The organism is Shewanella halifaxensis HAW-EB4 (genome assembly GCF_000019185.1).
GTDB lineage: Bacteria > Pseudomonadota > Gammaproteobacteria > Enterobacterales > Shewanellaceae > Shewanella > Shewanella halifaxensis.
This window is the reverse complement of sequence record NC_010334.1, coordinates 230,686-288,356: the sequence shown is the minus strand read 5'-3', so window position 1 is coordinate 288,356 and position 57,671 is coordinate 230,686. Positions and strand designations below refer to the sequence as shown.

The following is a 57,671-nucleotide window of genomic DNA, read 5'->3' as shown; positions in this document are numbered from 1 at the left end:
CGACTGATTGAAAAAGATGCCGCTAACCCACGCTATATCCAAACCGTGTGGGGCTTAGGTTATGTATTTGTACCTGATGGCCAATCACGCAAATAGCTAGGCGACGATAACTAAGTGATAATAACTAAGTGGCTATAAACAGACGATGGTGGCAACGCTTTTTGCCACGCAGTTCCTTCAGCCAAACCGTAATGCTAATTGGCTGCCTGCTGCTAACAAACCAACTAGTGTCATACATCTCTGTTGCGGTTTACTTTATAAAACCCAGCTATCAGCAGATAAACCAATTGATAGCACGGCAAGTGAAGCTATTATTTGTTGGCGGCATCGATATTGGTCGTGAACACCTCACCATGGTCGATGCCCTCAACGCCAAAGTGCGTGATGACACCATGCAGTTTTATAACCTAAAACAAGCTCGCCAAGCCGGTATCGATCGTGCGACTTACTACAGTTTTTTATCTTCTCAAATGTCCGAATACCTAGGTGGCGAGGCTGAAGTGCGCATCGCTCAGGGGGAAGAATTTGAGATCTGGATCCGCCCTCCTCAAGCGCCCTCAATCTGGATCAGAGTGCCATTAACCGGGCTCAATGAGAAAAACCTTTCACCGCTTACCCTATATTTAATGGTTATTGGCGCCCTAAGCGTGGCCGGAGGCTGGTGGTTTGCCCGGCAACAGAATCGTCCGTTGAGGCGATTACAAAAAGCGGCGATTGCCGTATCACGAGGTGATTACCCTGACCCTTTACCATTGAGTGGCTCAACAGAGATTGTTGAGGTGACTAACACCTTCAATCAGATGTCTCATAGCATGAAGCAGCTGGAGCAAGATAGGGCGCTGCTGATGGCTGGCATATCTCATGACTTACGTACCCCGCTAACTCGCATTCGACTGGCCTCTGAAATGATGGTCGAAGAAGATCAGTATCTGAAAGATGGCATAGTTAACGATATCGAAGATATGGATGCCATCATCAATCAGTTCATCTCCTATATCCGCCAAGATCAGGAAGGCACTCGAGAGTTAGAGCAGATAAACGACTTAATTCAAGATGTGATTCAGGCCGAATCTAACCGTGAGGGCAGCATCGATTCAGAGTTAGTTGAGTGTCCACGCATTCCGATGCAAGGTATTGCCGTAAAACGTGTGCTCAGCAATTTAGTCGAAAATGCCTACCGCTACGGTAACGGCTGGGTAAGAATTAACTCACAATTTAATGGTCAGTACGTCGGCTTTAGTGTCGAAGATAACGGTCCTGGGATCGATGAAGAGCAGATCCCTAAACTCTTTCAACCTTTTACTCAAGGTGATACGGCCCGCGGCAGTGTTGGCTCAGGGCTTGGTCTGGCGATTATCAAACGTATTGTCGATAGGCATCAGGGCAAGGTGATCCTTACCAACCGCAGTGAAGGTGGATTGCATGCTCAGGTCTGGTTGCCGATTGAATAACCTCTAATTAACGGTTATTAATTGCGACACTATTACCCATAATAGTCAGAATTATCAACTTCTAATAATAGGGGCGACCTCTGGCCTTTCATATTGACGAGTAGCAAAGCGCTTAAAAGAATTATAAAGAAACTCAATTAAGTAATTAGTTTCCTGTGAACCATAGCGTGTCTTACTGATATAAAGCCGGTAGTTGCATTCGACGGCATCAAGTGCTGCAGGCGCCTTAAGTAGAGATAAGCCTGACAGATCCTTAGGTAGAGACACGGCTGAAGTGTAGGTAATCGCATTACAGCCCTGTAACGCACTAAAAATGCTATTTACATAACCTAAGCGCCCTACTAAATTTGCTTTAAGGCCGTGGTTTTTAAGGACGGTTTCCATCACCGAGTGACCGTTATTATTCCAGCCAGCTAAGTCATTCAAAATTACCGGATACATAGCCAGATCTTCCAGCGTTACCTCACCTTGCGACACCAGAGGATGCCCATCTCGCACCACACATAAACGATAGCAGGGAGCCACTTCTAGATCATAAATCCCCTTGATACCGCTTTGCATAATATGCAATCCAAAGTGAACGGCGCCGTTATCTAAGTCTTTCATTGCATTTAGATACCAGGGACGGGCACACAGGTTTACCTTAGGCAGTGCCTTGTGCAGATCGACAAATAACTCCCCAAACCAACCACAGGCAGTATCATCAGCAATTAAACTCAGCTCTCGCTCAATATGGGTTGCCTCAAAGTCATTACCGTGAATTAATTCCTCTTCAACACGGTTAATCAAGTCTTGGGCAAAATGACCAACTTGAAGACAGCGCTCGGTGGGTTTAAGCCCTTTTCCGGTTCTTACAAACATCTCATCAGAAAAAATACTTCGCACGCGACGTAGATGATAACTGATTGTCGACTGACTCATACCGAGCTCATCTGATGCTACGCAGGCGTTTCCATGCTTAATAAGACAGACTATTAGCTGAAGGTGAGCAACAGAAAGATCTTTAACACTCTCATTGGTGTTCATCATACATCCTTGGGAACTTTAGCGTATATGGCTAGATATTAACCGTAACAATAGAGGCAAAATAGCACCCAATACGTTATCTCATAAGGTGTTCACATATATTGAAAAGTTGGGATATGGGATACTCTGTATTCATAGCTAAAGGTTTATAGCTAAAGCTTTATGACTAAGTATCCCACTGACTCCTAGAAATTGTACCCCGCTTCGAATAGCAACTCTCCACCACCATTGAGTGCTCCACCCCAGCTCTGCCTATGTTTATACAGGGTGCTAACGAAGAACTGAGAATTAAACCTGTAATCCACACCGACAATAGCCTGATGGCCGTATGAGTCGAATCCAAATACCTCCCTATGTTCGTCACTTCGGTTAAATTGAGCTTCGTAATAAGCCTTAGCAAACCAATGCGGTGTTAGCGGGTAGCCCAGCATTATCGTCGCAGCAGTACCAGAGGCACCATTAAAGGACTTTCCTGTTGGGGAAAAACTGCCGTACGCATACTGCATACCGACACCGACTGTGCCTTTGAGTTTTCCAATAGCAACATCATAGGAGCCACCTAAATAGAAGTTTTGCTCCACCACTGGTTTATTGGCGCAGGTAAATGACTGCACCCAAAGGTTAAATGGCGAGTCACCAAGGTTATAATCAAGCTTTAACCAGGCTTTGGTTGTTGCTCCGGCATCTTTCCCTTGCTGGTTTTCCGAGCTGTCCAGTGGGTTTTCAAACCGCAACCACCCCGTGGCGCTTCCCCAGTCGGCGATTGTGGTATGACCTAGGATGAGGTGGGCTTGATCATAGAGATTGGGGTTTTTATCTTCGGCATCGAGTAAATACTCGTAGCCAACAATCACATTATTTTGCTGAAATAGCACTTCAGCACTCGCCGAACTAATACCGCCAATTCCCACTAATACGGCTAAGACAGATCTAGATAATTTCATTGTGAGCCTCCTAAATTAGCGGGCCCATACGGGCCCGGAATTCATTTTTTTACAAGCCAAATTGGCTAGTAGGGTTCACAATAATTGCGCGGTAGTGAGGAGAGTTTGCCTTGTCAGACAACACGTCTATCTCTACTTTGACCTTCATATCGTCATAACCGATCTCATTGATTTTGCCGATAGTGCGCTCACCAGGGGTATAGAGATGAATCGAACCACCGAAACCAAACATGGTGTTCTTATCTTCCATATACTCCACGTTAGACGTGATCGGGCTGTACCAGTCATAACCACGATCTTTACCGTATTCCCATGTCTGCTGCACAGTCATGTTTTCGTCGTCAATTTTGTATTCGACGAAACGGGTATACTTCATAGTTGGTAGGGCTGGTTGCTCATGGGCACGACCGTCACCATTATCCAGAACCGTCAGATTGCCTGTGGTGTTATTTAGCCATGCCGTGTGCTGAGTATAGGTAAAGTCGAAGTCACCATCACACACACCTTTATCGGTACACTTGATAGGCTTACCATTCTTATCCACTGGCTTAAGCAGTTTCTTTGAAAGCTCTTTGTTCCAACCTTCATAAGGTGCCAAGATCCACTTCACTTCCTTATCACGAGTCACTTTGGCTACACCTTGATGACGGAAAGAAAGGATAATAGAGTCATCTTTTGGATCATATTCAATAGAGTTGATATGAGCCCAGTTACGACCGGGGGCAATACCTGGAATATCGCCATAAGGGGCATCAATTTCCATTTCTGCAGTTTGACCCATCTGATCGATATCGACGTTCAAACAAACCGCTCCCATATCTAAGGCTTCAAGCAATGCATCACGATATGGATCCATAATTTCGTTCAGGTTCCACACATCAACCAAGTTACCCTGTTGGTCAATCTGTAAAATATGGTCTCGTACGGTATGAACGATATCGCCTTGAGGGTTTTTATAGTTAGCCTTAGCCGCACGAACTAAAGAGTGGCCATTTGGCATGATGTTATGTTCATGGGAGGCGTCAACATATCCACGTGGCAAGCGACGTTGTTCAAAGTTACCTAACAAGTCAAAGGTGCCGTACTGCTGGCCTTGAACAAAGGTAATACGGCCTTCACCATTATCATGCAGTCCCATCAAGTATCCACGCTTGTTTACATCGATTCCTACACCGTCATAAACCGCATCCTGATCTAACCACCAGCGAATATCACCATTTGTATCAACGACATAAGTCATAGGGGCGTTATCGAATGGTAATGAACCCATGGCTGGCGAAGATTCAAATATACCTGCATCTTTACTCTTTTGACCTGACCAATGCAGATCTGAACCTTGCTGGTTGTAAGTATGACTGTTGACCATATACAAGCGGTTTTCAAAGCCTTTGGCAACCTTCTTCACCTGAACTTCCTGCATAACAGTGATATTTCTGTTATCCATATATTCGTTAGTGATAGGTCCGGTTAGCACCTTATAGTCTTCTTTGACCTTTTTACCGTCTAGGTTGTATTTCACTGTCACTTGGTTGCTGTGATCAGCATATAAACCAAACAAGGGAATACCGTCATGGGTATTGATTGTTTGCTGACCCACAGGGTAACTAATATCAACTCCTTTATTGCCCTTACCATGAACTGTTACCGTCACATCAGTTGGGCGCTTACTGCCCAAATCTAATACCGCAGTTAGAGGTGAGTTACCATACGGATTAACAAGCACCGCACCTAGTTGGCCCGCTGCAGGTGCTGGTTTAAAACCAGCGGCATTTGATTCAAAAGAAACAACTGACTGAAATAATGCAGCAACAATAGCTGCAGTTAAAATATTACGTTTCATGACTTCTCCAATTAATAATTATTTTGTAATCACTGTAATCAACCCTAAAAACAATAATTAACTAGAACAACTTTATTTGAGAATGATGTCACAATAATCAAAGCACCAACTTTTTTCATCACCACAATATAACGACCAACAAATAAAAAACCATGAATTAAAGAAATGCGAATTTACATATCGATTATATAAATAACATAAAACAATGAACTTTATACATCTAAAACTTATAATTCATGAGGGTTTCAGCTAATAAAAGATAAACCAACAGGGATCAAACCTTATGGAAACCAATGTTAAAAATATCTAAAAACCATAAAAAACAATAAAAAAACATCAACAAAATCAAAGTAATCACATACAAAACAACACGTTGCGACCACAACAAAGGAAACCAATACAGAATGAACAGATCCAATGATATTGATTTTTTCCATAAACATAATTCAAAAACTAAAAATTGAATATCAAACTCCAGCCGACTTAAAATTAATAACACTTATAAATAGGACTGCAAATAAAACGTGACCACCATCACAATCAATATATGTCATTTAAAAATAAGATAGTAACGAAATAGCCAGCATCCAATATTAATCAAATTAAAATCTTATAGTTATAACAAACAATGACGTTTTATTTTTACATCGACAAAAACAATAACTATTAACAATATAAGTTTTCAAAATCCAACAAATTTAATATATCTTTGGAGATAACATGAAAAAAACACTTACCGCCATCGCAGCAACTCTATTTCTATCATTTGGTGCCCATGCAGCAACAGAGGGAGTTGAGTACCAAGTATTACCGGAAGTGGCTCAATTTAACGCCCCAAACCAAGTAGTGAAGATCTACTCGATTAACTGTCCTTTCTGCTACAAGTATGAAAAAGCAGGTATTCCTAACGATAAGTTAATGCCTGCTGGCAGCACTTTGGATCAGTACCATATCACCAGTAAACCACCTTTTGGCGTAGAGAAATCAACGGCATTGGCCATCGCTAAAGAGATCAAAGGCGAGAAGACATTCAAGCAATTAAAGGACAAGTACTACGACCAGTACCACGTCAAGAAGGTCAAATTTAAAGATGCCGATTCTACCATTGCATTTACCCTCGATACATTAGGCATGAGCCGTGCCGAGTTTGATACTCATGCTCAAAATCCAAAAGTAAAACAGCTAATGACCAAATGGGATAAAGGGGTTGAAGTTGCAAAGATCCAAGGTGTGCCTGCGATTACCGTTAACGGCAAATACCTGATCAACACCAAATCAATCCGTTCGATGGATATGCTCAAAGAGCTTATCGCTGAACTGTCTGCTAAATAGGGGATTATTATGTCATTGCAGCAACGATTGAAAGAGTTCTGGAGGCAGTTTAAGGCCACCCCTGCCGACAGCTTAACCCATATGCAAGACCATCGACCCATCTGGTTAGTGATGGTTGGAGGAGCACTATTTCTTATTTTGTCGGCCATCTTCTATTTCCAACTGTTCTTGGCGATGGATCCCTGTGAGCTATGTGTTTACATTCGCTTTAGCCAGTGCTGTATCGTGCTTGCGGGTCTGATCATTCTGATCGATCCGAGAAATCACATACTCAAGTTCTTAGGTTTATTACTGGCGTGGTACGCAGTCATTCAGGGCTGGATGTGGTCTGTTGAGTTAATGAAGATCCATGATGCGGCGCATATGGTAGTCGATGAGACGATGGACTTCTTTGCTGCTGCAGGCGATGCTGCTGGCTCAGCTTGTTCAACCGATCCACGCTTCCCACTCAACCTACCACTTGATGAATGGCTACCATTTGAGTTTGCTCCAACGGGCGGCTGTGGTGAAGACGATTGGACTCTACTGGGCATGAATATGGCACATTACTGCATAATCGCTTATACCGTATTTATGGTCTGTTTGGCGCCGTTGACCTTTGGTTGGGTTCGCTCACTGAAGAAGCTTCTTCCGCTTAAGAAGTAATGACTAATCAACCATGCGTTATTAAAAACTGTGGCCACTAACTTTAGTGGCCACAGTTAACAGTGACCAAAACATCGATAATTTAACTGATCTGTTACCCATAACCGTCGCCGCTGATAACTGGGATAACGGCATAACTTTACTTTCCCTGCATTGAGTCATACTTCAAACACATATGGCATTTTATGAGCAGTTCCGTTACCGAAGACCATGCTCTGTGATTAGGATATCTGCTTGTTGGATACAATGATTAATTAAATGGTATTCGAAGCCCACTTGCTTAAAACAAAATTCAATAATCCATTGGGTTGTGAGATTCGCTTCTGCACTGCAAGCTCTACCTACCTCAGCACAAGATACAACTTCCTGACCTCTGATAATCATAGAGATCAGTGCACACAGTCTAGTAATCGCTTGGTCACAGAGTTGACAACTCCCCTGCCCTCTAGCCTGCTGCAATAGCGCAATAGGTGTTTGCCAAAAACCATAGGCATTCTTATTCAATGCGCTGATATGAGGGTGAGCAGAACGACCGCAAATAAGCTGATTACTTGTTAGCGTTGACATAGATGAGTAAAAGGGAAAATCATGAGCGACATCTAACTGTAAAATATAATAAGCAATGACTTTTATTAGCGCATCACCTTCTAAATTTAACCACCACTTTTTATTTTTGGTGTTCATAAAACTTTTACTTGCCAAAGCAACCAATATATCTTCTTTATTTCCAAAGAACTTATATAAGCTAGTTGTAGAGATTCCAGCTTCTTTTGCTACAGTGCAAAACTTAAACCCGATCACACCATCTTTATAAATTAGCTGTTCTGACACATTTAAAATATGTTCTAAAGTCTTGCTTTCCATTTTTTTGTGAATCCCATCTCTAAAAAAAATAATTTTTTATTTTTCATGCCTACAATCAAGGTTTAAATAATATAAAGATATTCTAATTTTTTTTTGTGAGCCTCCTCTAGTTATCATCGCGCTTCAATTCATAACATCGCAATCACTTTCAATAGAGGTGAGTTATGAATAAGAAATTACAATCAGGAATAGCTGCGTTAGCTCTCAGTATTTCCTTTTCTTCGAATGCAGCAATGTTAGCCGTTGAGACGGGCTTGATGGATTGGAGAAGTAGCGCATCTGACTACTTTGGTGAGTCAAAAAATAATAATCCATACATCAAAATGATAGGTGCACATGGCACTGCACTTGGCGATATCTATGGTCATGTCACATTGGAAAACTTCGATAATACAGACATTTATGGGACTGAAATAAATCTAGTCGGTCAAATAAATATTGGCGAAACGGATTTCAACTTATACGGCCAAGTGTTTGATAAATCAATGCCTGTCTGGGGAGAAACCAATACATTGCTTGGATTTAGCTGGGATAAAAACTATGACAATACTTATGTACAGCTAGCGTTCGCCGCACACATAGTGAATGCCACATATAAGGCTTTTGACTCTAATTTTGATGAGCAAGGTTTTAATGGTGGCTACGCGTATTTAAATATTAGTCATGATTTATCATTATTTGATCAAGATTTTAAATTTGTCTGGTGGCAAGAGTTTTATTTCGGCAGAAATGAACAATATTTGGAATTAGCAGGCGACATGGAAGACTTTGGTTTTAATGGTCAACTACGAGCAAACTGGATAATCAACAATAATTGGTCAGTGGGTGTCAGTTATCGTTACGCAGAAAATAACTTAGGTAAAAAAGGCTATCACGATGCATTTTTTTACTCAGTCCAATATAAATTCTAATAAAGGGATTAACTATGAAACTTAATAAAATAATGTCAGCGATTTTAACAGCCTCGGTGCTTACTTGCTCGGCAATTTCATTATCAGTAAATGCTGCGGGAAATTTACCAGGTACTTCATCTTCCGCTGTTGCTCAAGGACAATTAGGCTTTGTCTACGTTGACCCTTATGACTTTAGTCCATTGGTTGCAGTGATTGATTTGGGAGGTAAAACGATTACAAACGCCACGGTTTCCGTCAAAGGTAAAGACCGTAAAGGCATTGATATTGATTATCCCGTCAGTACTACTCAGTTGAATACACATAACGGGATTCCGGTGTTTGGTCTCTACCCTGACCACCTTAATGAAGTTGAAGTCTCCTACAAGCTTGATGGTAAAAAAATTAAAGAGACATATAAGATCCGTACCAATGATATACCACATCAACATATTGATGGTCAGGATAGAACTCAGTATGAATATGAACCGATTAAAGTTGCTAAGGGGTTTGAAGATAGATTTTATCTAGTCGATGGCCAAGTCATCACACCCGATCTGCGTGATAAGTGGGATTGGAAACCAACCCAGAATATTATTGATACCAACGGTGATGTACGCTGGCACTTAAGTGCCGATGTAATTTATGACCGTCCAGGCGGGTCCATGTCATTTAAACAAACCCGTGACGGTAAGCTTATCTTCGGTCAGGGCCTGATGTTTAATCAACATAATGGCTTCCTGTCACCTTACTATGCCAAGTACGACTTTATCGGCAAACCAATTTTCAAACGTGATCTTCCTCGCGGCTATATCGGTTTCTCTCATGAAGTGACTGAAATGCCAAACGGCAACCTGTTGCTACGTGTGGGCAAAAAAGACTATATCACTCCAACAGGGATAAAAGTTGACTCTATTCGTGACCATGTAATTGAAGTTAATAACAATGGCGAAGTCGTTAAGGTATGGGACTTCAATAAGATCCTAGATCCATTACGTGATGATGTATTGAGTTCATTGGATATGGGCGCAGTGTGTCTAAACGTAGATGTAGCCTCTGCGGGTAAGACAATGTCAGCAGAAGAGCTAGCAAATGAGCCTTATGGCGACGTTGCCGGTGTAGATACAGGTCGCAACTGGTTACATATCAACTCTATTGGTTATGACGCAGAAGACGACAGCATCATCATCAGTTCTCGTCATCAATCAGCAGTGATTAAGATTGGCCGTGACGATGAAGTGAAGTGGATCCTTGGTACCCCTATCGGCTGGGAAGGAGATCTAGCAGATAAGGTACTCATCCCGGTTGATAAAAAGGGCAAAAAGTTAAAGTGTGATGCCAAAGATTGTGAAGGTGACTTTGACTGGACATGGACTCAGCATACCGCTTGGCCTGTACCTGAACGTGGCACAGTTACAGTCTTCGACAATGGCGATGGACGCTCTCTTGAGCAGCCAGCTCTACCGACAATGAAGTACTCTCGTGGTGTTGAATACAAGGTCGATATGGACAATATGACGGTTCAACAGACCTGGGAATACGGTAAAGACCGCGGCTATGAGTGGTACAGCCCAATTACCTCTATTACTGAATTCCAGCCAGATCATAACACCATGTTTATGGCATCAGCTTCAGCAGGTCTGCTAGAAAGTGATAAGGCTCCGGAGCATTGGATTACAGAGGTTGATCCAAAAACCAATGAAGTAAAAGTTGAAATCAAGGTTAAAACCCTGACTAAACACGAGCCGGGTTACCGCTCAACAGTAGTTCACCCAGAAGCCATGTTTAACCAGTAATAAACCAATGGCAGCGCCTTTTAAAAGGCGCTGACAGCTGTTAACCCTATTTTTAATGGAACTCACTCATGAAAAAAACACTTTCCGCCATCGCAGCAACTCTATTTCTATCATTTGGTGCCCATGCAGCAACAGAGGGAGTTGAATACCAAGTATTGCCAGAAGTGGCTCAATTTAATGCCCCGAACCAAGTAGTGAAGATCTACTCGATTAACTGTCCTTTCTGCTACAAGTATGAAAAAGCAGGTATTCCTAACGATAAGTTAATGCCTGCTGGCAGCACTTTGGATCAGTACCATATCACCAGTAAACCACCTTTTGGCGTAGAGAAATCAACGGCATTGGCCATCGCTAAAGAGATCAAAGGCGAGAAGACATTCAAGCAATTAAAGGACAAGTACTACGACCAGTACCACGTCAAGAAGGTCAAATTTAAAGATGCCGATTCTACCATTGCATTTACCCTCGATACATTAGGCATGAGCCGCGCCGAGTTTGATACTCATGCTCAAGATCCAAAAGTAAAACAGCTAATGACCAAATGGGATAAAGGGGTTGAAGTTGCAAAGATCCAAGGTGTGCCTGCGATTACCGTTAACGGTAAATACCTGATCAACACCAAATCAATCCGTTCGATGGATATGCTCAAAGAGCTTATCGCTGAACTGTCTGCTAAGTAAGGGATTATTATGTCATTGCAGCAACGATTGAAAGAGTTCTGGGGGCAGTTTAAGGCCACCCCTGCCGACAGCTTAACCCATATGCAAGACCATCGGCCCATCTGGTTAGTGATGGTTGGAGGAGCACTATTTCTTATTCTGTCGGCCATCTTCTATTTCCAACTGTTCTTGGCGATGGATCCCTGTGAGCTATGTGTTTACATTCGCTTTAGCCAGTGCTGTATCGTGCTTGCGGGTCTGATCATTCTGATCGATCCGAGAAATCACATACTCAAGTTCTTAGGTTTATTACTGGCGTGGTACGCAGTCATTCAGGGCTGGATGTGGTCTGTTGAGTTAATGAAGATCCATGATGCGGCGCACATGGTAGTCGATGAGACGATGGACTTCTTTGCTGCTGCAGGCGATGCTGCTGGCTCAGCTTGTTCAACCGATCCACGCTTCCCACTCAACCTACCACTTGATGAGTGGCTACCATTTGAGTTTGCTCCAACGGGCGGCTGTGGTGAAGACGATTGGACTCTACTGGGCATGAATATGGCACATTACTGCATAATCGCTTATACCGTATTTATGGTCTGTTTGGCGCCGTTGACCTTTGGTTGGGTTCGCTCACTGAAGAAGCTTCTTCCGCTTAAGAAGTAACGACTAATCAACCATACGTTATTAAAAACTGTGGCCACTAACTTTAGTGGCCACTAAATCACTCTAAACAATGCAATATTTAACTCTCTTCCACAGTTTCCCCAATCACGAGTAAACCTTCTCCCTCAGCTTCTCGATTAGTACTGATACAGCTTTAATCAGATAAATAACAATTGCGGCTAAGATACGCTGCCCGCATATTCTTTAATTATCCAATCGACAATCTTGGTTATACGGGCGTCCCGCTTTCTTGAAGACTTATAAGCGATTGAGTAGGTCCAGCCTGTATAGCAATGGGGGAGATCTAACTTCACCAGGTTTCCTGAGTCTAATTCTACTTGTAGCGTTTGCTCTAGGCCTAGCACGATCCCCTGACCAAAAATTGCTGCCTGAACTGCCAACATATTATGGTTGAAAATAATTTTTCGCTGTAATGGGCCGACAGCGACTTTGTTATCTCTAAACCAGCCTTCCCAATCGACACCATAATCTTTGTGTTTTGAGTAAAGTAGTGTCTGCTCATGGAAAGTACTTAAGGAGATCTCTGGGTGTTTTTGCAAATATTCAGGGCTACAAAAAGCCACCAGCTTCTCTTCGACTAACGGAGTAATGGTATAGCCGTCTTGGCATTCGCGGGTGATAATAAAGATATCGGCGATCATATCGCTCATCTCTACATCATCTTGAAACATACCAACATTGATGTTGAACTCAGGGTGCTCTTTTCTCAGCTTAGCCATCTTAGGTACTAACCAACGGGCGGCTAAAGAGTTATAAGAATGTACTCGAACTTCGTTAGACATATCGGGCACCAAACTGGCACACACACTGTTTAAATCATAAAAAACCGGCGCTAATCTTTGCCTAAGTTCAAGCCCTGATTCAGTCAGAGTAATTTTGCCCGCATTGCGGTGAAATAGCTTTTCTAAGAAGTAATCTTCAAGCAGCTTTATCTGTTGAGAGACCGCGCTCTGAGTGATGCATAACTCATTCGCAGCAAGCGAGCAGCTTTCCAGCCTTGCGCATGATTCAAAAACCTGTAACGCCCTTAATGGGATGTTATTATTCATATTTTATATACATAGTTTAAGTGCATGATGCACGAGACTAGCACAAGGTTTTAGAGTAAAAATGTAACTGTGAGCACAATAAGATGCGAATTAATTTTTCTAGAGGAACAAGTTGATGATTCTTCGAACAAGCTCACGAAACCGTTTGTTTCGTGAGCATTCCCAAGTTATGTTTTTAACTAATCACACCTAGATCTCTAACAGATCTTGCTTAAGTTCATCTAGAAACTCATCGGCCTGATCAAACACCCCAAGCATCTTAATAAACCCATGGATCACGCCGTCAAAACAGCGGTATTTGACTGTAACACCACTGCCTTGTAATTCTCGGGCATAGAGATAGCCGTCATCGCATAATGGATCAAACTCTGCGGTATAGATAAGTGTTGGCGGCAGATCTTTGTGGCTCAGGGCATTCAGCGGTGAACAATAGGGATTTTGTGCGTCGGCTTCGCTACGCAGGTAGTGGCCCCAGTAATACTTCATACTGGCCTGTTGCAATAGATAACCTTCTGCATGAGCGATAGCCGATGGCGTTTGCCAACCATATTGCACCGCTGGATAAACGAGTACTTGGTAAGCCAATTTTGGCCCCTGTTCGTCACGCAGCCTTAGCGTCACCGCCGCTGCTAAATTACCACCGGCACTGTCACCTAAGATGCCGATACGGTTCGAGTCTAATCCCAGCAAAGTCGCATGCTCAAAGATCCACAATGTCGATGCATAGCAGTCATCCATTGGGATGGGAAACTTGTGCTCAGGTGCCTTTTGATAATTAATCGCGATCACTACCGATCCGGTGCGATTAGCGAGGGCACGGCTAAAATGGTCATTGGTCTCTATGTTCGATACCACCCAACCGCTGCCATGAATAAAGATAATCGCCGGCTGTAACTCACTCGTGTCACCTTTAGGACGGTAGATCCGAATGGGCAGATCTGCAGTGGGTCCAGGAATAAAGCTATGCTCTATCGCGGCCACGGGCTCTAACACTCGATCGGCTTTCGTCTTCGTCAGCTCATTCATATCGAGGCGTCTAGACTCTGCGGGGGTCATGTCTTCATAGGCTTGTGCGCCAGAATCACGCACTTGTTGCAAATACAGTGCGACTTTTGGATCTAACGGCATACCGCTTTCCTTCTCAATTGCAGTCTGCCAACCATGGTTGTTCAGCTGCCTATAGTTTCAATTAATAGTTTCAATTATTAAGCGTGCTGCCTGAGGTGCTAATCGGTTTAAGCGTTATTGGGTTGCACTCCCTCTTAAAGCTTGAGCCTCTATGACTCACTCTGGAACTTTGATTAACCGGCTTGTGTTTGCTGCGCCTTGGGCTGCACCTCGGTCACCCCTTTTAATCTGGGCCTGTTAACTTCCTGCTGAGTTAACGGCGTAACAGGCTGCATTGTTTTCGCCGAGCGCTGGGCTAATACTTGGTACTCCAGCGTATTAAGCCCTTTCCAATGCAGATCTTGTTCGCTCACCTGGCGCATCACTTTTGCAGGCTGCCCCATCAACAGCTGTTGCGGCAGGCCTTGAAAACCCGCTTTAACAAAACTCATGGCAGCGACGATGCTATCTTCACCAATCACAGCCCCATCCATCACCACCGCATTCATTCCAACGAGGGCATTACGCTTTATTACGCAGCCATGCAAAATGGCACCGTGGCCGATATGACCATCAGGCTCAACAACTGTATCCATATCGCAGTATCCATGCATGATGCAACCATCTTGCAAATTACTACCTCTCTGCAAAATCAAACGTCCATAATCACCACGCAGTGAAGCATTGGGGCCGATATACACCCCAGCCTCGACAATGACATCTCCTATCAGCACAGCTGTTGGGTGCACATAAGCACTCGGGTCGACAACAGGAATTAATCCTTCAAATTCATAGCAGGGCATAAATTGTTTTACTCTTAATAAATCACACGACTCACTACTTAGCTGTTGCGCCTCAAACATTAAGACGTCACAGCTAAATACTAACGTTGATAAATGCTATTTCTCGTCTAGATAGGAGGCTAAAGCCTCCTACAAAGGCTTACTTCCACTCAACTAAACCAAAGTTAAGATAAAAAGTGTCAGGATCGTTGGCATCCATCACTCTGAAATGGACACAGTTATCATCCCACTTCCAAATTTGGGTTTTGACCCTTGCGCCGGGATACAAGGATTTAGTTAGCCGAGTCTTAAAGCGTGTTAATCGCTCCGGTTCACCGGGAAACATCGCCTGAATGATGTGACGACAGGCCACACCTGCAGTGCTAACACCGTGCAGATTCGGTTTTGGGTGACCAAACTCTTGCGCATATTCCCAATCCACATGCTGAGGATGGTCATCGCCCGATAGTCGGTAGATAAGCGCTTGGTTTAGTGGAATATCTTGTTCAATTTCGAAATCTGGCGCGCGCTCTGGGATCTCAACAATATCTGCTGGCGCTTTTGGGCCGCCAAAGCCGCCATCGTATAACGCGCAATCCCAACTCTCGTTAGTAAACAGTTTAGTCCCCGTCTCATCGAAGGTTTCACCTATGTGTTGCGCCAAACAACCGCGTCCTTCCCCTCGGTCGAACAGCCCCTTCAACAACACCTTGGTGCTCAATTTGCCAGGATTAGTAGGCAGTGGCTGATGAATATGCAGGTCAAAACCCCAATGCAAAGATCCGCCCCAATTAAAGCCATAATCGATAGTCTTAGTCACCTCTGCATCGACAATTTGCGTCGCAGCAAAGATAGGCAGTACCTTTAATTGCTTCTCATACACATAATCGAGATCAGTTTTACCGTCACTGCCAGCACCACAACCCAGCGCGAACAGCATCACATCTCTAGCGGTATACTCATTAACGAATGGGCCGTAGGTTTGCCCTTGCATCTCTAATTTCAACGCCATTGGTGAATCCTTCCATTACCGACAAACAGTTAAAATAAAACCCGATATCTCATGGGAAATATCAGGCTCTATTTCGATTGATAGCACTGAAACCTATCTACCCTTCCACACAGGGTCACGCTTCTCTGAGAAGGCTAATGGACCTTCTAATGCATCTTCAGAACGCAGTACCGATGGGTAATTTTTCAAACCACCAGCACGAATATGGCGATAACCCTCTTCCACCGATAGCTCGCTAGTTTCACGATAGATCTCTTTGATCGCCGCGATAGCTAATGGCGCACCTTGAGCAATTTGCTGAGCCAGTTCACGAGCACTGTCCATCAGCTTGTCACTCTCAACCACGCGATTCACCACGCCCCAACGTAGGGCTTCTTCGGCGCCCATACCACGGCCTGTCATCATCAGTTCGTTGACGATCGCAGGTGGTAATAACTTAGGTAGACGCAACATTCCGCCACTATCAGGTACGATACCCAATTTAGCTTCTGGCAGGGCAAAGCTGGCATTTTCAGAGCAGATAATCATATCGGCCGCAAGCGCTAGCTCAAAACCACCACCGAATGCATAACCGTTTACCGCAGCGATAACCGGCTTATCTAAGTCAAAAATTTCAGTTAAACCCGCAAATCCGCCTGGACCAAAGTCAGCATCAGGTGCTTCACCCTCTGCAGCGGCTTTTAGATCCCAACCTGCAGAGAAGAAGCGCTCGCCTGCACCAGTAATAATCGCCACACGCAGTTCAGGATCTTCACGGAAAGCGAGGAAGACCTCACCCATCTCAAAACTTGTTTTTGCGTCAATCGCGTTGGCTTTAGGTCTATCAAGAGTAATTTCTAAAATAGCGCCATTGCGGGTAACGTGTAATGATTCACTCATGCTAATACTCCAATATAGAGCCACTTCAGACTCTTTTATTAAAAAGCTAAATTAAGTTAACTTCACATAAGAAGTTTTTTTTGTACTTTGCAGGTACAGGTTCTTGGGAAAGACTTTTTTATTTCAACAAAAGATGGAACTTTAAACTTCGCCATATTTTCAGCGCAATACTGTAAAATTTGTTCGACACTTAAAGACACACCCTCATTAAATATGACAAATGCTTTAACGGCTTCATCTCGAATTAAATCTGGAACACCAATAACGGCGGCATCTTGAATATAAGGATGAGACATTAAAACTTTTTCTATTTCACTACTGGAGATGTTCTCACCGGAGCGCTTAATCATATTTGTCTTTCTATCGACAAAATAAAATAAGCCATTGTCATCTACGTAAGCTTTATCGCCAGTGTAGAGCCAACCCTCGGCACTGAGTACTTCTTCAGTGGCTTTCGTATCTTGGTAGTAGCCCTTCATGATCGTTCTACCGGGCACACCTTTAACCCAGAGATCACCAATCACGTTAGGGGCAAGCTCTTGACCATTCTCATCGGCGATCTTGGCCTCATAACCTAACCCTGGTCGTCCAATTGACGGCCAGTGACGCTCCTCGGCTGGACTATCACCAATCAGTCCGACTAAGGTTTCTGTCATGCCATAGGAGTTAAACAGCTGCACATTAAAACGTGTTTCAAAGTCCAGTTTTTCTTGGTCTGAAATATGTAGGAAAAACAACATATCACGCAGGCAATGATCACGTTCAAATGGCGTTGCAGGCTGTAACATCAAGGTACGCACGATCATCGGCATGCTATGGGTAATCGTGGCTCTATAGTCACAGATCTGTTTCCAGAACTTGCGGGCACTGTACTTCTCAAGCATCACAAGCTTTGCACCGACGGTAAATGCGGCCATGGCTGCATTACATTGAAAATCGATGTGAAAGCTTGGCATCATAGTCAAATAAATATCATCGCTACGAAGACAGGTTTGCCACGCCGTAAAATAACCTGCGAACTGCAAGTTACAGTGGGTGATCTCCACGCCTTTAGGCCGTGATGTCGTACCCGAGGTAAATAAGATTTCGGCCACATCGTCACTACTAATCGTCACGCGCTGAACCAATTCAACGATTTGCTGACTCAGCAAAGTATCGAAGTTCATCGAGTCCGATATTTCAGGATTGGCCGTTCTTGTAACCAGAATATTATTTATTGAGTTACCCGTCTCTTGTTTCATGCGTGTATAGATGGGTAGGAACTCTTCCTCAATAACAACAGCTTTAACGGCACACTTATTAATAATGTATTGGCACTCTGCAAACAGGTATTGGTTATTAATAGGCACGATTACCGCGCCTATCTTAGCCAATCCAAACCAGCAGAAAATAAATTGTGGACTGTTATATAACTGTACAGCCACTTTATCGCCTTTATTAATTCCTAAGCTAAGGAATAAATTTGCCGCTCTATTTATTTCGGCATTCAGATGACTATAAGTATATTCTTGGACATCGCCAGCAGCATCCTCATAAACCAACGCTGTGTTATTACTGAATTTGCGAGCACGCTCTTCCCACATGCATCTTAATGTTTTGCTACCAACGATATCCATTCTTCTAGCCTCACTTACACTCAGATACTTTTGCTAAGCCTTTTTCGCTTAAGCTCTGAATTTGCTCTTGTGAGTAGCCGATATCTTCCAAGATTGCAGCAGTATCCATACCGTGCTTTGGCATACCACGCCAAATTTGGCCAGGATTGTTCTTGAACTTAGGCATGACGTTAGGGCCTCTGTAGGTCTTACCGTCGATGTTCTGCCACTCGGTAATAGACTCACGAGCAATGTATTGTGGGTTGCTATCAAGCTCAGGGATCGTTAATACCTTTGCACACGCCACATTGAGCTCTGCAAATCGTGCCAATACTTCTTCGATGCTCTTTTGCGCTAGGTATCCGTCTAATGCATCTTCAACTTGATAGCCGAATGGACATTCAATACGGTGGATCAATTGAGTGCCTTCAGGTACCTCTTCGCCACCATATAGGTGCATGATATTCATATCCTTGAACATCTCTTTAATCTGGTTGCCGCCAACAAGCTCCATCACGATATAGCCATCTTCACACTTATATAGGCCACAACCTGCGTAGTAAGGGTCTTTACCCTTGGTCATACGTGGGCAAACTTCGCCGCCATTGAAATGATCCATCATGAAGTACTGACCCATGCGCAGCATGACTTCGTACATGGCGATGTCGATACTTTCGCCGACACCGGTTTCGCGTACACGGTATAGCGCCGCAAGTGCCGAGGTGGTTGCTGTCATACCAGAGAAATAGTCTGCCGTGTAAGGGAAGGCAGGCATTGGCTGGTCAACATCACCATTTTGAATAAGGTAGCCACTAAATGCCTGAGCAATCGTGTTGTAGGCTGGCAGATTAGTATACTCATCCGTGCCGTACTGGCCGAAACCAGATAAGTGTGCGATAACTAACTTTTTATTTTGTTCCCATAACACTTCATCGGTAATACCACGACGTGCAAACGCAGGACCTTTACTGGCTTCAATAAAGATATCTGTTGTTTCCATCAATTTCAGGAATGCATCGCGGCCTTCATCTTTAAAAATATTTAACGACAATGCATGCAGGTTACGGCGTGATAGCTCTGGGTAGTTTGGCTGTACACGGATAGTATCCGCATAGGCTACGTTTTCAATCCAGATCACTTCAGCGCCCCACTCGGCTAGCATTTGCGCTGCGAATGGGCCCGCGATTTCAATTCCGGAAAAAACCACTCTCAAACCAGCAAGAGGACCGAACGTAGGTGTGGACAATTTATTTGACATGATACCCATCTCTCTTAATATTCGAACAAAAACTCATCACAGCAACAGCGCCGGGAAGATAGTCATTATTGGGGGTTATCTAACGCAACATGGCTCAATGGAGTCGAGTTGGGGACCTGAGAAGCAGTGTCGATCTGCTTAAAATATTAAGAGGCTCTCAAATCCCACACTAGAATCGACCCAGACTAAGTACTTACTAGCTCACTACTTACTAGCTCAATAGTCACTAACTCAGTACCTAGCCTGTTTATCACCGCGGTTTATTAACGATAGCGCTTCAGTACTTCACGGCCTAAGGTTAAGATCTGCATTTCATCAGAACCACCTGAGACACGGTCAACACGAATATCACGCCACATACGGCTGATACGGTGCTCACCAGCAATCGCGTAACCACCTAGTACTTGCATAGCAGAGTCGATAACTTCGAAGCCGGCATTGGCGCAGTAGAACTTACACATTGCCGAATCGCCCGATGTCATAGTGCCGTTGTCACACTTCCACGCCGCCTCATAGACCATGTTCTTCATGCTGTTAAGCTTGATAGCCATGTGGGCAAACTTCTCTTGGATCAACTGGTAACGACCAATAGCCTCACCGAACTGAACACGTTGGTTGGCGTACTTAGCCGCATCTTCGAATGCACAGTAAGCCGCGCCGTAGTTAGTTAGGGCCACAAGGAAGCGCTCAGAGTCAAACTCCTCTTTAACACGCATGAAGCCATTGCCTTCGATACCAAACATGTCTGACTCTTCTAGCTCAAACTCGTCAAACTGTAGCTCACAACAGCTATCCATTCTTAAGCCTAGCTTTGGTAGCTTGCTTAGCTTGATACCTGGCTTAGACATATCGACGAACCACTCGGTGAAGATTGGCTTTTCTGAGTCAGCATCTTTAGCCATAACCACGATGTAAGGAGCACCTGCAGCACTAGTGATGAAGCACTTACTACCAGTTAAATACACCTTGCCATCACGACGCTTATAAGTGGTTAGTAGGCTACCCACGTCAGAACCCGCACTTGGCTCAGTGATAGCTGAGTTCCACATCTGCTTACCCGTACCACGTAGCGTCATGATCTTATCGATCTGCTCAGGGCTACCGTGTCTTAGCATGGTAGTGATACCTGGCAACTGATATAGCACGTAAGTTGGCGCACCTAAGCGACCTAACTCTTCCCAGATCACCGCTAGCGTTACCATGCCTTCGTTGAATCCGCCGTGCTCCTCTGGCAACAACAAGCTGTCGATACCCATCTCGGCTAGCTCTTTAACGAAGCGCTCTGGATACTGACTATTCTCATCACATTCTGCGAAATAGCTTTCCCAGTTCTCTTTAGCCATCAGGTCACGGATACCTGCTACAAATAACTCTTGTTCGTCGGTTAATTTAAAATCCATTATTTATTCCTCTAAATTTTAGCTGTGGAACCTAGGTGTGGCTTAGCCTCTTCACCGACAGGTTTCCAATTATTTTTACGGGCATCTTTTAAGAAAGAGAATATAATCATAACGTTAACTATGATTAGTGGTGCGCCACCGGCAATGATTGCTGTTTGCAGTGGCTTCAAGCCGCCGAGTGACAACAGAACGATGCCGATAACACCCACAAGTACAGACCAACCAACACGAACCCAGATTGGTGGCTCGTTATCAGCATCGGCGCCTTTACAGGTCGACATGGCTAGGGTGTAAGAACAGGCATTAACTAAGGTGACCGTTGCGAGGAAACATAGAATGAAGAAGCCCCACATGGTGATAGTGCTGAACGGTAATGCGGCCCAGGTTTCAATAATGGCCCTGGCGGCACCATACTGTTCGATAAGTTGCGGCATGTTGATGAGGTTTTCATTCATCAAATTCATAGTGTTACTGCCAAGGATGGTCCAGAGGAACCAAGTTGAAGCAGTTAAACCAGCAACCATAGTCAGACAAAGCTCACGAACGGTACGCCCACGAGAGATCTTCGCTAAGAAGATACACATCTGGATGCCATACACGACCCACCAAGCCCAGTAGAATACGGTCCAGTCTTGCGGGAAGCTGCCTTCACTGACCGAAGCGGTGTTGAACAACATACGAGGAAGTAGTTCTAACATGATGCCCACTGAGTCAGTGAAATAGTTCACAGTGAAACTGGTTGCGCCAATAAGAAATACCCAAACAAGCATGATGATACTTAAATAACTTCTCAAATCACTGGCGATCTTAATGCCTTTAGTCAGACCAAAGGCCACACAAATTGCGTTGAAAACAATCCATGAAGAGATAACGATTGTGTCAACTGCTGGGGTGCGTGGGATACCAAATAACCATTGAATACATTCAGTTACCAAAGGTGTGGCCAAGCCAAGACTGGTACCCATAGCAAGGATTAAAGCAACAACGTAGACGTTATCGATAAAGGTACCGATAAAGCCTTTATGGTGCTTACCCAAAATAGGCTCTAAGGTGCCACTCGGGCGAACCACATCCATTTTCTTTACAAACAGGAAGTAACCCAAAGCAACAGTAAAGAAGCCATATCCCATCCAAGGTAAAGGTCCCCAATGGAATAGACTATATGCGAGTCCTAGCTCTTTGGCTTGAATAGACAAAGGCTCAATATCAAAAGGAGGATAGGTAACATAGTAGTAAACCTCTAAAGACCCCCAGAACAGCACTGCAGCCGAGGTACAAGAGGCAAACATCAGGAAGATCCAGCTAGCTGTACTAAATTCTGGTTTTTCCTGACCTAAGCGATTATTAGAATAAGGTCCCCAGGTCAACCAAGCCCAACCGGCTCCCATGAAGATCATGTACCACTCAAAAAGCCACCCCCAAGAGTGAGTTAGATAGTGGAAGACTTCGCTGATAGCTAAATTAGCGGCATCCAAGTCTCTTACTGTCAAATAAGACAGTAATATGACGGCAAGCAATGAAGGAAAAAAGATAGTCGGGTCAATAGTAACCTTCTTCTTTTTTACTTCTGTGGCATTTACATCCATCGTTTTATCGTTCATATCAATACTTCTCCCTCTCTGTTTTAGGAGGATAATAGTTAAAGTTTTAAACTGAGTAGCTATCGAACCAACTTTATTCGTTTTTAGCCAAACGAATACCATCAAACTTATATAACTAAAAAACAAACTTATTATTAAATAATATGTCGAACCATTTAATAGCCAGGCCAGCCACCAAACAATAAATTTAATTATTTTCGATCCGCTGATTTGCGTAAGAATCATGCCAGCCAACATTTGGCTATACAGTGATCGTTATCACGTTCAATTGAAATAGAAAATAATCGACAAAAAAGTCGATATCCTTAATAAGTTGCCACGCAAAATAACTGTGACCTACCCCTCAAGATATACGCTGTTAGCTATCAACAAACAGCCATCAGAACCCACCTTTCACCAAGAGAGAAATGAGCGGAAAAACAATAACTTAACCAATTGCAAATGTATTAATGATGAGGTTTAGCTAAAGAAAAATAGAGCAAAAACCTCATATAAAAAACATCTACAAGAAGTAAAAAACTATAATTCTAATACTCGTATTAGAATTACTTAACTACCATTTTAAGCCTAACTAATACCTCTATTAGTTAGGTAGACACACCCTATTAGGATAGCTAATAACATTATTAAATTTTCTAAAATACGCCGTGTAAAAGTATATTAGAGCAACTAATATCACTGTTAGAAAGACTAACCAAGCATCGATTAATAAGTGTGACACACATAACATTAGCCGATTTATTTATAGTCCTATAATTGCTTCAACTTAGAACGTTAAACAGAAATAAAACGTTTAAGACTAGATATTAAAAATGTATTCAACAAACAAAGCTTTTATATAAAACAGTAAGTTTAAATCTAATTACTTTACTCGTACCACTGGGTAGACGTTAAGTTTAAAACAACTACGTTAAGTAAGTGATGCATAAAAAGTACATCTTTATATTAGGTTTATAAATACTTGATATTCTAACGGGAGAAATAATGAAAATTATTACGTGTTACAAATTAGTGCCTGAAGAGCAAGATATCACAGTAGCTGCCGATGGTAGCTTAGATACTAACAAGGCCGCACCTAAAATTAACCCATTCGATCTCTGTGCTGTTGAAGCGGGTGTTCAACTAAAAAGCTTAATCGAAGGATGCAGCATTACTGCAATGAGTGTTGGCGGCAAAGCACTAGAAAACCCTAAAGCACGCAAAGATATTCTTTCCCGTGGACCAGATGACTTAACCGTCGTTATTGATGAAAAATTTGAACAACTGCTACCACACCAGACTGCCAGAGTATTAATGGCGGCGGCTCAAAAAAGTGGTTTCGACCTAATTATCTGTGGTGACGGTTCTGGCGACCTTTACGCTCAGCAAGTTGGCTTACAGTTAGGTGAGCTACTCGGTGTTGCGAATATCAATGCTGTAAGCAAGATCATCTCAGCAGAACCTGGAAAACTTACCGTAGAAAGAGCGTTAGACAATGAAGTAGAAGTCCTAGAAATTACTCTACCGGCTGTTATCTCCGTTTCTGCAGACATTAACGAGCCAAGCATTCCATCGATGAAAACCATTCTCGCCGCCGCGAAAAAGCCTGTCACCAGCTTAAGCGCGACAGAGCTCGAGCTAACAGAGTTCCCTGCACTGGTTGAGCTAGTTTCAGTTATCGCGCCTGAGCAAAAAGCACGTCAGAAGATCGTTATCGAAGGTGATGACGAGCAGCAGATCGCCCAATTCGCAGAACACTTACGTAACGCACTTAACTAATTAAGGATAAATGATGAGCAAACTATCTAATATTTGGGTATTTAGCGATATCGCTTCCCGTTTACCTGAAATGATCGCGGCTGGCGTAGCGTTAGGCGAAAAAGTATCAACATTTGTAATCGGTACTGAAGCCGATATCAATGCAGCATTCTCATATGGTGCAACCCATGTGTACTATCTTGGCGACAAAGACAGCCAGAAGATCACCGAAGATTACAGTCACACCATGGCGCAGACTATTTCAGCTGCAGCAGAAAACACACTAATGCTACTTGCACCCACTAAGCGTGGTAAAGCACTGGCAAGTAAGCTAGGTGTGCAGCTACAAGCAGGTGTCGTTAACGATGTTATTGAGATCAGCATTGAAGACGGTATCCGCGCTAAGCATATGGCCTACGGTGGTTTGGCTATCGCAGAAGAGAAAATCAATAGCCCAGTAGCCATTATCACCCTCAGCAGCGGTGCATATGAAGTGCAAGCTGCAGATACCGCTCGCACTGGTGAAGCCGTTAGTGTGGCATTTGTAGAGCCTGCATCAACTATCAAGTGCGTAGAGCGCCGTGCTAAACAAGGCGAGAGTGTAAACCTAGGCAAAGCTAAGCGTGTTGTCGGTGTCGGTAACGGTATTGGCAGCCAGGAAAACCTACAGGTTGCGGCAGAACTTAGTGCACTGATGGGTGCCGAGCTAGGTTGCTCACGTCCTATCGCTGAAACCGAGAAATGGATGGAACGTGAGCGCTATATCGGTGTTTCAGGCGTGATGTTAAAGCCAGAAATATACTTCGCACTGGGTATCTCAGGCCAAATTCAACACATGGTAGGTGCTTTAGGTTCACAAACAATCTTTGCCGTAAACAAAGATAAAAATGCGCCTATTTTCCAATACGTTGATTACGGCATTGTCGGCGACGTCAACAAGATCATGCCTGCACTAATCAGCGCCTTAAAAGCCTAATCAAAGCACAATTTTTATTGTTCTTTCAATCGCCTCTTATCCTAGTAGAGACAAGAGGCGAATAGCCAAATTTATGTAGAGAGTGACGAGTATGTCAGAAGAATCATTTGACGCTATTATTGTAGGAGCTGGGCTAGCGGGATGTGTTGCTGCCTATGTTCTTGCCAAAGAGGGAGCGGACGTTCTCGTAATCGAGCGCGGAAACTTTGCCGGCAGCAAAAATATGACTGGTGGTCGCCTGTACGCCCATAGTCTAGAAAAAATCATTCCTGGTTTTGCTAAAGAAGCGCCAATAGAAAGAAAAGTCACTAAAGAGAAAGTGACCTTTCTGACCGATGATACTGGCGTCACTCTCGACTACCATAACGGCCGAGAGCAAAACTCAACTCAAGAATCTTACACCCTGTTAAGAGGCGATTTTGATCAGTGGTTAATGGGCAAGGCCGAAGAGGTTGGTGCACAATTCATTACTGGTATTCGTGTTGAAGAGATCTTAACTCAAGATGGTAAGGTCATTGGCGTAAAGGCCGATGGCGACGAACTTACCGCCAAGTCGGTTATTTTAGCCGAAGGCGTTAACCCAATACTGGGTGAACAGCTAGGTATGGTTAAGAGAGTCAAAGGCGATGTGATGGCAGTTGGGGCTAAAGAGCTTATCGAACTACCTCAAGAAGTGATCCAAGATCGCTTCAACGTCAGCAAGGATGAAGGTTGCGCTTGGTTATTTGCCGGTTCACCAGCCAATGGCCTAATGGGTGGCGGCTTTATCTATACCAACAAGAACTCTGTTTCATTGGGTATCGTTTGTGGATTGCATGACATAGGTAGCTCTAGTAAAACTGTGCCGCAAATGCTCGAAGACTTTAAAAATCACGCAATGATTAAGCCACTGATTGAGGGTGGAAAGCTACTCGAGTATTCAGGTCATGTGGTCCCAGAAGCGGGTATTAACATGGTGCCTAAGCTAGTCGATGACGGCGTACTGATCGCAGGCGATGCTGCTGGGTTCTGTTTAAACTTAGGCTATACCGTACGTGGTATGGACTTGGCTATCGCTTCTGGCGAGGCCGCGGCAAAAGCAGTATTAGCCGCACGAGAAAAGAATGACTTTAGTGCCGAAGGTCTCTCTTCTTACCAAACATTATTAGAAGACAGCTTCATTATGAAAGATCTTAAGCTATATAAAGATCTACCAGCCTTTATGGAAACACCACGCATCTTTAACCAGTACCCAAAGATGGTGGCCGACATAATGCAAAGCATGTTCACCGTTGATGGCACTCCATCACAACCAATAAGAAAAACCCTCATGAAGCACTGTAAAGAAGTGGGCTATATGAATCTGATCAAAGATGGAATTAAAGGAGTGACTTCAATATGAGTGAAATAGTTAACGTCGATGTCAAATTAGGCGTCAATAAGTTTCATGTCGATGAGGGCCATCCTCATGTTATCTTAAAAGACAATCCAGATATGAACGAATATCGAAAATTAGTTAATGCCTGCCCTGCTGGTCTTTATAAACTGGAAGATGATAGCAGTATTAGATTCGACTCTGCGGGTTGTTTAGAATGCGGTACATGTAAATTCTTATGTGGTGAAACAATTTTAGAAAAATGGGAATATCCTCGCGGAACATTTGGAATTGAATACCGTTACGGTTAAGTAAACGACTAACAAAACAAATTATAAAACAGAGTTGGAATCATTATTCCAACTCTTTGTCGCATCTAAAAAAAAGTAAAACGTTGTAACTTCACAAATATAGAAGCTTTAATAAGAAACATAGTAAAACATTGGTCGCATCACCGTTTTAATATTTTTACAGGGTAGTATTTTACATTAGGTTATGAAATAGCCAAATGGAGAATTAACTCCATAAAAATAATTACAACAATCATATAGCTTTATATTTAAATTTATATTGGTGGTAAGTAGCATGAAACCAAGAACAAACTTCGATGATATGGAGTTTACTCCATTACACAGAAAAATAATGTTGTGGGGAAGTGGAGGCCCTTTCTTAGATGGCTATGTTTTGGTAATCATCGGTCTAGCACTTCAACAGCTCACTCCAGCGCTCGAACTCGATGCCCAGTGGATCGGTTTAGTCGGTGCGGCAACACTAGCCGGTCTATTTATCGGTACCGCCTTATTCGGTTACGTGGCAGATATCTTCGGTCGTAAACTCATGTTTATGATCGATATTATTGCAATTGCAGTGCTCTCATTTGCGACCATGTTTATCTCCTCCCCTATTGAGTTAGTAATTTTACGTTTCTTAATCGGTATCGTTATCGGAGCCGATTACCCCATCGCGACCTCTATGGTTGCAGAGTTCTCTCCCACTAAAAAGCGCGCCTTCACCATGGGCTTCATTGCTGCAATGTGGTACGTCGGAGCAACGGCGGCCAACATGGTCGGTTATCTATTATATGATGTTGAAGATGGTTGGCGCTGGATGTTCGGAAGTGCGTTAATTCCATGTTTTATCATTCTATTTGGTCGCTTCCACCTACCAGAGTCACCACGTTGGTTACTCAAAAAAGGTCGCGTGAAAGAATGTAAAGAGACCATGGAAAAGTTCTTTGGTCCCGATGTAGAGATCAGTTTTGAATCGGCAGAACCGACTAAATATGGCAAACTTTTTGAACCTGTTTACTTAAAAAGAATTTTATTTATCGGTATTATTTGGACTTGCCAAGTTATACCTATGTTTGCCATTTATACGTTCGGTCCGCAAATCATTGAGCTGTTAGGCTTCTCTGATGGAAAAGATGCCGCACTCGGAAACATTGTGATTAGCTTGTTCTTTATGGCTGGCTGTATCCCCGCAATGTACTGGCTCAACTCAATTGGTCGACGGCCACTCCTTATAGGCAGCTTTGGCATAATGACCGCCTCCTTAGCACTATTAGGCATAGTACCGGACCCGAGTATCTGGCTCATTATTTGTGCTTTTGCTACTTATGCTTTCTTCTCTGGCGGGCCAGGGATTTTACAATGGCTCTACCCCAATGAACTGTTCCCAACTGATATTAGAGCCTCGGCGATTGGTGCCGTAATGTCATTTAGTCGCATAGGTACCATTGTATCAACCTATGCTCTGCCTATTTTCATGACTACTTATGGCATTTCTGCCGCCTTATTAGTCGGTGCAGGTATCTCCTTACTCGGATTAATTGTTTCAGTATTTATGGCTCCAGAAACTAAAGACTTAAGCTTAGAAACCACAAGTTCAGTGGAATTTAAATGTAAAGGTACCGCTGCAGCACCTAATACATACAAGGCTATTTAATGGGTAAGGAATGATATCCAACCCCATTAAACAGCCTAGAATTAATACAAGCTTGGTCAATTAACACTGGGGTTAATTGACCACAGAATATATTAAATATTCAAAATAGGAGTTTATATTAATTTGAAAACGACCATATCCACTGGCGCTAACCATTAGTAACTAACAAAACAATAAACTTAATACATAAAACTTAAATACATTGGGATATTATGATTATGAAAACGAGAAAAACCTTCTACCTTTCTCTAATTGCGAGTGCGGTTGCATTAAGTAGTTTTCACACTATAGCGGCAGAGCAAGAAGAAGATGGTATTAATATTCACGGCGGCGTGCGCATTAATTACGCTTATAAAGATTATAGTGATAACTCAAAGGATAAAGCTGGAGACGTAACCTTTGACATGCTCTCTCTTCGATTTGACGCTAAGCACGGCAACTGGGGATTAAAGTCAGACTATCGTTTTACCGCCAATACTAACTATATTAAGTTTGGTTATGGTTATTACGATTTCAACCCAGATTGGCAACTACAGTTTGGTGTTAATAAGGTGCCATTTGGTAATATCGGCTACATCTCAAACAGTTACTGGTTTGGTTTACCTTACTACTTAGGCTTTGAAGATGACCATGACATCGGTGTGAAAGCGGTTTATGAGCATAACGGCTGGCAAACAGATATGGCGTTTTATAAAGGTGCCGAATATGGCCCGACTGAAAACAAACGCTATGCGGCCGATCTTTATAGCGGCACCATCAACGGTACCGAATATCACAACGAAGAAACCAACCAAGTTAACCTACGCCAAAGCTACACCATGGAGTACCAAGGTGGATCAACCACTTTCGGCGCCTCAGTTGAAGCGGGGCAGATCTTTAATTCTGAGACTGGTCACAATGGTGATAGATATGCGTTCGCAGCCCACCTAGATAGCACGTTCAACGGCTGGAACCTACAACTACAAGCGATACAGTATGAGTTTAATGCCGCCGATAGCGCTGACGATAACAAGATCGCAGTATCTGTGGTTGGCTGGCAGTATGAAGTCGCGTCTAAGGGGCAGGTCTACAGTGCTAACATCGCCAAAACAGTCCCAACCGATTGGGGTAATGTTAAGTTCTACAACGACTTCGGCTTGATGACACCCGATGTCGATGACGATAGCTATGATAACAGTATGCAAAATGTATTAGGTGCCGCTATTTCGGCTGGCCCAACCTACACCCAAATTGACTTTATCATGGGCAAAAACATGACCTTCTCAACCGCCAACAACGACCATATCGGTCTACCAGAGGTGGGTGATGATTGGGACAAACGTGTCAATGTCAGTGTGGCCTATTACTTCTAATGGTAAAAAGATACTAATTGGTGGGGCTCACATTTTTGCTTAACTTAGATTCGTCACTCTTAAAAATGTTGATTTAACCACATCACCTATAGCCTTCATCTCAATGAAGGCTTTTTTTTTCAGATAATTCAGTAAATTTTCACACACTTAAATTGTAAATCCTCCTGCGTAATCGAGCCTCTCAGCTATATCACCTCAACAGCACAAAATGCTATTATTGGCGTTATACCAACAACGACTCGTAAACGCATTGCTGGTCAGTAGTTTAATCAACTTTTTCAAATTAGTTTTTCAAAGCCTCACTTAAGGTCAGTTAACCATGTCATTGCCAAAAGATGAACACCCTATCGATAACCGCCAACAACCAAGCGAAGCAGAATATGAAGCGCCGGAGTTAGCTATGGTAGAGGTGAGTCAATCTGTGGAGCAACTGACCAATGCAGAAGGCGAGCAGCAAGCCGAACTGTTCAATGACATGCTAGAAGAAGCGGAACCTGGCACAGTGGCTTTACTACTGGAGTCATTACCACTAGATGAGCGTTACGAGCGCTGGTCTCAAGTCGATGCTAATGAGCGCATTGGCGTATTAGACCTGATGCGTGCCGACCCACGTAATGGCATTTTGAAAGAGATGCCAGAAGTCGAATTAGACTCTCTGTTTTCGCAGATCTCACCAGAAGACTTGATTGAGTGGAGTGACACGCTCCCCGAGGCAATGACCGATCGCGCCCTGTCACAAATGGGCGAGCGTCAAAGAGAACATTATGACCGCTATGACCAATACTCAGAAAACGAGATTGGCCGTTATGCAGAGCATCAATTCTTAGCGTTAAACCTCACATCGACGGTTTCACAGGCGCAACGTTTCTTTCGCCGCATCAAACTCGACTGTAATGACCATGTATTTCTGCTCGATGATGATGACAAATATATTGGCAGCGTGCGTCGTCACGACGTATTTCGTGCCGCTCCTGAGAGCACCTTAGCCAGTCTGCTTTGGGAGGACAGCCGCTCTATTCTTGCCGATTCCAGTTTGATTGAAGCCGCAGAAGCCATAGAACACAGTAATGAACTGGAAATAGCCGTTGTCGATGTGAGCGGCATCATGATTGGCCGCATGACACTGCGCACCGCCACCGCCCTAGTGCGTGAACATTATGAGTCGCAGTTAATGGCAACGGCCGGTATGGACGAAGACGACGACTTATTCGCTCCTATCACAGTCGGTGCCCGTCGCCGCGCAGTATGGCTAGGGATTAACTTGCTTACCGCATTTTTAGCCTCGGCCACCATTGGCCTATTTGAAAATGTGCTGGAGAAAGTGGTCGCTTTAGCAGTACTGATGCCAATAGTCGCATCAATGGGCGGGATTGCCGGCAGCCAGTCACTCACCTTGATGATCCGCGGTATGGCGATGGGACAGATATCCTCAGGTAACGTCGTGTCGCTGCTGAAAAACGAGCTGGGGATCGGCATTTTGAACGGCGTACTATGGGCGATTGTGATAGGCTTGATTGCCGGGTGGTGGTTTGGCGATCCCATCATTGGCACCGTAATCGGTGCCGCCATTTTAATTAATATGACGGTGGCCGCTATCGCAGGTGTCATGGTGCCGATGATATTGCAGAAAATGAACCAAGACGCAGCACTGTCGGGTTCAGTTATCTTAACCACTGTCACCGACGTAGTGGGCTTTTTCTGCTTCTTAGGCCTCGCCTCAGTTCTGTATCTATACTAATCTGTATCCATACTAAGCTTATACAATAAAGCCTAGCTAACACAGCTAGGCTTTTGTTTAAAAGGTGCTCTCTACTCAGCGACAGACGCTGCCTGTAAACACTAGCTATTTTTGATGTTAAGCCGTCATTGCTGCCTTTACGTAGACATCAAATCTGTTTTTCTTAGTGGCAATCACCATACTTGGCTTTACGCCATCTAAATCATCCGCATAATCAGGGCGCTTAACGACCACGCGTTTGCTGGCGAGTGCCATTGCGGGAGCCAGTAAGCCATCGGCATCGAGATCGGCGCCCACTAATGATTGGAATACCCGCATCTCTTTCTTTACTAGCGCTGACTTTTCACGGTGTGGGTACATGGGGTCGAGATAAACTACATCGACTTCTGTATTTGACGCTTGAGGCGCATCGGCTAATGAGTCAATGCTCGAGCCATGAAATAAGCTCATACGCTCACGCATCCAATCACCTATTTCTGTATCTTCATAGCCGCGGCGCAAGCCATCTTCTAAAAGTGCAGCCACAATCGGATGACGCTCAACCATAATCACCTTGCAACCTAAACTTGCCAGTACAAAGGCATCGCGCCCGAGGCCTGCCGTGCCATCGACCACGGTCGGTGTTACACCCTGTTTAAGTCCAACCGCTTTGGCAATTGACTGACCACGGCCGCCGCCGAACTTACGCCGATGGGCCACGGCACCAGTAACGAAATCGACAAAAATGCCTTTCAGCTTAGGCTCGTCACGCTTGATCAGGGTCAGGATGTCATTCTCAAACACCAATTCAAACTCTGCGTTTGCATCAAACTCCAGCCCCCAGCGCTCGCAGGCGGATTCAAGGGTTGGATAATGGCGATTAAAGAAAATGCTGGTCACGATTAGGCTCTATGTTTGAGTGTTAACCTGCAGATAATACCACTCCTGATTAAGAAACTATATCGACAGCGAGCGCCTGTTTTACCGAAATCAGGCTTATTTTGCGCAATTTTGCCCCTAAAAATTCCTCAAAACAGCTCAAAGCTGCTGAAATCGGCCTAAAAAACTTCAATATAACTATAAATAGGTATCCGTTCACGTTGCCTCTTTCACGCTTAAGGCACACTTTTTTGCGTCGTTGACAGATCAAACGACTTAAAGAAGATATAAAAGAGAGATAAGTGATGATGAACGCAAACAAATTCAAAACAAGACTGTGCTATGCCACGCTTGTCGCGGCCTGCTCAATGAGCATGGTGGCGTGTTCCGGCGATGATGGTAAAGACGGTGAAGATGGTCAGCCTGGTGGTAACGTTACTACGTCGGCTGAGGTGTTAACTGTAACCATCGACAAGACCACGATTACAGATAATACCCTTAGCATCGATTTTAGTGCCGAGAACGAACTCGCTATTCCAGTCATTAAGATTGCTGCAATCAAGATCAATGCCGCCCAACTATTGCCACAAATTGAAGGTGAGCGCTCACAATGGCAGAAACTTGCCAGCGAAACCTGCTCACCAGAAAAGGGTTGTGACGGTAACTTAGTCGACAACATGGATGGTAGCTATAGCTACACCCTGCATGCGCCATTAGTCGCTGGCGATATTGCCCACAACGGCGATTTTACTCAGCGCGTACTGTTTAAGGTACTGGAAACTGACAACCTGCCAGCCACCGAAGTGATTACTGACTACAATCTAGATGGCAGCGAGATCAGCGACAATCGCAGCATCATAGATGGCAGCTCATGCTTAAGCTGTCACGATGATATCGCCTCGATTAAGCATGGCGGCGACAACATTGAAAACTGTGCCAGCTGCCATACCAGCAACTACATGTCAGACGCTAGCAAGGTGTGGCCTGTACTAGCTCATACCGTGCACATAGGTATCACTCCACAAGCGTTGGGCAACTGTACGACTTGTCACGCTAAAGAAGTCAGTGAAACAGAGCTACAAGCAACTAACTGGAACCTAGTACCAACGCGTGAGACCTGCTCTAGCTGTCACGATATGACCACTAACCCTGTTTACGATCACAGCACTCAGCCTGATAACGGTAGCTGCTTGACCTGTCACTCACCAGAGAACACCTATGATGTTCATATGAGCAAGTCAGAAAAAGCGGTTGAGGAAGATCAACGTAATATCGTCAACATCAGCCTAGAAGACGCTAAGCTGGTTGAGCAAAACGGCGAGCATTTCGCAGAAATCAGCTTTGCGCTACTTGATAGACAAGGTCAGCGTATCGCCGTTGCCAATAACAACCCAGCTGACGCCGACTGGATTAAAAACCTGCAGCTTTATGTCAACTGGGGCACCTCGGTAGACTTCACCACCAGCCGCGGTTACAGCATCTTCGTTAAGAGTAACAAGAAAGACATTACTCAAGATGGTAGCGATGGCATCACTCCAGCGGGTGAGCGTGCGCGTACACCACTACACAAGTCTGAAGGCAATGTGTTTACTTACCTTATGGGTCCCGTTGTTACCCAAGATCAGTTCTCAGGCGATCTACTCGGTGATGCAGGATTTATCACTAACCGTATGATTTACTGTTTCGACAGTGCGCAAAATCTAGTGAGCTGTGATCAGGCTGGCCATACTAAAAATGCTGAAGTTAACAAGCGTTGGTTCTTCGACAAAGATGGACTCACTGAAGCACCAGAAGCTAAACGTCCTTTGATTGTGAGCAACAAAACTTGTGGCTCGTGCCATGGTTACGATGAGTTTAACGACAACTCTGAGCTAGCCTGTCGTAACTGCCACAGCCGCAAAACCGAGATCAACAAAGAGCTGGCGGATACCACCTGTTTCTCTGGCCATGACCACGATGAACTCGGCGAACATGTGCGTCCATTTGAAGAGCGCGCTATGGTTGCCAAAGGTAAGCCAGGCTTCCTAAGTTCGACTGCCGATATCGTTGACCCCTGTTTAGCCTGTCATAACCCGAATACGCCACCGACTCAGGCAATTCGTGAGATGCACACTAAAGCGAGTGATTGGGACTTTGTTGAGCAGCTAACCGTAAGCCACCCAGACCACAAGGTATGGATGCACTCACTTCACACTAACCAACGTGCGACTCAAGACCGTGAAAATGGTGTGCGTAACATCGAGTTCCCAGCCGACAAAGCTAACTGTTATCGTTGTCACGAAGGTGACACCTTCGGCGTTGAGCGCCTAACCGCTGTGGGTCGTCCATTGGCACTGGATCTGGACTACAACCCAGACTCAAGAGTTCACCCAGCAACCGATATCACGATTGATGCTTATACCTCACCAGTCTCAGCGACTTGTTATGCGTGTCATGCTAAACATGAAGATGCCGACGGTAAGATGGTAATTAACAAGGCTGTGCGTGCGCATATGGAGCAAAACGGCGGTCGTTTCGGTGTGACAGCTAACGAGCTACAAGTAGAGTCTTGCGGCGTTTGTCACTCACTAGACAACCTTAAGAAGGTGCATAACCTTTAAGGTTAACACCGCAAATAGTAATTGATGTCCCTGCAAGCACATCAAGCAGCTCAACGCTCTGCGTTGAGCTGCAACTTTTTTAGCGTTCGATTAAAAAACCTGTAAATATGTGTGTGCTAGCCGTGCTAAATAACACAACCTTCATGCAAATCTGGAAGTGGCTCAAAGTTTACGGGCTAAAATTTCCATCGCTTTAAACCTATGCGAGTAGATAACACTGAATTAGTAATGTCTAGCAAGGAAGTTACGATAAAAAAACCTGTAAATATGTGTGTGCTAGCCGTGCTAAATAACACAACCTTCATGCAAATCTGGAAGTGGCTCAAAGTTTACGGGCTAAAATTTCCATCGCTTTAAACCTATGCGAGTAGATAACACTGAATTAGCAATGTCTAGCAAGGAAGTTACGATAAAAAACCTGTAAATATGTGTGTGCTAGCCGTGCTAAATAACACAACCTTCATGCAAATCTGGAAGTGGCTCAAAGTTTACGGGCTAAAATTTCCATCGCTTTAAACCTAAGAATATACTGAATTAGATTTCCATTTTGTTAGAGAATTTTTGTGCAGCTCACTCCTAAGTTAAGCTTAAATGTGGCCCAGCAACATCTATTTGATGCTGAAGACTCGTCACGTATTGAACTCAGCTATGCCGAGACCGCAGTGCTGCAACTCATGCTCAAGCATCAGGCCACCCTTATCACTCGCGAAGCCTTACTCGAAGCGGGCTGGCACGACAGAGTCGTTTCCCCATCGTCTTTACAGCAATGCATCAGCGTACTGAGAAAGAAGCTAGCAAACTATCCAGAGATCGAGCTAAAAACCATTCCACGCCACGGCTATATTCTGCATTTATCAACCACAGAAAAGCCCAAGAAAATCACAGCCAAAAATAAGGCTGCCGGGCTGTTTTCCATTGCGGTTTTCGCCTGTTTATTACTGATGGCTTATGGTTACGCTACCCATAATCAACCGCCTTACAGTGAAACCCAAATAGATAGCCAGTTAAGCCAAGTTAAGGGCGAGATGACGCTATTCTCTCCTAGGCAAAATGAGACGATTTCGGCCTCTAAAGCCAATAAAAGACTTAGCAATCAGATAGGTAACGAGTTAGATTGGCGAGCCCCTTTCAAGACCTTTAGCAGTTTTGGCCTACTCACAGATAAAATGGACAACTTTGCTATCTGCCCAGATTACCAAGATAAAATCTGTAGCGGTAAGCAGCTCATTAACATCAGTAGCGAAAAAGACCATGGCAGTAAGCTTGCTCTCTCTAACTTTCTGACCACCAAGATTAGAATGGAGCAGAAAACCTATAACAAGCTGGATCTGCCTGAGCTTAGAAAACATCAGGGAGAGTTAAAGGAGCAGATCTATCATGGCGATCTGTACTTCTCTATTGATGATCACCGCCTCGTACGCAGCGATATCCGTATCTCACTAGTGGATCTAGCACCAGACAGTGGCATCTTCTATTTTGCCGCCTGCATTACCGATGAGGACTGCTATACCACACCTATTCGCTACGAGATCCGTGGTCAGTTCAAACGCACTACACAGAAGTGGCAGCAGCGTAAGGTGGAGCGCTTCGATATCGAGGTCAGCAAGACGACACTCTCTTCTCCTGATGCGCTATCGGATACCGCGCAAATTATCTATCTTGCCCTTAGAAAGCAGCACCTAACTCAAGCAGGGGTGAGTTTTTACCGCGTCTATCAAGACGATGGCACGGCAGTTTGGCAGTTACCCATGGTTAATCAGAACATGATGTGGATGCAGCGACAGACACTCAAATTATGATCCCTTGCCTGAGTTGTTATATAATCTAGTCTCTGTTCCTTTAGGCTAAAAACTCAATGTTAAGTTATCGTCACGGCTACCACGCTGGCAATTATGCCGATGTTCTCAAGCACGCTATTTTGCTGCAAGTGCTCAAACTCATGCACAAAAAAGATAAGCCAATGGCTTATATCGACACCCATGCAGGTGCGGGCGGCTATGCGTTAACCGATGAGTTTTCAAAGAAAACCGGTGAATACCTAGATGGTGTTGCCAGACTTTGGCAAAGAACTGACCTACCCGAGTCATTAGAGCAGTACATCGAAGATGTGAAGCACTTTAACCAAGGTAAAGAGGAGCTGGAGTTTTATCCAGGCTCTCCGGCTTTTGTTGATATGAACATGCGTGAAAAAGACCGCATGGTGCTACACGAGCTACACGGTACAGATTTTCTAACCTTAGAAGAGCAGTTTACTGGCGATCGCCATGTTCGCGTGATTAAGGGCGATGGCCTCAAAGGCTTGATTGCCGCAGTACCGCCACTGGAGCGTCGCGGCGTGATTTTGATTGATCCAAGTTACGAAATTAAGACCGACTACCAAGATGTCGCCAAGGCAATTATTAAGGCGCATAAGCGTTTTTCTACTGGCGTATTTATGCTGTGGTATCCGGTTGTAGATCGTGACCAAACAGAAGGCATGCTTAAACTACTCGCTGAAAGCGGCATCAAAAATCAGCTGCGTATCGAGCAAGCGATTAAGCCTGATAGTAATGAATTTGGCATGACTGCAGCAGGACTGTGGATCATCAATCCACCTTGGCAGCTAGATACTACCGCCAAAGAGATGCTAGATTATTTAGAGCGCCGTATTGGCCATAACGGCGGCAAGACGGTTGTTAAGCAGGAAGTGCCTGAATAAAAGATAGGTGCTAGGACCTAGGTGCTAGGACCTAGGTTCGAGGTCCTAGGAAATGCTAAGACGAGGTCGGGCTTCACCCTGCGAGGACGTGACTTCGTCACTTCGAGAAAAAGAAAGATCCTAGGTACGAGGTTCTAGGCCCTAGGAAAAGCCAAGAAGGAAAATCAATAATCAAAAGATTACCGGCGCTACGAGTCAGCTTTGGCCTTTGCTTTTAATCTGTTAGCTTTTCCTAGCAGCCAACTTGTTGGCGTCCTAGCAGTGAGCTTGCGAACGTCCTAGAACCTAGGTCCTAAAAACGAGCTTGCGAACGTCATAGAACCTAGGTTCTATCTCCTAACCTAATCCTTATAAACACTCTGTATCATCGTTAAGCTGGCGACTAAACACCCCAAGAATTGCGTTTAGGATCCCGACTTCGACATCTTTATTATCTTGCGTCGATGCTACCGAACTCTGCCCTATTTGTTCTCTCTGCTCTCTTTGCTGTTCGTTACGATGCGCGCCGCTGACAAAGTCACATCCGGCATTTGCCACTGTTGTTGACGAACATGCCATACTGTTTAATGCCAACAGTGCCAGTAATATTACCGAAATCCGTTTCATATTATTCCTATAAGTTAATCCTTTATTAAACCATACCACTTTCCAGAGCCTAGATTCTAGGAAGAGCTAAGACGACAGATCCTAGGTGCGAGGTTATAGGCCCTAGGAAAAGCAAAAGATTTAGATCAGCCTATCTTCAAGCCTGCCTAGCAGGTGCGAAGCACCACCCTAGAACCTAGGCCCTTCCTTTCCCCTAACTAAGCACCGAATGCAGCTCGTCAAACAGCCAGTGCATCACAGGGCCTATCTGCTTATCACGGCGATTTACCACGCCCATCTCAACCAGTAACGGCTCGGTGATATATTCGGTCGACAGAGACGCGAGATCATCGATATACCACTCTGACTTTGCCACGTGCTCAGGCACCAATGCCCAGCCAACGCCCTGCAGAACCAAGGCGACGATGTAGTAATAACTATCGATATACCAATAGTTTGCCGACAGCGGCTTGGTATTCGAGTGCCCAGCTCTATCGCAGATTGCTAACTGGCGATATTGCATCAACTGTTCAAGCGTCGGCGCAGAAACCGCTGCCAAAGGGTGTGATGGCGCGACCACTAGGCTCTGCTTAAACTGGCCAATCGACATAAACTCAAGCGAATCAGGTAGTAATAAAGTCGCGTGAAACATGATGCCGATATCGGCTAGTCCCTCATCGACCCAGATAGCAATATCTTCCTGGGAGCCATTAATAATGGTGAGTTTCAGTAGTGGGAACTTGCTTGAAATCCGCTGAAACAGAGCTTCAAATGCGTTGACCGGCACCGCCTCATCCATCGCAACCGTTAACACCACCTCTTCACCCGAGGTTACCGTCATCGCTCGTGCATTAAGACGCTGACACTGAGCAAGCACTGACTGCGCCTCGATAAACATCTCCTCGCCTAGCGGAGTAAGTACAGGCAACTTAGCACTACGATCAAAAAGCTCGAAGCCGAGCCCGGCCTCTAAATTGCTGATTGCGGTGCTGATCCGCGATTGCGCCTTACCCATCTTCCTCGCCGCTGCCGAGAAAGAGCCTAGTTTTACTGAGTTAACAAACGCACTGAGCTCATCGAGCGTCCAATTCATACCTTTAACCTGCCCAACCTATATCTAAAACAGATAGAAGCTAACTTTATTCAATCTGAATAACAGAGTAACTTGCCGCTCATTATTCTCCAAATTTTGTACCTAAATGTTAGCCCAAAGTATCGAAAACAACTCAAACGACTCCATTAGCCGTACCTTTTGGCGTTACACCCTGCCAGCAATTGCTGCAATGCTGGTTAACGGCCTATATCAAATTGTCGATGGCATCTTTATCGGCCATTACATCGGTTATGAAGGCTTAGCCGCCATCAACATGGCCTGGCCGGTTATCTACTTTATGGTGGGTTTTGGCATCATGATCGGTATGGGCAGTGGTAGCTTGTTGTCGATTCAACGTGGCAAGGGCGATACTAGCGCTGCCCCGACAATTTTGACCACCAGCTTGCTGAGCATGTTGGCACTAGCAGTCGCCTCCAGTGCAATATTATCAATCTTAAGCACCTTCTTCCTTGAGGCTCAAGGCGGCGCAGGCACAACCTTAGTCATGGCCCAAGACTATATTAGCGTCTTCAGCTGGGGCACCGCTATCACCATCATAGCCTCGGCACTGCCACTACTGATCCGCAATGATGAGAGCCCCAATATCGCAACAGGTCTAATGGTATTGGGCGCCTTTATTAATATTGCACTCGATTATCTATTGATCGGTGTCTTCGAGTTTGGCTTACTTGGCGCCGCGATTGCGACAATTACCGCCCAGCTAACGGTTTGTATACTCGGGCTGGTGTACTTTTGCTCGCGCATTAGCAATATCAGCTGGCCAAGTAAATTTCGCTATTTCAATGCGTCCTTTGCCAAGCAGATCGTACTCTTAGGTTCATCGAGCCTATTTATGTACCTGTATACCAGCTTCGTTTTTGCCCTGCATAATCGACTCTTTATCGAATATGGCACACCGTTAACTGTAGGGGCATTTGCGATTGTTGGCTACCTTATGGTGCTGTATTACTTGGTCTCCGAGGGAATTGCTGAGGGTCTGCAGCCTCCGGTGAGTTATTACTATGGCGCCGAGCAACACGCCAACATAAATAAGATGCTTAAGCTTTCTATCAAGGTGACACTCATTGCGGGTACGAGCTGGATTCTATTACTCAATGCGATCCCTGAGACTATGGTAAAGCTGTTCAACAGCAGTGATAGTGAGTTGATTGCAACGGCTGTCGATGGCATACGCATGCATCTATTTGCCATGCCTCTAGACGGTTTTATTGTTCTGTCTTCAGTGTACTTTATGGCGACTAATCAAGGCGTCAAAGCACTGGTTATCGCTTGCGGCAATATGCTTATTCAGCTGCCATTCTTGATGATTCTACCTAAGTTTTTCGGCGTCGACGGAGTGTGGATGGCGATGCCAATCTCCAACATCGCTCTGTGTCTAATTGTGGTGCCTTTAGTTTGGTTAGATGTCAAAGCGCGGGCTCGCAAATTCGGGCCGACAACAACTGAGGCTGTGATAGCAACCGCCTGAACCCGGCACTAGGTTCTACGATAGCGCTTTAGCAATATCTGCACTCGCTCAACATAGGCTTGGGTCTCGGGGTAAGGTGGCACCCCATTATACTGCTCTACTCGGGAGGCCCCAGCGTTATAGGCTGCGCAGGCTAGAGCGATGTCGCCATCGAAGCGCTTGAGTAACAATGCCAGGTAGCGGCTACCCGCCAAGATATTTTGCTCGGGATGGAAGGCATCGCTTACCCCTAGCTCACCAGCGGTTGCTGGCATCAGCTGCATTAAACCTTGAGCGCCAGTTTTTGATACTGCAGTCGATTTAAAAGCCGATTCTGCGTGGATCACCGCACGAATGAGGGCGGGTTCCAGCCGATACGCTCTTGCCGCCATGGCGATCTGCTGCTGATATTGAGCGGTAAAAAGTGGAATGGTGTTCCAGTTAATATTGGACTGCGGCTTACAGGCGTAGCAATCAAACAGCAATACCTGATAATGCCCCTGCTGCGGTGCATGATCGCTAAACACTAGCCCGCCATCAGCACTCAGATAGTGGTAAACCTTTTCGCCTTGCTGCAAGGTCACTCCAGTGCTTGGAGAGGTGTTGTGCTTATCATTATTAGAAACGGTTTTGCCCAGTACACTCTTACTCGACGGCTTGGCGACAAAGTGAGGCTTATCCGTCTCAGCGATTGCAGCCACTGAGGTTAATAGCAAACCTATCAGCACTCCCTGCTTCATCATAATCCGGTTGTTCGCTCCAGTTGCAGTACATCAACTATAGCAAATAGTTGCTTCATCTCTTTATTGATCTGACTGAACTCATATTCAAATGTCGCAGCCTTGAAGATGGACGTCATCTCGAAGCGGTTGTCTTTACTGCCTAGCATGATCAACAACTTATTACGGTAAAAAGCACATTGAATTTTATTGCCAAAACTGGCCGATAGCTCCTGCAGTCGCTCCATAAAAGTCACGGTTAACAGGTAACGGGCTTCTATTTGATCGGTAGAGAACACATCAAACTGTTTCTCGAAGATTGGATCTTCAAGCTTTACTCGCTCCAAGCCCTTAAATGAATCAGATAGGAAATTAACCAAACCACCACGACTCTTCACCACCACGGTATGGCCGCGAAAATCTTTATGGTTACTGAGCTCAATCATCACCCCTTTAAAGACGGTAACGGTATTGGTATTTTTCTCGCGCTTAACCTGCTTGGTTAGATGCAGTTCGTTAATAGCGATCTCAATGCTCTTATATGTACCCTGCACATAATCATCAAAATTAGCGGCATCGTAATAGGGCAGTAACTTCGACGCCTTTAGTGTAGCAAGACTCATCTTATGCTCTCGGCAAAAGATAAAGTCATGGCCAAAGTATTTAAAAATTAGCGGGTAAATTCTCTGCTTCACATCGGCTTTATAATGCTTAATCGGATTGAACACCCACCAAGCAAACGGCAGTGCCAGTACTACTAACCCAATAAGATAGATGATCATAGGATCTGAAATATTTAAGTAAGGCGTAAACATAAATGCCAAGGCCACGATACCAAGATAGATGGCGCTGCAGAGATATAATCGCTGACGACAGGACTTTAGACTCGCTACTCGTGCACTTTCAAACTTACTCGTTAACGGTTCAAGGTATTGTTGGTAATACAGCTTAAACTCTGCAAGCTCATTTGGGGCTGCAGTTAAATTATTACTGTTACGGATAGGCTTTATCGGCGCACCAAATAGGAAGCTAAAGATATTCATTTTATTGCCTGTACGCTGCAAAGCGATTTAATAGCGACAAGAATCCGCAGCGCAACTCTGCGCTGCAGCAATGATAAGGAGGGATTACCTTAGATAATCAGTGGCATTTACCGGGGCCTTTGATGCCTCATCGGCTTCATAGAAAGGCATCACCTTCACATTTGCTATCGATGCAATGATAGAGCCGGGGAAGATCTCTACTGCGGTATTTAGCTCTGATACTGCAGCGTTATAGAAACGACGTGCAGCAGACAGCTGAGCCTCAACCTCGTTATAGGTCTGCATCGCTTGTAGCATGGTATTGTCTGACTTCAACTCTGGATAGCTTTCGACACTCACCATCAACTGTGACATCTTTTGATTAAGCTTCTCTGATACTTCGAGGTGAGTTTTTACGGCAGCGGGATCGACGCTATCATAACCTTTAGTGGCTAAGGTTCTTAATTCGGTGATCTCTGTTAGCAGAGACTTCTCATGATCCATATATTTTTGCGCAATCTTGAGAATATTGGGCACGAGGTTAGAGCGCTTCTTAAGCTGAACGTCTATGCCCGATAGCGCCTCACGCCCCGTATTACGTTTTTTTATTAAACTCACGTACCAAAGGTAGGCAATAATCACGACTAAGCCTGATCCCAACAAAATCCCTTCCATCTCGGCTTCCTATTTATTTTTTTAATTGAAACGGCTTCACTTTCACCTTCTGAACTATATGCCTTTTAACCAAAATAAAAGTGATACGCCATTTACTTATAACTCATAATGTTACTTATTTAACCAATGAAATCTAGTCTCTCTATAGATTCACCGCCAAAATTTAGTGTTACTTTTTGAGCAAGGGGGCAAGGAACTGATAAGAAAACAGAATAAAACTTCAAATAAACAGACACTAATCTCATCTTAATCGATTTTATTTACTAAGCAGCGGCAAAAAACATTAGTTGTATACTATCCACTCACGATAGAAACTAATCAGTTATAAAATCAATAACTAACGACATTATTAAACCTGTGATTTTTTGAACTAAGTAAAAATCTTTCAATTGTTTTTGGCGAGTAAATCAAGAGATCAGCCTCATTTATCAGCAATTTTGTTTAACTTTAAGCTTACGCTTTCATTTATGTGGCTTTCTTTATCAACCAAGGTTAATTGCACACCAATGTGTTCAGCTTAGATACAGCTTACCTTAGCTATAGTAATCCCAATCCCAACGGAAACGGTTAATCAATCCCTTTTGGACTCATCCTATATGAGTCCTTTTTTTTGCCTGAAATTCACTAATCCTCTTCTGCTTCTTTGCAACTTCCCCCCCTGCAAAGCCGTACAAGCACTAACAATTACGACCTATTTCACTAACAACAAATAGATCGATTTAAGGTTTAATTAATTTTAACCACCCATCATGCTACATAGGCTTAATAAATATTTAATACAATTGACACAAAAGTAGCCCCACATTAGCTGTCACTCCAGCGCACAGAACAACAAAAATAACAAAACGAAAAGCATATTGAAGGAAGACACGATGAGCAGTAATGACGGCGATAGCTTGCCTTTATCTAGCCAAGCCCCCTTAGAGCCCAGTAACAAACCCAATGGTTGGTTTGTCCGCTTCTTAAACGGGGTGGAACGGCTCGGAAATTTACTTCCTCATCCCATTACGCTATTTGCACTATTCTGTGCTGCAGTTGTGGTCATTAGTGGCATTGCGGGCTATTTTGAATTAACCGTTGTTGACCCAAGACCAGAGGGTGCATCGGGTCGCAGTAGCGATGGACTTATCCATGTTGTCAGCCTGATGAACGCTGAAGGCTTACGAATGATAGTCTCGAACCTAGTGACTAATTTCACAGGCTTTACGCCACTAGGCACTGTGCTTGTTGCGCTACTTGGTGTCGGCATTGCCGACCGTTCAGGCCTGTTGTCGGCCGCTATGCGCTTACTCGTGATGGGGGCATCAAAACGCTTAGTCACACTCACATTGGTGTTTGCTGGTATCGTATCGAATACCGCATCAGAACTAGGCTACGTGGTATTAATCCCAATGGCGGCGATGATATTCCACTCCTTAGGTCGTCACCCACTTGCCGGTCTCGCAGCCGCTTTTGCTGGCGTATCGGGTGGATATAGCGCTAACTTACTACTGGGAACCGTTGACCCATTACTATCGGGGATCACCGAAGCTGCAGCGCAGATGATCGACCCAGACTACCTTGTTGGCCCAGAAGTAAACTGGTACTTCATGTTTGTCTCCACGTTCTTAATCACCTTCCTTGGCGCACTCGTTACCGAAAAAATCGTTGAACCTAAGCTAGGTAAATACGATGTGAGTGAAGCAGCAACCGACCTTAGCCAGCAAAAAATGGACAGTGTTAGTGCCCTCGAAAAGAAGGGACTTAAGATTGCGGGACTGACGATTTTAGTCATGTCGGCAGTGTTAGCACTCACCATAATTCCTGAGGGCGCGCCATTAAGAAACCAAGAAACAGGCTTAGTGGCAGGTTCACCTTTCTTAAAGGGCATTGTGGCCTTTATCTTCATCTGCTTTGCCATTCCTGGCTTAGTGTATGGCCGCATTGTGGGCACCATGAAGCGCGATATTGATGTGATTAACGCCATGTCTAGCAGCATGAGCAGCATGGGCATGTATATTGTGTTGGTGTTCTTCGCCTCGCAGTTTGTGGCTTTCTTTAAGTGGACTAACCTAGGTGCTGTATTAGCGGTATCTGGCGCGGATGCCTTAAATGCAGTGGGCTTAACCGGACCACTGGTATTTGTGCTGTTTATTATGATGTGTGGCTTTATCAACTTGATGCTTGGTAGTGCCTCTGCGCAGTGGGCGGTTACCGCACCTATCTTCGTACCTATGTTGATGTTGGTGGGCTATGCACCTGAAACCATTCAAGCGGCTTATCGAATCGGAGACTCGGTCACTAACCTTATCACCCCTATGATGAGTTACTTTGGTCTGATCTTGGCGGTGGCCTCGCAGTATAAGAAGAACTTAGGTATCGGTACGCTGGTCGCCACTATGCTGCCATATTCAATCGTATTCTTTATCGGTTGGACCTGTTTCTTCTTTCTCTGGGTATTTGTGATTGGTTTACCCGTCGGTCCGGGCGCTGCAACCTATTACACACCTTAAAAGAAGGTTCTAGGAAAGGCTAAGACGAGGTCGGGCTTCGCCCTGCGAGAGCGCGACTTCGTCACTTCTAGGAAAGGATTAAAAGATAGGTCCTCGGTGCGAGGTTCTAGGGAAAAGCTAAGAAGGTAACAGCCGGATAAGGCCGGGTTAAATCCGGAAAAGCAGAAAAGCAAAAGATAACAATGTGCCTGATTTTGATTGTATAGCAGGACGAAGTCCGCTCTAGCCGCGAAGCGTTCCGTCCTAACCGTGAGCCTGCGAACGCCCTAGGTCCTATCCCCTAGCAGTGTACTTGCAGTTACGACTGCCATTTTATAGCCCTGTGTATCAAAGCCTGCCCATCACTAATAACCTTTTCTCTATAAAGCCGTGCTGTGCGTCACTATTGCACTTTATGCTTTATTAATAAGCGATTATTTAAGGTTCAATTAATTTTCTTTATCCATGATGCCAGCACCTTCGATTAAACCGAAGTCAGCACCATAGCGCCAACGCGTCGCTATTCCAGCCGCTGAAAATCAAAAAAACACCAAAATAAATAAAAAATAATAAGAACATTTTGTAAGGAAAAAACCATGAGCAGCAATAACGGCGATAGCTTACCTATGTCAAGCGACGCCTCTTCAGATCCTAATAATCAACCCAGTGGTTGGTTTGTCCGCTTTCTTAACGTGGTTGAAAGACTAGGAAACCTATTACCTCACCCCATTACCCTTTTCGTAATTTTTTGTGCCGCCGTTATCGTTATCAGTGGCATAGCGGGCTATTTTGAGTTAAGCGTTGTTGACCCCAGACCTGAAGGCGCATCAGGCCGCAGTAGTGACGGTATGATCCATGTTGTCAGCCTGATGAATGCTGAAGGCCTGAGAATGATCGTCTCCAATTTGGTGACTAATTTTACAGGCTTCACACCACTAGGCACCGTATTAGTCGCCTTGCTGGGTGTCGGCATTGCCGATCGCTCAGGATTGCTATCTGCTGCGATGCGCTCGCTGGTTATGGGCACCTCTAAACGCTTGGTGACACTCACAATTGTATTTGCAGGTATCGTCTCAAACACCGCAGCAGAGCTAGGCTACGTGGTACTTATCCCAATGGCGGCGATGATTTTCCACTCCTTAGGTCGTCATCCACTGGCGGGCCTTGCGGCCGCTTTTGCCGGTGTATCGGGTGGCTATAGTGCGAACCTACTGCTCGGAACCGTCGATCCGCTGCTATCGGGGATCACCGAAGCCGCGGCGCAGATGATCGACCCCGACTACACCGTTGGCCCAGAAGCAAACTGGTACTTCATGTTCGTCTCAACCTTTCTCATCACCTTTTTAGGTGCATTCGTCACCGAGAAAATTGTTGAACCTAAGCTAGGTAAGTATGATCCGAGCGAGGCTGCAAGCGACCTTGGTGAACAAAAGATGGATGGTGTAAGCGCCATCGAAAAGCAGGGGCTAAAGGCGGCAGGACTGGCGGTTTTAGTCATGTCGGTACTATTGGCACTAACCGTTGTACCTGAAGGCGCCCCCCTTCGGAATCCTGAAACGGGCCTAGTGTCAGGCTCTCCCTTCTTAAAAGGGATCGTCGCCTTTATCTTTATCTGCTTTGCAATCCCGGGACTCGTTTATGGCCGAATAGTTGGCACCATGAAGCGTGATGTGGATGTGATCAACGCCATGTCTCACAGCATGAGCAGCATGGGCATGTATATCGTATTGGTGTTCTTTGCCTCGCAGTTTGTCGCTTTCTTTACTTGGACCAACTTAGGCTCGGTACTGGCAGTCGCAGGTGCTGACGCATTAAATGCAATAGGTCTCACTGGCCCGTTAGTTTTTGTCGTGTTTATTGCCATGTGTGGTTTTATCAACTTAATGCTTGGTAGTGCCTCAGCGCAGTGGGCAGTGACAGCTCCGGTGTTCGTGCCTATGTTGATGTTAGTGGGGTATGCGCCTGAAACCATTCAGGCGGCTTATCGAATCGGTGACTCGGTGACGAACCTAATCACCCCGATGATGAGTTACTTCGGCCTGATCTTGGCCGTCGCGTCGCAATATAAGAAGAACCTAGGTATAGGTACGCTTATCGCCACCATGCTGCCTTACACTATTGTGTTCTTTATTGGTTGGACGAGCTTCTTCTTTATCTGGGTATTTGGATTTGGATTGCCTGTAGGGCCAGGTTCTGCAACTTATTATACGCCTTAGAAGGTAAAAGATAGGACCTAGGTTCTAGGAAGTGCAAAGACGAGGTCGGGCTTCGCCCTGCGAGGACGCGACTTCGTCACTTCTAGAAAAGACTGAGACGGAAAGGAGTAAAAGATAGGACCTAGGTTCGAGGTACTAGGTCCTAGGAAAAGCTGAGACAGTAAAGCACAAGATGTAGCGCTGTTATCTTTAAGCTTTTCCTCGCAGGTGCGTAGCACCGACCTAGCTGTGAGCCTGCGAACGTCCTAGGACCTATCTCCTAGAGGTGAGCCTGCGAACGTCCTAGTATCTAGAACCTTCTCAGCTCTTACCTAAACGGTAATACCAAATCGATAGCGGTATAAAGATAACATTCATCACGGTGGTGAAGTTCCAACCAAAGCCACTTTGATGCAAAGTTCGTATAGTCTCTTTCGAGGCCGACCAATCTACATTCATATAGATCAAATCAATGATGATACCCGTCGCAAGTATACTCAAAAATAACAGAGCCCCTATCCAGCGTGCCGGTTTAGCCCCGTAGTATTTAGCATAAACTCCCAACATCGGAATGGTTAGTACATCAGCCAAGATAAATCCGATAACACCGCCAAACGAAATGCCGCCATGCCAAAGTGCTGCTGCTAATAATAAATTTCCCACAGAACACACATAGGCAATGACCGCGACAAAAATGCCCACCAGCACATCCAGTAAAGAGTGCAACCAAGCCGGTAGATTAACCTGACTACTAATGAATAACTCTCGCCACCAATCTGCTGGCACCAAGGCTATCAACACCGACGAAATCACCACACCGATGATGATATCTTTACCTATCATGCCTAAATCCATATAGAAATAGCCCGCACTGCGACGCACCTTATCCATATAGTGGGACTCTGTTGTTTTATTTTGTGCTGAATCGCTTCCAGACATATCGGCACCACATTTACCTGCGCCACACTTCATCTCTGCATCACTCTTATGTGAGTTTGAGTTAGGCGCAGGGTCTGAAGGCGCTTTAGCCATACCCGCCATATCTGCCCCACACTTCATCTCTGCATCATTCTTATGTGAGTTTGAGTTAGGCGCAGGGTCTGAAGGCGCTTTAGCCATACCCGCCATATCTGCCCCACACTTCATCTCTACATCATTCTTATGTGAGTTTGAGCTAGGCGCAGGATTTGTAGTTGCTTTAGCCATACCCGGCATTGCCGCACCGCACTTCATCTCTGTCGAAGCGCCTTTCTCTTCGGACTGTAATTTGTCACGCAATGCTCGAGACTGCGCCTTGGGATAGAAACGAAATATAAAGCCCACGATAACGACGAGCAATAGGCCACCACTTATCTCCCCCCACAAAAACTGCCAGCCCAGCAGCGAAACCAGCACGATAAACATTTCTAAAATCAGATTGGTACTCGCGACGAGAAATGCCATGGAATTGGCTAAGGTGGCATGCTTAATCAATAGCGTTTTAGACATGGATGCCGCAGCATAGGAGCAAGAGGAGGAAACCATACCTAAAAGAGTCGTCAGAACAAGACTTCTGCCATTGGTTTTACCTAGGTGTTTCACCACGACATCGAGAGGCAGAATGTTACGTAATACTGATGACAGCATTAATCCAAAGGCTAGCGGCCAATAAATCTGCCACACCATGCCACTAAGCGTACTAAGCACATGCCAGATTAGCTCGAATAAACTCTGTATCATATTCGCCTCTATCTATTAAGTTAGTTGGCTGTTATACGGGAGTATTGCTGACTAAAGCGATTCATTACCGCTAACAAGAGATACTAAGCTCTCCACAACAATACCTGTGATTATTCTAGTTGACCCTAGCTGTTTCATCGATTTTTAGCCGTTAAGTTTTATTATTAATAGATTTATCTAAAAACAAGGCTATATTGACGATCTGTTTTATCATTCTAGGCATATAGCCCATGAAACTTTTTATCGCCTCCGATCTACACGGATCTCTGTCTGCAACTAAAGCCATGCTCACCCGTTTTGAGCAATCCGGTGCTCGTTATTTGATTCTGCTCGGAGATCTGCTTAATCACGGCCCACGTAACGCTATCCCAGAGGGATACGACCCCGTTGCCTTGTCTGAGACACTGAATGCCTATGCAGATAAGATAATTGCTGTTCGTGGCAACTGCGACAGCGAAGTCGATCAGATGCTACTGCAATTCCCGATTACCGAGACATATGCTCAGATATTGATGCCGCAGATGCGCTTATTCTTAACCCATGGCCATGTTTATAGTCCTGATAAGCTACCACCACTGCAAGCGGGAGACGGTTTACTCTATGGCCACACCCATATTGCCGTAGCTGAATATCGCGACGATATATTGCTGTTTAATCCTGGCTCAACCACCATTCCGCGCAATGACAGCCGCGCCTCATACGGCTTGATCACTGACACCGAATGTCAGATCCGCGCACTCGACAACGATGAGCTTTTGCTAAGCTGTCCAATTCGCCACAGGTTGTAATAGATTCTAGGTCTTAGGAAAAGCTTAAAAAGTAGGTCCTAGGTCCTAGGTGCGAGGTTCTAGGACCTAGGAAAAGCTAAGACGGAAAGGATTAGAAGATAGGTTCGAGGTCCTAGGAAAAGCAACAGATAGGTCCTAGGGAAAGCTAAGACGGAAAAGCGACAGGCAAAAGATATCAAGCTCAATGGGTCAGCTTTTGAGATGCTTTTACGCTTTTCCTCGCAGCCAACTTGTTGGCGTCCTAGAACCTAGGTCCTAGTAGGTGCGCAGCACCGTCCTCGCAGCGAGCCTGCGAGCGCTCTATATTTAAGATAACAAAAAGCCCAGCATCTGCTGGGCTTTTTAGTCTTAGCGCATTAACGATATAACCCTAAGGCTATTTGTTAGCTTTCGCCGCTTTGGCTTCCGCTTTTACTGCTCTAGCTGCATCTCGCTCGCGCTTACTGAACATACGCTCAACAATCACGAAGAAGATTGGGATAAAGAAAATACCCATAAAGGTCGAGCTCATCATACCGCCAAGTACCGCAGTACCAATGGCGTTCTGGCTCCCTGAACCCACACCACTACTGATTGCTAACGGCACAACACCTAGTCCGAATGCTAGCGACGTCATCAAGATTGGACGTAAACGCACTCGAACCGCGTGTAAGGTTGCCTCAACGAGTCCAGCACCTTTCTCATAGTATTCTTTGGCGAATTCTACAATCAAGATAGCATTCTTAGTCGCTAGACCTACGGTGGTTAGTAGACCGACCTGGAAGAACACGTCGTTAGGTAAACCACGACCATTCATCGCAATCAAGGCACCGATAATACCCAGAGGTACAACGAGTACTACCGCAAATGGTACCGACCAGCTCTCGTATAGTGCAGCTAGTACAAGGAATACCACCACAATAGACAAGGCGTAAAGCATTGGCGCTTGGTTACCCGACAGACGCTCTTCATAAGAAAGACCGTTCCACTCGATACCAAATCCAGGTGGCAGCTTCTTAACCATAGCTTCAATATCATCCATTGCCGCACCAGTACTGTAACCTGGTGCTGTACCACCTTGAATGTTCATCGCAGGTAAGCCGTTGAAACGCTCTAGACGTGGAGAACCATATCCCCAAGTGCCTGAAGCAAAGGCAGAGAAAGGAACCATCTCACCTTTAGAGTTACGTACATACCAAGAATCAAGATCTTCTGGCTGCATACGGTACTCAGCTTCACCTTGAACGTATACTTTCTTAATACGGCCACGGTCGATAAAGTCATTAACGTAGTTACCACCCCAGGCAGTACCTAATACGCTGTTAACCGATTCAATATCGATACCTAAGGCTCGCAACTTACCATGATCGATATGAACTTGGTAAAGTGGTGCATCTTCTTGACCATTTGGACGTACGCCCACTAGGTTTGGATTCTGCGCTGCCATACCCAGCAACATGTTACGCGCTTCAACCAACTTTTCATGACCTTGGCCATTCTTATCCTGCAGGTAGAAATCGAAACCGTTAGCGGTGCCCAATTCGATTACCGCTGGCGGTACGAAGGCAAACACGAAGGCTTCTTTCATCTGCGAGAACTTGGCCATGGCACGGTTAGCAACTGACTGTACGTCTTGACCTGGATTCGAACGTTCAGACCAGTCTTTAAGACCGACGAACGCGAGACCCATGTTTTGACCCATACCCGCGAAGCTGTAACCGGATACGCTAAATACTGATTTAACGTTGGCACTTTCATCGTTTAGGAAGTAGTCAGACACTTGCTCAAGTACTTGTTTGGTTTCTTGCTGAGTCGAGTTGACAGGCAAAATAGCCTGAGTAAACAAGATCCCTTGGTCTTCGTCTGGCAGGAATGCTGTAGGCATACGCATGAAGATCCAACCCACGGCAACCGTGATAGCAAGGTAGACCATCATAGTGCGACCAGTACGCTTGATCATTGCCGCAACGTTAGCTTCATAACGAGACGTTAATGCATCAAACTTACGGTTAAACCAACCAAAGAAGCCCGTTTTTGCATGGCTTTCGCCCTTAGCAATTGGCTTAAGCATAGTGGCACACAGTGCTGGTGTCAGGATGATAGCAACCATTACCGACAGTGCCATCGCCGATACAATCGTGATTGAGAACTGACGGTAAATCACACCTGTTGAGCCCGACATAAATGCCATCGGAACAAATACAGCAGACAGCGTTAGACCAATACCCACCAGCGCGCCGGTGATCTGATCCATCGACTTCTTGGTGGCCTCAATTGGACTGAGCCCCTCCTCCTGCATCACACGCTCAACGTTCTCCACCACCACAATCGCGTCATCAACCAGAAGGCCAATTGCCAGTACCATAGCGAACATGGTTAAGGTGTTAATAGAGAAACCTGCTACAGCCAAAATTGCAAATGTACCCAATAGAACAACTGGCACTGCAATCGTTGGAATTAGCGTTGCACGGAAGTTCTGCAAGAACAGGTACATGATCAAAAATACTAACACCACAGCTTCGAGCAGTGTATATACAACACCTTCAATTGATTTCTCAACGAATGGTGTGGTGTCGTATGGATAAACCACTTCCATCCCTTCAGGGAAGAAAGGCTTCAGTTCGGCAATCTTTGCACGTACACCTTCAGCCGTAGCCAATGCGTTTGCACCCGTTGCTAACTGAATACCAATACCAGCTGCAGGCTTGCCGTTATAAAATGACTCAACTGCGTAGCTTTCAGCACCCAGCTCAACACGCGCCACATCTTCTAGGAACACCTTAGCGCCCGAAGTATCGGCTTTAATGATGATTTTTTGGAACTGTTCGGCCGTTTGTAGTCGGCTCTGAGCCGATACTGTCGCGTTTAGCTCTTGGCCCGGTAGCGATGGTGCACCACCTAACTGCCCCGCTGAAACCTGAGCATTTTGCTCTCGAATCGAGCTAATAACATCTTGGCTTGTTAGGTTAAATTGCGTCAATTTTAGTGGGTCAAGCCAGATACGCATTGCATACTGCGCACCAAATAGCTCAATAGTGCCCACACCAGGAACACGGCTTAGCGGATCCTGAATGTTTGAACCCACATAATCGGCAATATCATTTTTATCCAGTGAACCGTCTTCAGATACGAAGGCAGCTACCATCAAGAAACCAGCACTCGACTTAGTTACGTTAACACCCTGTGCCTGAACTTCTTGCGGTAATAGTGGCATAGCAAGCTGTAGCTTGTTCTGCACCTGTACCTGCGCGATATCAGGATCGGCTTCGGCGTTAAAGGTTAAGGTAATTTGCGCATTACCAAAGCTATCGCTGGTCGATGAAATGTAGCGCAGGTTATCAAGACCTGTCATTCGCTGCTCAATAACCTGAGTTACCGAGTCTTCCATCGTCTTAGCCGATGCACCAGGATAAACGGCGCTAATCACAACCGACGGCGGTGCAATACTCGGGTACTGAGATACGGGTAGGCCCACAATAGAGAGCACACCTGCCAGCATCACAATAATAGCGATCACCCATGCAAAAATAGGGCGATCGATAAAGAAACGTGCCATAACCCTATCCTATTTCTGTTGTGTTTCTGGTTTCTTATCAGCGGCCAAAGGTCCCGCTTTAACAGGGGCTCCAGGACGAATTTTTTGAAGGCCTTCAACGATTAGCTGTTCGCCTACTTTAAGGCCGCTGGTAATACGCCATTGATTGTCAATCACTTCAGCTGTAGTCACGATGCGCGCTGCAACCTTGCCATCTTCAATAACCATAGCCACAGCCTGTCCCTTAGTATTACGAGTGATGGCTTTTTGTGGGACAAGAATCGCTTCAGGATCGGTACCCGTATTCAATACTGCACGTACATACATGCCAGGCATCAACACACCGTCTGGGTTTGGAAATTCTGCACGGATAATCACCGAACCGGTATTTTCGTTGACCGTCACCTCAGCAAACTGCAACACACCAGTATGATGGTACGGAGTACCGTCTTCTAAAATCAGCTCAACATTGGCATTTGCCGCAGCCTCAATTTGACCACGCTTTAGCTGAGACTTAAGACGCAGCATCTGCGTGCTTGACTGAGCGATATCGATATTCATTGGGTCAAGTTGCTGAATCGTCGCCAAGGTTTGGCTCTGATTTGCGGTAACAAGTGCACCAGCAGTCACATCAGACTTACCGATACGGCCAGAGATTGGCGCCGTTACCTTGGTGTACTCTAGATTAATTTGAGCAGTATTAATATTCGCTTCAGCAACCGTTACACGTGCTAGAGCTTCTTTGTAAGCCGCATCCGCTTCATCATAATCTTGCTCACTGATTGAGTTAAGCTTGACTAGTTTTTCAAAACGCAGTGCCTTTGCTTTAGCCGAAACGAGACCCGCTTGCGCACTCTTAAGATCGGCTTTAGCACTAACGAGTGCTGCTTCGTAGGTTGATGGCTCGATCTGATATAAAGATTGTCCTTTTTCGACATCCCTACCTTCAACAAAACCACGTTCCATAATAATACCGCTTACCTGTGGACGCACTTCAGCCTCTAAATAAGACTTACTACGACCCGGTAATTCAACCATGATTGATTGAGGCTTAGCAGCAATAGTTATAACCCCCACTTCCATTGGTCCACGCTGTTGCGGCCCCTGTTCAGGTTTTTGCTCACAGCCACTTATCCATAACGCCACACTTAAAACAGAGGCAATTTTCACTATTTGCCGCATGAGAACTCCTAATAAAAGCCATCTACTCGGTAATATTTTTTGAAAGCAGAAAGTGCCATCAAATCCACCTTTGGAAGCATAAATTGTTGTCGAATATTTAACGCACCTTTATCTCACAATGTCCATGAGTCAACAAGGAGAACTCCTAGTTTAAATTGTAAGGTAATGAAAATTTTTACATGAAATCAGCCGCATATGTTTAATAGTTGTTAATGGGTGGGTGTATAAACACAGTTTGTTAACTCAGCGTTCGAACAAGTATGATTAACAATTAAAGCATTAACATTAATCTAGTATTACTCGTTAATTTAAAAGGTTTTTATGCCGACTAACTCATCTCAAAATACAGGTTTTAGTTTAAACACGATTATCACCAACACTGCAGGCTAAGACTCTACTGATATCGGCTAGGCTACGACCCGATTCTTGCTGCCAGTGGTTAAACACGCTCTGCACCTGCTTCAATCCTGCCTTAGAGCTAAAGCCGTAATCCACGAGGCCGTGGCTCTTCAAATACCCTTGCACATCAGCCGTTAATAGAAAGGTGTCCTTGCCCATAGAGCGTAGGAAGTAAGGGCCAGTGTTACCACCGAGCCTAGCACCTTTACGTTTAAGCTCGGCCCAAAGTCCGGTAATATCTTCACTCGGCCAGTCTGCAATAAACTTGGCGAAACTGCCGTGCTCACCCGCAAGATCATTCACCATATGGGCATTGTCATAGATCGCCATGGTTTTTTTGAGGTGGCGGATCAATTTAGGATCACTTGCGCGATCTTGTAACTGTTCCGGCGACAACATCAGCACTTTAAATGGCTCAAAGCCAAAGAAGGCTTTCTCATATTCCGGCCAATTGGCTTCGACAATCCGCCATACAAAACCACTCTGAAACACCTTCTTGCTGATCTCAGATAACAGAACAGCATCGGAAAATTGTTCTATCTCTTCGCTGCGAAGGCCTGTCGGTAACAGGCTTCCTAGGCTTTGGTCGCCCCCTTTTCGCTGCGATGCTCTGGCATAGATAGCAGCAAACGATTCAATTTTGCTCATACTTTTCACTCTTCAAAATTAGAGATTAAATAAATTAAGCCATCCCTTATATTCACTAAACAGTTGAAGCGGCATATCTTTATCACTCAAAGATCTGAATAGCCCAGAGCCCCCACCGTCACTGACATTGAGAGTCCCAGTGTTAACGACTAGAGTTAATAATAACCTTTGCATTTAACGAACCCTCATCGGCTATGGATCTGTATTACCATCCGCTGGCACGCCAGTCACAAAAAACGCTTATTGCTCTCTATGAGAAACAGGCAAGCTTCAACCCGCACATCATCGACCTTGGCGACGCTTTTAGTAGACGCAGTTTTCAGCAACTTAATGCTGCGTCTAAACTGCCACTGTTACACGTACGAGCTGGAGAGTCATTTAACGACGCCAGCATTATTATCGAATATATAGACAACTATATTAGCTCCGGCACCCAACTTATCCCAATAGACAAGACTCAAGCCCTGTATGTCAGGCTCTATGATAGGTTAAGCGACAACCAACTAGACAGAGAGATTGATGCCTGGTTACAGGCCGTTAGATCCAGCAATAATCAGCTCTACACCAAGCGGTTAGAAAGGGCGATGCTGACTAGCTTAGAACATTTTGATCGCCGCCTAGCCAATAACCACTGGGTTTGTGGCGAAAGCTTTTCCCTCGCCGATTGTGCATTCATCCCCTGCCTGAAAACACTGGAGAGTCGACTGCAATTGTTAGACTATGAACACATTGGTCGCTACTGGATCCAAGCCAAGTTACGCGGTTCAGTAAACCAAGTGATAGAAGAGATCGAGCTCACCCTCGCCACAACAGGCCAAAATGAGCAGGTAGTGCACACTTAACTCGCCGCTCTAAATTCTATCGGCTCCCCCGTAGGGCTTGGGAGGTTGCACTCTTTCTTAAGCTGCAAAAAACTCTTCCACTTAATCACCTCTGGCGGCAATTGAGGTGCAGGCTCATTAAAGCCCACTTCTTCAAGCATGGTAGTGATAGCCACTTGCTTGCGCTTACAGACAAATACGCCACGCACATGAGCAATACAATGTAAGCCGCGCTCACTGACGAAGCGCTGTTCAATATAGAAATACTTTTCATCCCACCCCACCAGCTTGGTTTCAA

At 44.9% G+C, this 57,671-nt stretch carries 47 protein-coding genes (2 of these 47 only partly in view); 23 read left to right on the top strand and 24 right to left on the bottom strand.

What is annotated here, in order from left to right; all coding sequences use genetic code 11:
* Together ompR and envZ are read left to right on the top strand one after the other, a co-directional pair.
* Positions 1 to 96, top strand: partial view of an osmolarity response regulator transcription factor OmpR gene (gene ompR / locus SHAL_RS01210; RefSeq protein ID WP_012275371.1) — the end only. Its footprint begins 630 nt before the window's first position; 96 of the gene's 726 nt are visible here — the last part of the coding sequence; its start codon lies off the left edge, out of view; its stop codon occupies positions 94 to 96.
* A gap of 38 nt (positions 97 to 134) precedes the next feature.
* Positions 135 to 1,451, top strand: a complete 1,317-nt coding sequence (gene envZ, locus SHAL_RS01205) for a two-component system sensor histidine kinase EnvZ (protein WP_041416201.1) — start codon at positions 135 to 137, stop codon at positions 1,449 to 1,451.
* 54 nt (positions 1,452 to 1,505) lie between these two features.
* On the opposite strand, the gene SHAL_RS01200 is transcribed toward envZ, so the two are convergent.
* The 3 genes from SHAL_RS01200 to SHAL_RS01190 form a co-directional block, all read right to left on the bottom strand.
* Positions 1,506 to 2,477, bottom strand: a complete 972-nt coding sequence (locus SHAL_RS01200; RefSeq protein WP_012275369.1) for a LysR family transcriptional regulator — start codon at positions 2,475 to 2,477, stop codon at positions 1,506 to 1,508.
* Positions 2,478 to 2,662: 185 nt separating this feature from the next.
* Positions 2,663 to 3,421, bottom strand: coding sequence for an outer membrane protein OmpK (locus SHAL_RS01195; protein WP_012275368.1), 759 nt, complete (start codon positions 3,419 to 3,421; stop codon positions 2,663 to 2,665).
* Between the two features lie 49 nt (positions 3,422 to 3,470).
* Positions 3,471 to 5,261, bottom strand: coding sequence for an aryl-sulfate sulfotransferase (locus tag SHAL_RS01190; protein WP_012275367.1), 1,791 nt, complete (start codon positions 5,259 to 5,261; stop codon positions 3,471 to 3,473).
* Between the two features lie 720 nt (positions 5,262 to 5,981).
* On the opposite strand from SHAL_RS01190, the gene SHAL_RS01185 reads away from it, so the two are divergent.
* On the top strand, positions 5,982 to 6,593 hold the full coding sequence (locus tag SHAL_RS01185; RefSeq protein WP_012275366.1) for a thiol:disulfide interchange protein DsbA/DsbL: 612 nt from the start codon (positions 5,982 to 5,984) through the stop codon (positions 6,591 to 6,593).
* 9 nt (positions 6,594 to 6,602) lie between these two features.
* Positions 6,603 to 7,238, top strand: a complete 636-nt coding sequence (locus tag SHAL_RS01180; RefSeq protein WP_012275365.1) for a disulfide bond formation protein B — start codon at positions 6,603 to 6,605, stop codon at positions 7,236 to 7,238.
* A gap of 198 nt (positions 7,239 to 7,436) precedes the next feature.
* On the opposite strand, the gene SHAL_RS01175 is transcribed toward SHAL_RS01180, so the two are convergent.
* Positions 7,437 to 8,102: a TetR/AcrR family transcriptional regulator gene (locus SHAL_RS01175; RefSeq protein ID WP_012275364.1), complete on the bottom strand. Its 666-nt coding sequence runs from the start codon at positions 8,100 to 8,102 to the stop codon at positions 7,437 to 7,439.
* A 164-nt stretch (positions 8,103 to 8,266) separates the two neighbouring features.
* Here SHAL_RS01175 and SHAL_RS01170 point away from each other — a divergent pair, with 164 nt between their 5' ends.
* The 4 genes from SHAL_RS01170 (at position 8,267) to SHAL_RS01155 (ending at position 12,113) form a co-directional block, all read left to right on the top strand.
* Entirely contained in the window at positions 8,267 to 9,013 is a 747-nt protein-coding gene (locus SHAL_RS01170; RefSeq protein ID WP_012275363.1) for an outer membrane protein OmpK, read from the top strand.
* Between the two features lie 14 nt (positions 9,014 to 9,027).
* Positions 9,028 to 10,788, top strand: coding sequence for an aryl-sulfate sulfotransferase (locus tag SHAL_RS01165; protein WP_012157217.1), 1,761 nt, complete (start codon positions 9,028 to 9,030; stop codon positions 10,786 to 10,788).
* Between the two features lie 68 nt (positions 10,789 to 10,856).
* Positions 10,857 to 11,468 carry a thiol:disulfide interchange protein DsbA/DsbL gene (locus SHAL_RS01160; protein WP_012275362.1) on the top strand — a complete coding sequence of 204 codons (612 nt, stop codon included), beginning with the start codon at positions 10,857 to 10,859 and terminating at the stop codon, positions 11,466 to 11,468.
* 9 nt (positions 11,469 to 11,477) lie between these two features.
* Positions 11,478 to 12,113: a disulfide bond formation protein B gene (locus SHAL_RS01155; RefSeq protein WP_012157214.1), complete on the top strand. Its 636-nt coding sequence runs from the start codon at positions 11,478 to 11,480 to the stop codon at positions 12,111 to 12,113.
* 179 nt (positions 12,114 to 12,292) lie between these two features.
* On the opposite strand, the gene SHAL_RS01150 is transcribed toward SHAL_RS01155, so the two are convergent.
* From SHAL_RS01150 to caiT, 9 genes are all read right to left on the bottom strand, one after another.
* Complete coding sequence (locus tag SHAL_RS01150; protein ID WP_012275361.1) at positions 12,293 to 13,183, bottom strand: LysR substrate-binding domain-containing protein; 891 nt, start codon at positions 13,181 to 13,183, stop codon at positions 12,293 to 12,295.
* A 189-nt stretch (positions 13,184 to 13,372) separates the two neighbouring features.
* A complete protein-coding gene (lipP1, locus tag SHAL_RS01145) occupies positions 13,373 to 14,311 on the bottom strand; it encodes a LipP1 family hormone-sensitive lipase (protein WP_012275360.1) in 939 nt (312 codons plus the stop codon).
* Positions 14,312 to 14,484: 173 nt separating this feature from the next.
* Entirely contained in the window at positions 14,485 to 15,153 is a 669-nt protein-coding gene (gene caiE, locus SHAL_RS01140) for a carnitine operon protein CaiE (RefSeq protein ID WP_012275359.1), read from the bottom strand.
* 79 nt (positions 15,154 to 15,232) lie between these two features.
* The gene (locus SHAL_RS01135; protein WP_012275358.1) at positions 15,233 to 16,084 is read right to left on the bottom strand and encodes a MaoC/PaaZ C-terminal domain-containing protein; all 852 of its coding nucleotides are present in this window, start codon (positions 16,082 to 16,084) and stop codon (positions 15,233 to 15,235) included.
* 93 nt (positions 16,085 to 16,177) lie between these two features.
* A complete protein-coding gene (gene caiD / locus SHAL_RS01130; RefSeq protein ID WP_012275357.1) occupies positions 16,178 to 16,963 on the bottom strand; it encodes a crotonobetainyl-CoA hydratase in 786 nt (261 codons plus the stop codon).
* Between the two features lie 62 nt (positions 16,964 to 17,025).
* Positions 17,026 to 18,579, bottom strand: coding sequence for a crotonobetaine/carnitine-CoA ligase (gene caiC, locus SHAL_RS01125; RefSeq protein ID WP_012275356.1), 1,554 nt, complete (start codon positions 18,577 to 18,579; stop codon positions 17,026 to 17,028).
* Positions 18,580 to 18,589: 10 nt separating this feature from the next.
* Positions 18,590 to 19,816, bottom strand: coding sequence for an L-carnitine CoA-transferase (caiB, locus tag SHAL_RS01120; protein WP_041416199.1), 1,227 nt, complete (start codon positions 19,814 to 19,816; stop codon positions 18,590 to 18,592).
* A 263-nt stretch (positions 19,817 to 20,079) separates the two neighbouring features.
* The gene (caiA, locus tag SHAL_RS01115; RefSeq protein WP_012275354.1) at positions 20,080 to 21,216 is read right to left on the bottom strand and encodes a crotonobetainyl-CoA dehydrogenase; all 1,137 of its coding nucleotides are present in this window, start codon (positions 21,214 to 21,216) and stop codon (positions 20,080 to 20,082) included.
* A gap of 11 nt (positions 21,217 to 21,227) precedes the next feature.
* Positions 21,228 to 22,817 (bottom strand): L-carnitine/gamma-butyrobetaine antiporter, encoded by a 1,590-nt coding sequence (gene caiT, locus SHAL_RS01110; protein ID WP_012275353.1) that lies wholly within the window; start codon positions 22,815 to 22,817, stop codon positions 21,228 to 21,230.
* 984 nt (positions 22,818 to 23,801) lie between these two features.
* On the opposite strand from caiT, the gene SHAL_RS01105 reads away from it, so the two are divergent.
* The 7 genes from SHAL_RS01105 (at position 23,802) to SHAL_RS01075 (ending at position 31,918) form a co-directional block, all read left to right on the top strand.
* On the top strand, positions 23,802 to 24,575 hold the full coding sequence (locus tag SHAL_RS01105) for an electron transfer flavoprotein FixA (RefSeq protein WP_012275352.1): 774 nt from the start codon (positions 23,802 to 23,804) through the stop codon (positions 24,573 to 24,575).
* A gap of 13 nt (positions 24,576 to 24,588) precedes the next feature.
* Positions 24,589 to 25,530, top strand: coding sequence for an FAD-binding protein (locus tag SHAL_RS01100; protein WP_012275351.1), 942 nt, complete (start codon positions 24,589 to 24,591; stop codon positions 25,528 to 25,530).
* Positions 25,531 to 25,621: 91 nt separating this feature from the next.
* Complete coding sequence (locus tag SHAL_RS01095; RefSeq protein WP_012275350.1) at positions 25,622 to 26,911, top strand: FAD-dependent oxidoreductase; 1,290 nt, start codon at positions 25,622 to 25,624, stop codon at positions 26,909 to 26,911.
* A complete protein-coding gene (locus tag SHAL_RS01090) occupies positions 26,908 to 27,195 on the top strand; it encodes a ferredoxin family protein (RefSeq protein WP_012275349.1) in 288 nt (95 codons plus the stop codon). Before SHAL_RS01095 ends, SHAL_RS01090 begins: the two co-directional genes overlap by 4 nt.
* A 274-nt stretch (positions 27,196 to 27,469) precedes the next feature.
* Positions 27,470 to 28,828, top strand: a complete 1,359-nt coding sequence (locus tag SHAL_RS01085) for an MFS transporter (protein WP_012275348.1) — start codon at positions 27,470 to 27,472, stop codon at positions 28,826 to 28,828.
* Positions 28,829 to 29,040: 212 nt separating this feature from the next.
* On the top strand, positions 29,041 to 30,180 hold the full coding sequence (locus SHAL_RS01080; protein WP_012275347.1) for a hypothetical protein: 1,140 nt from the start codon (positions 29,041 to 29,043) through the stop codon (positions 30,178 to 30,180).
* 319 nt (positions 30,181 to 30,499) lie between these two features.
* Positions 30,500 to 31,918: a magnesium transporter gene (locus SHAL_RS01075; protein WP_012275346.1), complete on the top strand. Its 1,419-nt coding sequence runs from the start codon at positions 30,500 to 30,502 to the stop codon at positions 31,916 to 31,918.
* 117 nt (positions 31,919 to 32,035) lie between these two features.
* Here SHAL_RS01075 and SHAL_RS01070 read toward each other — a convergent pair whose 3' ends face one another.
* Positions 32,036 to 32,800 carry a class I SAM-dependent methyltransferase gene (locus SHAL_RS01070; protein ID WP_398364903.1) on the bottom strand — a complete coding sequence of 255 codons (765 nt, stop codon included), beginning with the start codon at positions 32,798 to 32,800 and terminating at the stop codon, positions 32,036 to 32,038.
* Positions 32,801 to 33,081: 281 nt separating this feature from the next.
* Here SHAL_RS01070 and SHAL_RS01065 point away from each other — a divergent pair, with 281 nt between their 5' ends.
* From SHAL_RS01065 to SHAL_RS01055, 3 genes are all read left to right on the top strand, one after another.
* Entirely contained in the window at positions 33,082 to 35,376 is a 2,295-nt protein-coding gene (locus SHAL_RS01065) for a multiheme c-type cytochrome (RefSeq protein ID WP_012275344.1), read from the top strand.
* A gap of 563 nt (positions 35,377 to 35,939) precedes the next feature.
* A complete protein-coding gene (locus SHAL_RS01060) occupies positions 35,940 to 37,175 on the top strand; it encodes a winged helix-turn-helix domain-containing protein (protein WP_012275343.1) in 1,236 nt (411 codons plus the stop codon).
* 56 nt (positions 37,176 to 37,231) lie between these two features.
* Positions 37,232 to 38,074 (top strand): 23S rRNA (adenine(2030)-N(6))-methyltransferase RlmJ, encoded by an 843-nt coding sequence (locus SHAL_RS01055; protein ID WP_012275342.1) that lies wholly within the window; start codon positions 37,232 to 37,234, stop codon positions 38,072 to 38,074.
* Between the two features lie 348 nt (positions 38,075 to 38,422).
* On the opposite strand, the gene SHAL_RS01050 is transcribed toward SHAL_RS01055, so the two are convergent.
* The gene (locus SHAL_RS01050) at positions 38,423 to 38,680 is read right to left on the bottom strand and encodes a hypothetical protein (RefSeq protein WP_012275341.1); all 258 of its coding nucleotides are present in this window, start codon (positions 38,678 to 38,680) and stop codon (positions 38,423 to 38,425) included.
* Positions 38,681 to 38,873: 193 nt separating this feature from the next.
* Complete coding sequence (locus tag SHAL_RS01045) at positions 38,874 to 39,752, bottom strand: LysR family transcriptional regulator (RefSeq protein WP_012275340.1); 879 nt, start codon at positions 39,750 to 39,752, stop codon at positions 38,874 to 38,876.
* 106 nt (positions 39,753 to 39,858) lie between these two features.
* On the opposite strand from SHAL_RS01045, the gene SHAL_RS01040 reads away from it, so the two are divergent.
* Positions 39,859 to 41,241, top strand: coding sequence for an MATE family efflux transporter (locus SHAL_RS01040; protein ID WP_012275339.1), 1,383 nt, complete (start codon positions 39,859 to 39,861; stop codon positions 41,239 to 41,241).
* Between the two features lie 8 nt (positions 41,242 to 41,249).
* Here SHAL_RS01040 and SHAL_RS01035 read toward each other — a convergent pair whose 3' ends face one another.
* From SHAL_RS01035 to SHAL_RS01025, 3 genes are all read right to left on the bottom strand, one after another.
* Positions 41,250 to 41,963 carry a lytic transglycosylase domain-containing protein gene (locus tag SHAL_RS01035; RefSeq protein WP_012275338.1) on the bottom strand — a complete coding sequence of 238 codons (714 nt, stop codon included), beginning with the start codon at positions 41,961 to 41,963 and terminating at the stop codon, positions 41,250 to 41,252.
* Positions 41,960 to 42,982, bottom strand: a complete 1,023-nt coding sequence (locus SHAL_RS01030; RefSeq protein ID WP_012275337.1) for a DUF3137 domain-containing protein — start codon at positions 42,980 to 42,982, stop codon at positions 41,960 to 41,962. Before SHAL_RS01030 ends, SHAL_RS01035 begins: the two co-directional genes overlap by 4 nt.
* Before the next feature lie 84 nt (positions 42,983 to 43,066).
* On the bottom strand, positions 43,067 to 43,636 hold the full coding sequence (locus SHAL_RS01025) for a LemA family protein (protein WP_012275336.1): 570 nt from the start codon (positions 43,634 to 43,636) through the stop codon (positions 43,067 to 43,069).
* A gap of 872 nt (positions 43,637 to 44,508) precedes the next feature.
* Between SHAL_RS01025 and SHAL_RS01020 the strand changes: the two genes are divergently transcribed.
* The gene (locus tag SHAL_RS01020) at positions 44,509 to 46,128 is read left to right on the top strand and encodes an AbgT family transporter (RefSeq protein WP_012275335.1); all 1,620 of its coding nucleotides are present in this window, start codon (positions 44,509 to 44,511) and stop codon (positions 46,126 to 46,128) included.
* A 575-nt stretch (positions 46,129 to 46,703) separates the two neighbouring features.
* Entirely contained in the window at positions 46,704 to 48,323 is a 1,620-nt protein-coding gene (locus tag SHAL_RS01015; protein WP_012275334.1) for an AbgT family transporter, read from the top strand.
* A 300-nt stretch (positions 48,324 to 48,623) separates the two neighbouring features.
* Here the strand turns inward: SHAL_RS01015 and SHAL_RS01010 are convergent, their stop codons facing one another.
* A complete protein-coding gene (locus SHAL_RS01010) occupies positions 48,624 to 50,021 on the bottom strand; it encodes a permease (protein ID WP_012275333.1) in 1,398 nt (465 codons plus the stop codon).
* Between the two features lie 230 nt (positions 50,022 to 50,251).
* Between SHAL_RS01010 and yfcE the strand changes: the two genes are divergently transcribed.
* Positions 50,252 to 50,809: a phosphodiesterase gene (gene yfcE, locus SHAL_RS01005; RefSeq protein WP_012275332.1), complete on the top strand. Its 558-nt coding sequence runs from the start codon at positions 50,252 to 50,254 to the stop codon at positions 50,807 to 50,809.
* Between the two features lie 376 nt (positions 50,810 to 51,185).
* On the opposite strand, the gene SHAL_RS01000 is transcribed toward yfcE, so the two are convergent.
* From SHAL_RS01000 to SHAL_RS00990, 3 genes are all read right to left on the bottom strand, one after another.
* Entirely contained in the window at positions 51,186 to 54,344 is a 3,159-nt protein-coding gene (locus SHAL_RS01000; protein WP_012275331.1) for an efflux RND transporter permease subunit, read from the bottom strand.
* Between the two features lie 9 nt (positions 54,345 to 54,353).
* Entirely contained in the window at positions 54,354 to 55,505 is a 1,152-nt protein-coding gene (locus SHAL_RS00995; protein ID WP_012275330.1) for an efflux RND transporter periplasmic adaptor subunit, read from the bottom strand.
* 357 nt (positions 55,506 to 55,862) lie between these two features.
* The gene (locus tag SHAL_RS00990) at positions 55,863 to 56,552 is read right to left on the bottom strand and encodes a DNA-3-methyladenine glycosylase I (RefSeq protein WP_012275329.1); all 690 of its coding nucleotides are present in this window, start codon (positions 56,550 to 56,552) and stop codon (positions 55,863 to 55,865) included.
* A 194-nt stretch (positions 56,553 to 56,746) separates the two neighbouring features.
* Between SHAL_RS00990 and SHAL_RS00985 the strand changes: the two genes are divergently transcribed.
* Positions 56,747 to 57,394 (top strand): glutathione S-transferase family protein, encoded by a 648-nt coding sequence (locus tag SHAL_RS00985; RefSeq protein WP_012275328.1) that lies wholly within the window; start codon positions 56,747 to 56,749, stop codon positions 57,392 to 57,394.
* On the opposite strand, the gene SHAL_RS00980 is transcribed toward SHAL_RS00985, so the two are convergent.
* Positions 57,391 to 57,671, bottom strand: partial view of a thioesterase family protein gene (locus tag SHAL_RS00980; RefSeq protein ID WP_012275327.1) — the end only. Its footprint extends 292 nt past the window's final position; only the last 281 of its 573 coding nucleotides appear in the window; its start codon lies beyond the right edge, outside the window; it ends in the stop codon at positions 57,391 to 57,393. The genes SHAL_RS00985 and SHAL_RS00980 overlap by 4 nt on opposite strands.

Bases quoted from the DNA above. Each gene is read 5' to 3' on its own strand.
- SHAL_RS01185 (WP_012275366.1), top strand. From the start codon at position 5,982: ATGAAAAAAACACTTACCGCCATCGCAGCAACTCTATTTCTATCATTT.
- caiD (WP_012275357.1), bottom strand. From the start codon at position 16,963: ATGAGTGAATCATTACACGTTACCCGCAATGGCGCTATTTTAGAAATT.
- SHAL_RS01155 (WP_012157214.1), top strand. From the start codon at position 11,478: ATGTCATTGCAGCAACGATTGAAAGAGTTCTGGGGGCAGTTTAAGGCC.
- caiE (WP_012275359.1), bottom strand. From the start codon at position 15,153: ATGTTTGAGGCGCAACAGCTAAGTAGTGAGTCGTGTGATTTATTAAGA.
- SHAL_RS01025 (WP_012275336.1), bottom strand. From the start codon at position 43,636: ATGGAAGGGATTTTGTTGGGATCAGGCTTAGTCGTGATTATTGCCTAC.
- SHAL_RS01095 (WP_012275350.1), top strand. From the start codon at position 25,622: ATGTCAGAAGAATCATTTGACGCTATTATTGTAGGAGCTGGGCTAGCG.
- SHAL_RS01105 (WP_012275352.1), top strand. From the start codon at position 23,802: ATGAAAATTATTACGTGTTACAAATTAGTGCCTGAAGAGCAAGATATC.
- caiA (WP_012275354.1), bottom strand. From the start codon at position 21,216: ATGGATTTTAAATTAACCGACGAACAAGAGTTATTTGTAGCAGGTATC.
- SHAL_RS01100 (WP_012275351.1), top strand. From the start codon at position 24,589: ATGAGCAAACTATCTAATATTTGGGTATTTAGCGATATCGCTTCCCGT.
- SHAL_RS01150 (WP_012275361.1), bottom strand. From the start codon at position 13,183: ATGAATAATAACATCCCATTAAGGGCGTTACAGGTTTTTGAATCATGC.
- caiT (WP_012275353.1), bottom strand. From the start codon at position 22,817: ATGAACGATAAAACGATGGATGTAAATGCCACAGAAGTAAAAAAGAAG.
- SHAL_RS00995 (WP_012275330.1), bottom strand. From the start codon at position 55,505: ATGCGGCAAATAGTGAAAATTGCCTCTGTTTTAAGTGTGGCGTTATGG.
- SHAL_RS01050 (WP_012275341.1), bottom strand. From the start codon at position 38,680: ATGAAACGGATTTCGGTAATATTACTGGCACTGTTGGCATTAAACAGT.
- SHAL_RS01045 (WP_012275340.1), bottom strand. From the start codon at position 39,752: ATGAATTGGACGCTCGATGAGCTCAGTGCGTTTGTTAACTCAGTAAAA.
- SHAL_RS01190 (WP_012275367.1), bottom strand. From the start codon at position 5,261: ATGAAACGTAATATTTTAACTGCAGCTATTGTTGCTGCATTATTTCAG.
- SHAL_RS00990 (WP_012275329.1), bottom strand. From the start codon at position 56,552: ATGAGCAAAATTGAATCGTTTGCTGCTATCTATGCCAGAGCATCGCAG.
- caiC (WP_012275356.1), bottom strand. From the start codon at position 18,579: ATGGATATCGTTGGTAGCAAAACATTAAGATGCATGTGGGAAGAGCGT.
- SHAL_RS01180 (WP_012275365.1), top strand. From the start codon at position 6,603: ATGTCATTGCAGCAACGATTGAAAGAGTTCTGGAGGCAGTTTAAGGCC.
- SHAL_RS01040 (WP_012275339.1), top strand. From the start codon at position 39,859: ATGTTAGCCCAAAGTATCGAAAACAACTCAAACGACTCCATTAGCCGT.
- SHAL_RS01075 (WP_012275346.1), top strand. From the start codon at position 30,500: ATGTCATTGCCAAAAGATGAACACCCTATCGATAACCGCCAACAACCA.
- SHAL_RS01030 (WP_012275337.1), bottom strand. From the start codon at position 42,982: ATGAATATCTTTAGCTTCCTATTTGGTGCGCCGATAAAGCCTATCCGT.
- SHAL_RS01135 (WP_012275358.1), bottom strand. From the start codon at position 16,084: ATGGCGTTGAAATTAGAGATGCAAGGGCAAACCTACGGCCCATTCGTT.
- SHAL_RS01020 (WP_012275335.1), top strand. From the start codon at position 44,509: ATGAGCAGTAATGACGGCGATAGCTTGCCTTTATCTAGCCAAGCCCCC.
- SHAL_RS01200 (WP_012275369.1), bottom strand. From the start codon at position 2,477: ATGAACACCAATGAGAGTGTTAAAGATCTTTCTGTTGCTCACCTTCAG.
- SHAL_RS01160 (WP_012275362.1), top strand. From the start codon at position 10,857: ATGAAAAAAACACTTTCCGCCATCGCAGCAACTCTATTTCTATCATTT.
- SHAL_RS01035 (WP_012275338.1), bottom strand. From the start codon at position 41,963: ATGATGAAGCAGGGAGTGCTGATAGGTTTGCTATTAACCTCAGTGGCT.
- SHAL_RS01090 (WP_012275349.1), top strand. From the start codon at position 26,908: ATGAGTGAAATAGTTAACGTCGATGTCAAATTAGGCGTCAATAAGTTT.
- SHAL_RS01065 (WP_012275344.1), top strand. From the start codon at position 33,082: ATGATGAACGCAAACAAATTCAAAACAAGACTGTGCTATGCCACGCTT.
- SHAL_RS01010 (WP_012275333.1), bottom strand. From the start codon at position 50,021: ATGATACAGAGTTTATTCGAGCTAATCTGGCATGTGCTTAGTACGCTT.
- SHAL_RS01080 (WP_012275347.1), top strand. From the start codon at position 29,041: ATGATTATGAAAACGAGAAAAACCTTCTACCTTTCTCTAATTGCGAGT.
- SHAL_RS01055 (WP_012275342.1), top strand. From the start codon at position 37,232: ATGTTAAGTTATCGTCACGGCTACCACGCTGGCAATTATGCCGATGTT.
- SHAL_RS01000 (WP_012275331.1), bottom strand. From the start codon at position 54,344: ATGGCACGTTTCTTTATCGATCGCCCTATTTTTGCATGGGTGATCGCT.
- SHAL_RS01015 (WP_012275334.1), top strand. From the start codon at position 46,704: ATGAGCAGCAATAACGGCGATAGCTTACCTATGTCAAGCGACGCCTCT.
- SHAL_RS01170 (WP_012275363.1), top strand. From the start codon at position 8,267: ATGAATAAGAAATTACAATCAGGAATAGCTGCGTTAGCTCTCAGTATT.
- caiB (WP_041416199.1), bottom strand. From the start codon at position 19,816: ATGTCAAATAAATTGTCCACACCTACGTTCGGTCCTCTTGCTGGTTTG.
- SHAL_RS00985 (WP_012275328.1), top strand. From the start codon at position 56,747: ATGGATCTGTATTACCATCCGCTGGCACGCCAGTCACAAAAAACGCTT.
- SHAL_RS01195 (WP_012275368.1), bottom strand. From the start codon at position 3,421: ATGAAATTATCTAGATCTGTCTTAGCCGTATTAGTGGGAATTGGCGGT.
- SHAL_RS01165 (WP_012157217.1), top strand. From the start codon at position 9,028: ATGAAACTTAATAAAATAATGTCAGCGATTTTAACAGCCTCGGTGCTT.
- SHAL_RS01175 (WP_012275364.1), bottom strand. From the start codon at position 8,102: ATGGAAAGCAAGACTTTAGAACATATTTTAAATGTGTCAGAACAGCTA.
- SHAL_RS01085 (WP_012275348.1), top strand. From the start codon at position 27,470: ATGAAACCAAGAACAAACTTCGATGATATGGAGTTTACTCCATTACAC.
- lipP1 (WP_012275360.1), bottom strand. From the start codon at position 14,311: ATGCCGTTAGATCCAAAAGTCGCACTGTATTTGCAACAAGTGCGTGAT.
- yfcE (WP_012275332.1), top strand. From the start codon at position 50,252: ATGAAACTTTTTATCGCCTCCGATCTACACGGATCTCTGTCTGCAACT.